The organism is Paenibacillus sp. YPG26, assembly GCF_023704175.1.
Lineage (GTDB): Bacteria > Bacillota > Bacilli > Paenibacillales > Paenibacillaceae > Fontibacillus.
The window spans coordinates 3,410,001-3,467,671 of the sequence record NZ_CP084530.1; the positions used below are offsets into that span (position 1 = coordinate 3,410,001).

General features: G+C 50.7%; 43 protein-coding genes (2 of these 43 cut by a window edge). 4 read left to right on the forward strand and 39 right to left on the reverse strand.

Annotated features, from left to right (window positions below):
- The 3 genes from ligA to pcrB form a co-directional block, all read right to left on the reverse strand.
- Nucleotides 1–231 carry the start of an NAD-dependent DNA ligase LigA gene (gene ligA, locus LDO05_RS16255; protein WP_251376351.1) on the reverse strand. 1,782 nt of this gene lie to the left of the window's left edge, so the window shows 231 of its 2,013 coding nt (coding positions 1–231); its start codon is at nucleotides 229–231; the stop codon falls past the left edge of the window.
- Between the two features lie 136 nt (nucleotides 232–367).
- Nucleotides 368–2,695: a DNA helicase PcrA gene (gene pcrA, locus LDO05_RS16260; protein WP_481856998.1), complete on the reverse strand. Its 2,328-nt coding sequence runs from the start codon at nucleotides 2,693–2,695 to the stop codon at nucleotides 368–370.
- Nucleotides 2,696–3,176: 481 nt separating this feature from the next.
- A complete protein-coding gene (gene pcrB, locus LDO05_RS16265) occupies nucleotides 3,177–3,872 on the reverse strand; it encodes a heptaprenylglyceryl phosphate synthase (RefSeq protein ID WP_481856999.1) in 696 nt (231 codons plus the stop codon).
- A gap of 344 nt (nucleotides 3,873–4,216) precedes the next feature.
- Here pcrB and LDO05_RS16270 point away from each other — a divergent pair, with 344 nt between their 5' ends.
- Entirely contained in the window at nucleotides 4,217–4,435 is a 219-nt protein-coding gene (locus tag LDO05_RS16270) for an XRE family transcriptional regulator (RefSeq protein ID WP_251376353.1), read from the forward strand.
- Between the two features lie 41 nt (nucleotides 4,436–4,476).
- On the opposite strand, the gene LDO05_RS16275 is transcribed toward LDO05_RS16270, so the two are convergent.
- From LDO05_RS16275 to uvrB, 8 genes are all read right to left on the reverse strand, one after another.
- Nucleotides 4,477–5,205: a VCBS repeat-containing protein gene (locus LDO05_RS16275; RefSeq protein ID WP_251376354.1), complete on the reverse strand. Its 729-nt coding sequence runs from the start codon at nucleotides 5,203–5,205 to the stop codon at nucleotides 4,477–4,479.
- A gap of 413 nt (nucleotides 5,206–5,618) precedes the next feature.
- Nucleotides 5,619–8,132: a U32 family peptidase gene (locus tag LDO05_RS16280; protein ID WP_251376355.1), complete on the reverse strand. Its 2,514-nt coding sequence runs from the start codon at nucleotides 8,130–8,132 to the stop codon at nucleotides 5,619–5,621.
- A gap of 304 nt (nucleotides 8,133–8,436) precedes the next feature.
- A complete protein-coding gene (locus LDO05_RS16285) occupies nucleotides 8,437–11,292 on the reverse strand; it encodes an S-layer homology domain-containing protein (protein WP_251376356.1) in 2,856 nt (951 codons plus the stop codon).
- Nucleotides 11,293–11,537: 245 nt separating this feature from the next.
- Complete coding sequence (locus LDO05_RS16290) at nucleotides 11,538–13,436, reverse strand: copper amine oxidase N-terminal domain-containing protein (RefSeq protein ID WP_251376357.1); 1,899 nt, start codon at nucleotides 13,434–13,436, stop codon at nucleotides 11,538–11,540.
- A 94-nt stretch (nucleotides 13,437–13,530) separates the two neighbouring features.
- Nucleotides 13,531–14,679 carry a S1C family serine protease gene (locus LDO05_RS16295; RefSeq protein WP_251376358.1) on the reverse strand — a complete coding sequence of 383 codons (1,149 nt, stop codon included), beginning with the start codon at nucleotides 14,677–14,679 and terminating at the stop codon, nucleotides 13,531–13,533.
- 239 nt (nucleotides 14,680–14,918) lie between these two features.
- Entirely contained in the window at nucleotides 14,919–15,134 is a 216-nt protein-coding gene (locus tag LDO05_RS16300; protein ID WP_251376359.1) for a DUF2759 family protein, read from the reverse strand.
- 266 nt (nucleotides 15,135–15,400) lie between these two features.
- Nucleotides 15,401–18,271, reverse strand: a complete 2,871-nt coding sequence (gene uvrA / locus LDO05_RS16305) for an excinuclease ABC subunit UvrA (protein WP_251376360.1) — start codon at nucleotides 18,269–18,271, stop codon at nucleotides 15,401–15,403.
- 59 nt (nucleotides 18,272–18,330) lie between these two features.
- On the reverse strand, nucleotides 18,331–20,322 hold the full coding sequence (uvrB, locus tag LDO05_RS16310; protein WP_251376361.1) for an excinuclease ABC subunit UvrB: 1,992 nt from the start codon (nucleotides 20,320–20,322) through the stop codon (nucleotides 18,331–18,333).
- Nucleotides 20,323–20,598: 276 nt separating this feature from the next.
- Here uvrB and LDO05_RS16315 point away from each other — a divergent pair, with 276 nt between their 5' ends.
- A complete protein-coding gene (locus LDO05_RS16315) occupies nucleotides 20,599–21,384 on the forward strand; it encodes a flagellar motor protein (RefSeq protein WP_251376362.1) in 786 nt (261 codons plus the stop codon).
- Nucleotides 21,381–22,202 carry a flagellar motor protein MotB gene (locus LDO05_RS16320; protein ID WP_251376363.1) on the forward strand — a complete coding sequence of 274 codons (822 nt, stop codon included), beginning with the start codon at nucleotides 21,381–21,383 and terminating at the stop codon, nucleotides 22,200–22,202. Before LDO05_RS16315 ends, LDO05_RS16320 begins: the two co-directional genes overlap by 4 nt.
- Before the next feature lie 791 nt (nucleotides 22,203–22,993).
- On the opposite strand, the gene LDO05_RS16325 is transcribed toward LDO05_RS16320, so the two are convergent.
- The 5 genes from LDO05_RS16325 to ftsE form a co-directional block, all read right to left on the reverse strand.
- Nucleotides 22,994–24,346: a PDZ domain-containing protein gene (locus tag LDO05_RS16325; protein WP_251376364.1), complete on the reverse strand. Its 1,353-nt coding sequence runs from the start codon at nucleotides 24,344–24,346 to the stop codon at nucleotides 22,994–22,996.
- A 76-nt stretch (nucleotides 24,347–24,422) separates the two neighbouring features.
- A complete protein-coding gene (locus tag LDO05_RS16330; protein WP_251376365.1) occupies nucleotides 24,423–25,895 on the reverse strand; it encodes a S41 family peptidase in 1,473 nt (490 codons plus the stop codon).
- A gap of 197 nt (nucleotides 25,896–26,092) precedes the next feature.
- Entirely contained in the window at nucleotides 26,093–27,397 is a 1,305-nt protein-coding gene (locus LDO05_RS16335; RefSeq protein ID WP_251376366.1) for a murein hydrolase activator EnvC family protein, read from the reverse strand.
- Between the two features lie 64 nt (nucleotides 27,398–27,461).
- Nucleotides 27,462–28,376, reverse strand: a complete 915-nt coding sequence (gene ftsX / locus LDO05_RS16340; protein ID WP_251376367.1) for a permease-like cell division protein FtsX — start codon at nucleotides 28,374–28,376, stop codon at nucleotides 27,462–27,464.
- Nucleotides 28,366–29,052, reverse strand: coding sequence for a cell division ATP-binding protein FtsE (gene ftsE, locus LDO05_RS16345; protein WP_251376368.1), 687 nt, complete (start codon nucleotides 29,050–29,052; stop codon nucleotides 28,366–28,368). The genes ftsX and ftsE overlap by 11 nt, the downstream gene beginning before the upstream one ends.
- A gap of 433 nt (nucleotides 29,053–29,485) precedes the next feature.
- Here ftsE and LDO05_RS16350 point away from each other — a divergent pair, with 433 nt between their 5' ends.
- Nucleotides 29,486–30,940 carry a VanW family protein gene (locus tag LDO05_RS16350; RefSeq protein ID WP_251376369.1) on the forward strand — a complete coding sequence of 485 codons (1,455 nt, stop codon included), beginning with the start codon at nucleotides 29,486–29,488 and terminating at the stop codon, nucleotides 30,938–30,940.
- A gap of 125 nt (nucleotides 30,941–31,065) precedes the next feature.
- On the opposite strand, the gene LDO05_RS16355 is transcribed toward LDO05_RS16350, so the two are convergent.
- The 23 genes from LDO05_RS16355 to fliD form a co-directional block, all read right to left on the reverse strand.
- Nucleotides 31,066–32,607 (reverse strand): MDR family MFS transporter, encoded by a 1,542-nt coding sequence (locus tag LDO05_RS16355; protein WP_251376370.1) that lies wholly within the window; start codon nucleotides 32,605–32,607, stop codon nucleotides 31,066–31,068.
- 23 nt (nucleotides 32,608–32,630) lie between these two features.
- Entirely contained in the window at nucleotides 32,631–33,371 is a 741-nt protein-coding gene (locus LDO05_RS16360; RefSeq protein WP_251376371.1) for a hypothetical protein, read from the reverse strand.
- A 37-nt stretch (nucleotides 33,372–33,408) separates the two neighbouring features.
- Nucleotides 33,409–34,131, reverse strand: coding sequence for a bactofilin family protein (locus tag LDO05_RS16365; RefSeq protein WP_251376372.1), 723 nt, complete (start codon nucleotides 34,129–34,131; stop codon nucleotides 33,409–33,411).
- A gap of 2 nt (nucleotides 34,132–34,133) precedes the next feature.
- The gene (locus LDO05_RS16370) at nucleotides 34,134–34,769 is read right to left on the reverse strand and encodes a YhbD family protein (protein ID WP_251376373.1); all 636 of its coding nucleotides are present in this window, start codon (nucleotides 34,767–34,769) and stop codon (nucleotides 34,134–34,136) included.
- A 249-nt stretch (nucleotides 34,770–35,018) separates the two neighbouring features.
- Nucleotides 35,019–36,464 carry a methyl-accepting chemotaxis protein gene (locus LDO05_RS16375; RefSeq protein ID WP_251376374.1) on the reverse strand — a complete coding sequence of 482 codons (1,446 nt, stop codon included), beginning with the start codon at nucleotides 36,462–36,464 and terminating at the stop codon, nucleotides 35,019–35,021.
- Between the two features lie 140 nt (nucleotides 36,465–36,604).
- A complete protein-coding gene (gene argH, locus LDO05_RS16380; RefSeq protein ID WP_251376375.1) occupies nucleotides 36,605–38,020 on the reverse strand; it encodes an argininosuccinate lyase in 1,416 nt (471 codons plus the stop codon).
- A 92-nt stretch (nucleotides 38,021–38,112) separates the two neighbouring features.
- A complete protein-coding gene (locus LDO05_RS16385; RefSeq protein WP_251376376.1) occupies nucleotides 38,113–39,345 on the reverse strand; it encodes an argininosuccinate synthase in 1,233 nt (410 codons plus the stop codon).
- Between the two features lie 66 nt (nucleotides 39,346–39,411).
- Nucleotides 39,412–40,368: an ornithine carbamoyltransferase gene (argF, locus tag LDO05_RS16390; protein ID WP_251376377.1), complete on the reverse strand. Its 957-nt coding sequence runs from the start codon at nucleotides 40,366–40,368 to the stop codon at nucleotides 39,412–39,414.
- Between the two features lie 6 nt (nucleotides 40,369–40,374).
- The gene (locus LDO05_RS16395) at nucleotides 40,375–41,631 is read right to left on the reverse strand and encodes an acetylornithine transaminase (RefSeq protein WP_251376378.1); all 1,257 of its coding nucleotides are present in this window, start codon (nucleotides 41,629–41,631) and stop codon (nucleotides 40,375–40,377) included.
- 81 nt (nucleotides 41,632–41,712) lie between these two features.
- On the reverse strand, nucleotides 41,713–42,564 hold the full coding sequence (argB, locus tag LDO05_RS16400; RefSeq protein WP_251376379.1) for an acetylglutamate kinase: 852 nt from the start codon (nucleotides 42,562–42,564) through the stop codon (nucleotides 41,713–41,715).
- A 347-nt stretch (nucleotides 42,565–42,911) separates the two neighbouring features.
- Nucleotides 42,912–44,144, reverse strand: a complete 1,233-nt coding sequence (argJ, locus tag LDO05_RS16405) for a bifunctional ornithine acetyltransferase/N-acetylglutamate synthase (RefSeq protein WP_276575596.1) — start codon at nucleotides 44,142–44,144, stop codon at nucleotides 42,912–42,914.
- 13 nt (nucleotides 44,145–44,157) lie between these two features.
- Entirely contained in the window at nucleotides 44,158–45,210 is a 1,053-nt protein-coding gene (argC, locus tag LDO05_RS16410) for an N-acetyl-gamma-glutamyl-phosphate reductase (RefSeq protein WP_251376381.1), read from the reverse strand.
- Nucleotides 45,211–45,388: 178 nt separating this feature from the next.
- On the reverse strand, nucleotides 45,389–46,522 hold the full coding sequence (locus LDO05_RS16415; RefSeq protein WP_251376382.1) for an SHOCT domain-containing protein: 1,134 nt from the start codon (nucleotides 46,520–46,522) through the stop codon (nucleotides 45,389–45,391).
- Nucleotides 46,523–46,714: 192 nt separating this feature from the next.
- Entirely contained in the window at nucleotides 46,715–48,409 is a 1,695-nt protein-coding gene (locus tag LDO05_RS16420; protein WP_481857064.1) for a M3 family oligoendopeptidase, read from the reverse strand.
- Nucleotides 48,410–48,568: 159 nt separating this feature from the next.
- Nucleotides 48,569–49,825 (reverse strand): SHOCT domain-containing protein, encoded by a 1,257-nt coding sequence (locus LDO05_RS16425; protein WP_251376384.1) that lies wholly within the window; start codon nucleotides 49,823–49,825, stop codon nucleotides 48,569–48,571.
- A gap of 180 nt (nucleotides 49,826–50,005) precedes the next feature.
- A complete protein-coding gene (locus LDO05_RS16430) occupies nucleotides 50,006–50,893 on the reverse strand; it encodes a YitT family protein (RefSeq protein WP_251376385.1) in 888 nt (295 codons plus the stop codon).
- Between the two features lie 97 nt (nucleotides 50,894–50,990).
- A protein-coding gene (gene prfB / locus LDO05_RS16435) for a peptide chain release factor 2 (protein WP_251376386.1) occupies nucleotides 50,991–52,110 on the reverse strand; the annotation gives its coding sequence in 2 pieces (ribosomal slippage) (nucleotides 50,991–52,037 and nucleotides 52,039–52,110; 1,119 coding nt in all).
- Nucleotides 52,111–52,267: 157 nt separating this feature from the next.
- Entirely contained in the window at nucleotides 52,268–54,775 is a 2,508-nt protein-coding gene (secA, locus tag LDO05_RS16440; RefSeq protein ID WP_251376387.1) for a preprotein translocase subunit SecA, read from the reverse strand.
- Nucleotides 54,776–54,985: 210 nt separating this feature from the next.
- Nucleotides 54,986–55,552, reverse strand: coding sequence for a ribosome hibernation-promoting factor, HPF/YfiA family (gene hpf, locus LDO05_RS16445; protein ID WP_251376388.1), 567 nt, complete (start codon nucleotides 55,550–55,552; stop codon nucleotides 54,986–54,988).
- A gap of 217 nt (nucleotides 55,553–55,769) precedes the next feature.
- Entirely contained in the window at nucleotides 55,770–55,967 is a 198-nt protein-coding gene (locus LDO05_RS16450; RefSeq protein ID WP_017691992.1) for a cold shock domain-containing protein, read from the reverse strand.
- A gap of 256 nt (nucleotides 55,968–56,223) precedes the next feature.
- On the reverse strand, nucleotides 56,224–56,559 hold the full coding sequence (locus LDO05_RS16455) for a flagellar protein FliT (RefSeq protein ID WP_251376389.1): 336 nt from the start codon (nucleotides 56,557–56,559) through the stop codon (nucleotides 56,224–56,226).
- On the reverse strand, nucleotides 56,552–56,944 hold the full coding sequence (gene fliS, locus LDO05_RS16460; RefSeq protein ID WP_251376390.1) for a flagellar export chaperone FliS: 393 nt from the start codon (nucleotides 56,942–56,944) through the stop codon (nucleotides 56,552–56,554). The genes LDO05_RS16455 and fliS overlap by 8 nt, the downstream gene beginning before the upstream one ends.
- Before the next feature lie 28 nt (nucleotides 56,945–56,972).
- Nucleotides 56,973–57,671: the final stretch of a flagellar filament capping protein FliD gene (fliD, locus tag LDO05_RS16465; RefSeq protein WP_251376391.1), read on the reverse strand. It continues 813 nt past the right edge of the window; only the last 699 of its 1,512 coding nucleotides appear in the window; the start codon falls outside the window, past its right edge; its stop codon occupies nucleotides 56,973–56,975.

The following is a 57,671-nucleotide window of genomic DNA, read 5'->3' on the forward strand; positions in this document are numbered from 1 at the left end:
GAGGGGGGTTAAGTGACGATGCGGTTTGAAGCCTTTCAGCAATTCGCCTCCCACCCGCTGGGTAGGGGAATCGGGCAGTGTCACTCCGGTCTCCGCCTCAAGCGCCACTAGCTTGTCATAGAGGACGTCATATTCCTTGTCGCTGACTAGTGGATTATCCAGCGTGTAGTAGTGATAGTTATACTTATTCAGCTCCTCCACAAGCTGCTCCATTGAATGCATTGGATCCATGCAGGGCACCCTCCCATAACGATTGATAAATATATGTATATACGGCTATTGGACACTGGTGACCAGAATCACCCGCCGCCCAATAGCACGCCTCTCATGTCAAAAACACTGTTACATAGCTGTTACGGTATAGACTCTATTCGGCTTCCACCTTCGTAATCGGCGCAAATCCAGCAAGCAGACGCTTCACGCCTACAGGAGCTGGAAAAGCAATCTGGAGCTCCATATCATTGCCAGAGCCTTTGACAGCCACAATGGTGCCGGTGCCCCACTTGCCATGAGCCACTTTGTCGCCTGCCTTGAAGTCTCCGGAGCCCGCTGCTCCGGTAGGCTTAGCCTGTACCGCGCCAGGCGCACCTGTCGTGACCGTTACCCGGGACGCAGTTGGCGCTGCCTTCGCCGTGCTGCCCTCCGTCCGGCGGCCAAAGTTGCCGCCTCCACCGCTGCCGCCAAATCCACGGCCTCCGTAGGCGCCGCCTACATTAGCCCCGCGGCGATAACGGTCACGTGCAATGTCTGTATCTTCCTTGTACTGGTCGGGAATTTCATTCAGGAAGCGTGATGGCGCATTGGCCGTGGTCCGGCCGAACAAGGTCCGCATCTGAGCACAGCTCAGGAAGAGCTGCTCTTCCGCACGTGTAATTCCTACGTAAGCCAGACGCCGTTCCTCTTCGAGCTCTTCCTCATCCAGGAATGCGCGGCTGTGCGGAAATACGCCTTCTTCCATGCCTATAATGAACACTACCGGGAACTCAAGACCCTTCGCACTGTGCATGGTCATCAGAACAACCGCATCGCTCTGCTCTTCTTCCGAGTCATTCATGCTGTCAATATCGGCGATTAGGGCTAGATCCGTAAGGAAGGAGACGAGAGACTTGTCTTCGTTATTCTTCTCGAACTCCATAGTTACCGACAGGAACTCATCAATATTCTCCAGGCGGGAGCGCGATTCAATCGTATTCTCGTTCTGCAGCTCCAGCCGGTATTGAGTCATCTCCAGCAGCTTCTCGGTAAGCTCCGTAACGGATAAATACTCCACCATCCGGTGAAGACCCGCAATCATGTCGAAGAAATCCACCAGGTTATTACGTGTCCGTCCCGCAAAACCAAGGTCATCCACATATTCCAGCACACGGTAAATGGAAGTTCCGCGCTCTGCCGCAGCTGCAGCCAGCTTCGCCACTGTAGTATCCCCAAGTCCCCGCTTCGGCACATTAATAACCCGGGTCAAGCTGATATCATCGTCCGGATTGGATAGAAGGCGCAGATAGGCCAGAATGTCCTTGATCTCTTTACGATCATAGAACTTGATGCCGCCCACGATTTGATATGGAATGTCCGATTTGATCAGAATTTCCTCGATAACCCGGGACTGGGCATTCGTCCGGTATAGAATCGCATGGTGTCCGTAGCTTTTGTTCATCTTAATGTTCTTATGAATCTCCGAAGCCACGAAATACCCTTCGTCATGCTCGGAATCGCCGCGATATACCTTGATCTTGGCCCCGCCTTCTTTGTCGGTCCACAGCCTCTTCGGCTTCCGGCCAGTGTTCAGGCCAATGACCTCATTGGCCGCGTTCAGGATGTTCGAAGTTGAGCGGTAGTTCTGCTCGAGCAGGATGGTTCTTGCTTCAGGATAGTCCTCTTCAAAGTTGAGGATATTGCTGATATCCGCTCCGCGCCAGCGGTAAATGGACTGGTCGCTATCCCCTACCACGCAGATGCGGTGGTGGCTGTCGGCCAGCATTTTACAGAGCATATACTGGGCCCGGTTCGTATCCTGATACTCATCGACATGAATATATTGAAATTTGCGCTGGTAGAAGTCCAGCACTTCCGGCACCTCTTTGAACAGATCAATCGTCTTCATAATCAGATCATCGAAGTCAAGGGAGTTGTTGTTTCTGAGACGCTTTTGGTACATGGTATACACTTTAGCCACAATACCTTCGAAATAATCTCCAATCTTCTGCTCATACATCTGAGGACTTACCAGCTCATTCTTGGCATTGCTGATCATGGCCTGAACGGCTTTGGGCTCGAACTTCTTCGGATCGACGTTAAGCTCCTTCATACAATTCCGGATGACTGACAGTTGGTCTGTAGAGTCCAGGATCGAGAAATTAGATGTGAATCCAATGCGTTCAATATCCTTGCGCAAAATACGCACACACATGGAGTGGAAGGTGGATACCCAAATGTCACGGCCCTGCGGCCCGACGAGCTTGGAGACCCTTTCCTGCATCTCTCTAGCGGCTTTATTGGTAAAAGTAATAGCCAAAATGCTCCACGGCGCTGCCTTGCGCGTCGCAATCAAGTGCGCAATGCGGTGCGTCAGTACGCGGGTCTTGCCGCTTCCTGCGCCGGCCATAATCAGGAGCGGGCCGTCTGTTGCCAGTGCGGCTTCCTTTTGCTGAGGGTTAAGCTTGTTAATTGCTTGCTCTATGTCAATCATTGTGAACATCCTTTCGGGGGAATCTACCTTCCCAAACCCTCCCTTCCTAAGCATATGCTTCCGGTGTGGTTTTCCCTTGGGAAAACCTTCAGGAGGGCCCCAAGGGCTACGCCCTCTGGACACCCGGAATGGGCGAATGAGAACGGGTACAGGTACTTGGTTAGGCTGGGATTTGGGATCGCTTGCCGTCCCTTGCGAGACCCGCTTGAATTGTGGCGGTATTTTGTTACTGAAAGTCTTTGGGCTGTGAGAACTGCTATATATAAAATGAGATTGTTGTGATTAAGGAACCGCTTGTCGTCCCTGCGGGACACGCTACATTAGGGCGGGACTCGAAGATGATACTTCGGTGGCACTGGGTGTTACTGTGTGCTAGGAGCGCTCTCCCTGCGGAATCCCTTTAGGCTTGTGCAGGGCCCGGGGCGATGCTTGGTTGTTGCTGGGTGTTACTGTGTGCTAGGAGCGCTCTCCCTGCGGGAATCGCTTTAGGCTAGTTATTGTCTTTTATCGCGGATACGGTGGTAAGGGCTTGGGGCAGGTTCGTATAGATGATATTGCCCACGATGATCGTGTCGGCTGCATCTGCGGCCAGGCGCGCTGTCCCAGCATCCGTGATTCCACCGCCGTAGAACAGACGGGACCTCGAAAGGGATCTGCGCACAGTGGAGACCAACTCCATGTCACCAAAGGCTCCGCTATATTCCACATAAACAACCGGAAGGGACATCAGCTTGTCCGCCGTCTGCGCGTATGCCGCGCTTTCGGAGATGGACAGACCGCTAATCGCCCCTGTGATCTTGGCTGCTGTAGACTCCGGATTAAGTATGATATAACCTTCCGGGACAACAAGATCCCAAGGAATTATATACCCATAACGTTCGATGGCCTGCTGATGCCGGCCTATAATCCACTCCGCCCCGCGGGTGTTAAGCACCATAGGTATCATATACAGATCAAACCCTGGGACTACCGCATCCAGCTCCGAGATCTCAAGTACACAAGGAACCTCGTATTGCCGGACACGCGACAGAAGGTCTACGGTATTGTCATAGGTAACCCCGCTGGAGCCGCCGATCATGACGGCATCCGTACCTGACATGCACACCGCCTCCAGATCGTCATCTGAGATGACCTTGTCCGGATCCAGCTTAAATACGTGTCTCCATTCATCTATCATTTGCTTCAAAAAAGATTCCTCCAAAATACATTGATGTACATCATCCACCTCAAAAAACGGAGCATCTGGTTCTGACCGCTCCGCCAACTGAGATTATAAAGAAATAGAGGCAAACTGCTCTACACTGAATCATTTTAAACAGCTTAATTCCAGTCTATGATACCCACGTGTTAGTGTCAATGTTCGTATTTTAGGGGAACAGAAAAAGGATTGAGATCAGTGATATAATTTATTGTAAGTAAATTACCGGAGGACCAATTGAATAGTAACCAGAAAGCTGTGAACCAATAAAGTATATCCACACACTTAGTGGACACCCTTAAATATTATCTTACGCGGGAGGTCATGATTTCTTGAAATTTGAACTTGGACGCTGCTTGCTGAATGAACGATTAATGGAAGCCGGGAAGTCCGCGGAATGGCTGGCCAGAGAACTGCTTTTCAAGCCCGAGCGAGTGTATGACTATATAGAAAACAAAAGAGTAATGCCACTCAAAGTTGCAATATCAGCTGCCGATACTATCGGTTGTGATGTACGCGCCTTGTATGAATTAATTCCGAACCAAGCATGAAGTATGGAGTGGGGGGGATTGATGACCTTCGTCATATCGGATTATCCAAGAAAAGAAAACCACTGCTGCGTGAGCTCCCAGGAGCTCCCATTCCACTTGAGCAAATTAGTGATATAACCGAAACGGTCTGCATGATAAAGTCCGCTAACCCCTTGAAGTGCCATTAGCTCATAAGTTCCGTCACGCTCCAGATCAATCGGGTAAAGGCCGCTGAGCGGGTCTACAAAGCCTTGAACCGGCTTTTTGAGGGTACCATCCGGATTGTAGATCTGGTCCAAATATTCCTTGCCCCGAGATGAGATATCCACGGTATATGTTGTACCGGAATGCGGGCTATTCACTTGAAGCCTGTAGAAGTCCAAATAATCTACGGTATAACTCCACTGCTTATTGTACTGCTCGGAGTCGAACAACAGCCGCGGCTGTCCCCCCGTGAACGTGTAGACATAATCAAAGGTGATCGCACCTGAACCTCCCGAATCTATGCGCACCAGTACATCGGAGGTATTGTCCCCGGTAAAATCCCCCAAAAACAATGTAGGCTGATAACCTGCATTGTTGCGAAGCGGAACCCGGTATGTCTGCTGGTCTCCCCAACTGTGGACAATTAAGGTAATATCCGTAATATAAGGGCTCCCCGCATCCCCCGGCTGCCCGGTAAGAGTTACTGTATCCGGCACCCCATCTCCTGTTACATCTCCAATCTTGCGATCTAGGACCTGCACTGCTCCAACTCGTCGTATATCATACCCTGCAGGATAATTTATCATTGTCAGTTCTCCTTGTAATTCTATTTCAAGCAGTATATGACCCGACATTGGGCGGGGTGAGTGGGCACATCTAGGGCAGGACCCTTAAATCCGGGAAGGGCAGGCAGGAATACGAGAAATAAGAAGGCTTCCGGGCATGGAAAGTGAATGAACTTGAAAAGTGAATGAATGCGGAATGGGAACGAATACAGAATGTGAAAAGTGGACGGTGGAGTGTGGTAAGCAGAGGTATGTTTGAGTGGAGTGTGAAAAAAAGAGTATAGAATGAAGAGTAAGGTAAGCAGAGTAAGGTAAGCGGGTATGGAATCACGGGTTCGAGTTGAAATGCAATATCAAAAGGGCCGCCCCTTGAAAAGGGCGGCCCTGACTTTGTGATTGGAGACAGAAGCACGCTGTCTCTCTAGTCCGTTATTTTATTTCACCAGCTGTCCACGGGTAACCCCGAGCTGGTTCGTCGCTTTAAGCTGCTTCCATACCTGCGTTCCACTGATCTCTCCCCGCAGCGCACGGGTATACAAATCAATGACTTCGAGCACCTGCTCTGGTGTCTCTTCGAGGAACTCTACCCGGTAGCTGGGCACTCCCGATTCGAGGAAGTGGTTCAAATATTCCGCGCCAGACTGCTCGATCGCATTATACACGGTATTCCGGCAGCCTTCGTCTACTCGTACCGGGTGAGACATGCCGATCCGGTCCTGAAGGGAAGCACGGTGATCTTCACATGGCCGTCCGCAGTTCGTAAAGTCCGTACCCTCACTCATGAAGGTACAGTACACGCAGTGCTCCGTATGGAACATCGGCAGATGCTGATGAATCACGATCTCCATTTCCGAAGTACGGCTCTTGCCGAGCAGATCAACCATCTGCTGAATGTTCAGGTCATAGGAAGGAGTTACCGTATCGATTCCCGCTTCCAGGAACAATTCGACCGCTTTATGGTTGGCAATGTTGAGCGAGAAGTCCCCAATCAGCTTAGGCTGCGGCGCCAAAGGATTCTCCAGCCGGTTGCGCAGGTAGAAATACAGCGCACCCGTGTTGCGTACCAACACCGCGTCCGGTTGAAGACGCAGGATGTTGTTATGGTATCCGTTCTCGCCAGGCATATGAATGCGCGGTGTTGCCAGCGCGATCTGCTTGCCTGCTGCACGAGCGGCGTCTACCGCTGCCGGGAACTGCTTGATAAATTCAAAGTCGGCATAGATCATGTCGACGCCGGTCTTCAGCGCAGCCTGCACCTGATCCAGGCTGCGGCACAGCGCGGTCAGCTTCGCCTGACCGCGAGGGATCGGCTGCGCGGACTTCACCGCGTCGCCGTAGATCTCGACCGCCCGCTTCACATACACGGGCGGCTTGGGACGCTCGCCGGCAAGCTGCTCCACCGCACGGCGGCGGATGCTGTTCAGCTCGCGCATAGGCACGATCACGTCGCCATGCAGTTCCGTGTCCAGCTCTTCGAGCTGGAACACCGTGCCGCCAAGGCGGCCGAACTGCTCTTCCAGCAGTTCATGGTCCATCGGACGCTTTTGCGCCACTTCAAGCTCCATCTCGGAATCCACCCGCACTGTAGTCCCCTTCTGGACATCGGTCCAGAAAGTCACAAGCGGCTGACCGGGATGTCCAATTGCCCGAACACGCACCGGGAACACCCGGTATGGCTTCTCCGTCTCATACGTCTGACGCATCCGCTTATCCAGAGCCGGGTCGCTCGTCTTCCAGATCCGGTCGCCCACATGCAGCTTGCGCAGATCTACGTCATTACGGCCAGGAATGATGTCGATAACCCAGCCTTCGCCAGCTTCCCCTTCGATCTTCACGCCTTTACGTCGCAGATCGTAGACGCGTCCGCCCTCTTCCTTCTTGGTCGGGTCTCCGGCATCAAATACAATCCCGTCCCCACGCTTCACCGGAGCATCCAGGCGGCAGACGACGCCATCCCTTAGAATCTGCTCCACCCGGCCGAGATATACGCCGCGGCTCTTGGGAAAAGTCCCCTCTACAAGCTGCTTATTATTCGTACCCTCTAAGAATCCATGAGTGAACCCACGCGAGAAGCTCTGCTGCAGCTCACGGATTTCCTCCTTGGATATACGCTCTTCATTACCATCAAAATATAGATCAATCGCTTTGCGGTATTTGCTGACCACATTGGCCACATACTCCGGACTCTTCATCCGTCCTTCAATCTTGAAGGAAGTTACGCCTGCCTCGATCAGCTCCGGCATGATGTCAACCGCAGCCAGATCTTTGGGAGACAGAAGATAGGCTACATCGCCCATCGGCTTCATCTCGCCATCGACCATCAGGTCGTAAGGCAGGCGGCAGGCCTGAGCACACTCACCACGGTTCGCCGAGCGTCCGCCCCACATTTCCGAGGTCAGGCACTGGCCTGAATAGGACACACAGAGTGCTCCGTGAACAAATACCTCCATCGGCAGCTTGGCCTGTTCGCCAATCTTCTGAATCTGCTTCAGGTTATTCTCGCGGCCGAGCACCACGCGCTCCATATTGAAGGGTTTGGTGAACTCGACGGCTTCCGGAGAAGTGATCGTCATTTGTGTTGAACCGTGAATCGGGAAGTCTGGAGAGATCTCACGGATCATTTTTACCAGGCCCAAATCCTGCACGATCACCGCATCCACACCTGCATCGATACAGGCTTCAATCAGTTCCTTGGCATCGGCTAACTCATTCTCGAACACGAGGATATTGAAGGTTAGGAAGCCTTTGACCCCGTAGCTGTGAAGATAAGCCATAATCTCCGGCAGCTCGGCCATCCGGAAATTATTCGCCCGCGCCCGCGCATTGAACTTCTCCACGCCGAAAAAAATCGCATCTGCCCCATTCGCCACTGCGGCACGCATGCAATCCCAATCCCCAGCGGGTGCCAGCAGCTCCACGTCTTGTCTTGTTAATGCTGTACTGCTCATCTATGTCCTCCTGGATCGGCTAACCGATCAGATATATTTGAAGTATAACCTTGTAATCTCGTCGTAATTCCGTCAACGTCAGTGTAACTAATATAGTTTATCAGAAATCGGGGGAATGCTCTAGTGGAAAGAAAAAGAGCTGGCGATATGAGCATAGAAACCCTTCAAAAGTGATGATGTTCATGCTACCCGTTATTTTTATCTTCCCCACAAAAAACTCCCCCTACAGCCACAGGTTCACCTAACATTCACCTGTCCACCGTAAGGGGAGCATATCACATCTAGCAGTTCTATTTAATTGGGTTTAGTTTTGTGAGAGACCTAGGTAAACTTTCATAGTTTCAACTGTAGGCACCTTAACTGCTTCAAACGTTACATCGATCGATTTCCCCGTGTTATCTACTACTTTAAGAACAACTTTACTAATCGATGTACTTTGCTGTGCTACAACAGCAGATACTAGAGTATTTTTCTGTTCATCTCTCCAGTTACTGCCTGCAAGGTAGCCGCCGCCATCCTTTTGTTGCCAAGTATACTCTTTATTTTCAAAAATTATCTTTGTCACAGGGCTATTAGGAGTATCGTGCCCAAATGCTCCAACATATCTTGCGAAGGTGTTCATGACGTAGGAGTCGATCGCGTAGGCTACTGCATCCTTTTTCTGGCCGTCAGCCCCTGTAACTTGACCATTCTCTACTACCAGTTTATCAAAGATACCTTTGATTCCAGCAGCAACACTCGCTGTCACACCATCTTTACCGAAGTCTGCCGTTACGGTAGTTCCTGCTGCAGTTAACTCTTTGATATCCAACCAGTTTGTTGCCGTACCACTGTAACTGTACTGTGTCGCTGTTGCTAAATACTCTGTAAGAGCTGGATGTAAAATAACATCCATAGCTGATTTTGCAGGAACAGCAGCTGCCTTAAATGTTACGTTGATGGAATTCTCATCTTTATCGACAACTTTAAGAGCTACTTCACGAATTGAGCTGTTCTGGTTAGCTACTACTGCGGACACTAGAGTTTTCCCATCTGCATCTTTCCAGTTACTACCCGCTAGGTAGCCGCTGCCTACTCCATTCTTTTCTTGCCAAGTATACTCTTTACCATTAAATACTACCTTCTCGATCGGGCTAGCCGTATCATGTCCGAACGCCCCTACGTATCTAGCGAACGTATTCATTACGTAGGAATCAATCGCGTAGACTACTGCATCCTTTTTCTGGCCGTCTGCTCCTGTAATTTGACCATTCTCGTCTGTTACCAGTTTATCAAAAATACCTTTGATTCCAGCTGTAACACCATCTTTACTGAAATCAGCTGTTACGGTAGCCCCTGCCACGGACAACTCTTTGATATCCAACCAGTTCGTTGCAGTACCATAATCGTGCTGAGATGCTGTTTCTAGATACTTTGTTAGAGCTGCCACTGCATCATCAATTACTTTTTGAACCGCACTAACCCGGCCTTCAAGCCCTGTCTTTGCTGTTCCCGCTGGCAAGGCATCTACCAGTTTCTTTGCTGCGTCTACATCCGCTTGAGCTTTGCTTTCCTCAGCCTGTACTACCGCTGCAGTTGCATCTTGTACTGCCTTTTCTGCTGCCGCTGCTGCATCAATTGCTTTTTGAACCGCACTAACCCGGCCTTCCAGCCCTGTCTTTGCTGTTCCCGCTGGCAATGCATCTACCAATTTCTTGGCTGCGTCTACATCCGCTTGAGCTTTGCTTTCCTCAGCCTTTTCTACAGCTTTAGTCGCGATTGCTATTGGTGTAGAAGTCTCGCTGCTTCCTCCACCTGTAGATGGCGTTGAAGGGGTAGATACAACAGGAGGTGTGGTTACAGTAACGCTGCCGCCTTGTGTTCCCTCAACATTTGCTGGCTTTTTGTCAAAAGAGGCACCTTTCGCTCCGTCGTTCACCACTGCAGTCTGAACTTGTCCACCGCCAACGACTTTGACTACAGCGTCCAGAACCAGCTTAACGACTTTGGCTTCACTGCTTAGTTCAATGGATGAGCTGCCGGCATTCTTGTCCACGTTAAGATTAGCGATAGAACCTCTTGCCACTTGTACAGACAGAGATGCTGCAAATACTTCGACATCCTCAAACGTACCGTTCAACACTACTTTCGCATTAGCGGGCAGCACTTTGGACAGCTGGACATCGCTGAAGCCTTTACCCGTTGCGCCGCTCTCCTCCAGTTTCACTGAAGTCTGAACAACTACATTCTCAACTTGTGTAGAACCTTCTGCTACGATCCGGACCGTGCCGTCCTTCTTGTCTACCACCACTTTAACGAGAACAGAGTCAACGAAATGAATGGAGTTCTCGCCTCCACCTTGAACGTTGGTAGTTCCGTGGACTGTTACATTTTTGAGAGTTACATCTCCACTGCCGATGCCTTGTCCTAGTGTAAGATTGCCTTTGATCTCGACATTCTGCAAAATAACGCCTGGTGCGGAAATAAGTACGCTGCCCTCAATGACCAGCTTCTGATCTGGTGTTCCATATGTACCTGCTTTATCGTAAGTGGTTGTAACCACTTGTCTATTGCTTAGTGCTGAGTCTATCAGCGTGATTGCCTCAGCTCGTGTAAGTGAACGGGCAGGTCCGATAGTTCCATCCGGGTAACCCTTTAGAATTTTCTTCTCAACAGCGGCAGCCACACTGCCTTTGCTCCATGCTGCTATTTGGCTTACATCGGAGAACTGCTTCAATGCCCCAGCATCACCTTCTTGGAGTCCGAGTACTTTGAATACTACAGCCGCTGCTTCTTCACGGGTAATTGGAGCATTCGGATGAATCGTATTATCTGCGTATCCTGTAATGTAACCCGCCTTCACCGCTTTTGCTACTTCTGTATATGCCCAACTGGATGCGGCCACGTCTGTGAATTTCACATCTGCTGTATCCGTGAATGCAAAAGTACGATTAATAAAAGCAATAAATTCAGCTCTTGTGATAGTCTGGTTCGGCTTAACTGAACCGTCCTTGAATCCATGCAGGCTTCCGTTATCGAGCCATGATTGAATCTGCTTCTCCGCCCAATGTCCAGCGTAATCTTTCTTTGCAGCTGTCTCCGCTGAAGCAGCTCCCAAGGAACTTAGTATCAAGCTCAGACCTAACACACTAGCGACTGCACTACGAGTCTTCTTTCCCATTCTTCATCCTCCTGATTTTGAATTCCTCTGCTAGATAGTTCTTAAGAACCTGATGCATTGTTCCCATTGTATTCCATTGCTTGTAAGGTTTACAGGAATTAATTTACATAACAAAAATAAAACTGGTTGCAAAACCTCTATAGAGATACAAAAGGACCATGAATATCCAAGGATATTATGGCCCTTATGGTAGTATTCGGTTACCTTGTAATAAGTCGTTTGCTTATCGATATTAGCCAAAAGACCTACTTCATCCAGGCAAAAGACTTCACTGCCGTCTCAAGCGCCGCCTTCTGCTCAGGGGTACTGTTCGTATCATTTAAAGTAGTTGTAATCTGGTACACCTGATCGTCACTATCACTAAATAGTATCACTTGCTTGGACTGCGGCACACCCTTGACAGTCTGATGGATGCGGAACACCGTAGCTGGCACACCGGCCAATGTGACATTCTCTATGCCCTGCAGCGAAAAGTCCCGGGTAATCTTCGCAGCTTCGTTAAAATAGTTTTTCAGCTGCCAGACTGCCAGATCCAGATCGCGGGTGCTGCTCGCTTCGAGCTCAAAGCTTCCGCCCGGGAACTGGTATTCAGCCTGGGACTGATCGTAGCGCTCATTTACCGCTGTCCAGTACAGCGGAATGTTCACCGTGTAATGATAGCGATTCGAAGATTTTTTTACAGTTCGGGTAGTATCCAGCAGAAAACGGCGATCCTCCAGCTTGCCAAAAAATTCGGAATTGCCTTCAAAGTCAATATCCAGCGAATCCACAATGTTCTGGAAACGATCTGTCCCTGACCCAAGCTCCTTAGGAGCGGTATAATCAATAAGATACCGGTATCCTCCGTTAATCAGCATCAGCTGCTTCTCTTGATACCAGCCATTCCCGTAAGTATACTCGGCCTGCTGGAGCAGTGCCTTGTCGCCCGAAGCCTCGACCTGAACGGCAGTTCCCCATTTATACGCATCTGGAAGGAAGGTCCGCTTATGCTGGTCCCGCAGCTGACCGGCCCAGCTGTCCAGGGTTAGACCCGCAGGGGCTGAAGCCACATGAATACTCAGGGATTCCCCATTCCTGCCTCTGAACACCCTATCCGAATTGTCCGCGTCCCACTCAACAGGAATTTGCAGAGATAATCCAAAGTCCTCATTATAGGTCTCGACCATTCCGTCCGTAACTGTAGATAGATCTTTGACTGATTTGTCCGAAGAATCGAACCTTGGTTCAAAGGTATCTAACAGAGCATCATACTGCTGCATATCCTTATAGGACTTTGCAGTTCGGGAAGCCAGGTACAAGGTGTATATCCGGCCTCCCCCATAATAAGCCCGCTCCTGCCAGATGGAGTCGTCGTCATCCATAGTTATAATTCTTGCATAAGGATTCCTTGCTTGTTCGAAAGTCTGCTGATCCAGCACGGTCTCCCCGCTGTTACTGGCACTTGTGAGCAGCGTATCGAGCAGGGTATCCATGTCCGCAGTCTCACTCATCTTTGGCCTCGCATAAATCTCCAGATAGTAGGTACCTTCGCTATCGGAAAAGGTAGCCACGCTCTCATCGCTACTGTTCCCAGGGATCAGCCCACTTGGATACTGCATCGACCATCCATAATAACTGTTGCCAATCCGGGTCTTGCCGGTATCTGTATCTATACCTTCATTATCGGCGGGCTCTGCGCCTTCCTCAGTCTTCAGCCGGACCACAATCTGTCCGCCTTCTCCTGTACTCACCGAAGCCCCTATGCTGCTTGCGATAATCCGAAGAGGGGCCATAAATGTATTATTAAGCATGGCTGGAGCAGCTTCGGATCTGATCTTGCGCCCATCTACCCAGATTACAGGACTGCCGAGCGTGAGAGAGATACTGTGCTTGCCCTTTAGAATTTTAACCGTGTTACCGTCCCCAAGCTTGATATCGGCCCCGAACGCTTTCTTGAATATACTGAGCGGGACCATGGTGACACCATGCGTCTGATATGGCTGAATAATGGTCTGCGCGGAACCGTTGATCTCCGCGTTCTTGCTGCCTACTTTAATGCGAAGCTCCTGTACCTCAGCAGCATATGCCACATTATGTATACCAGAGGTTACTAAAGTTAGGGCCAAGCTAAGAAGGAGGATACTTGTTTTTTGAAATCGTCTCATATAAAAATTCAACCTCTTCCCCTCGGAATCTAGATAAGCTCAGCAATATGATTACTCTAAGACTTGATCGATCCTGTCATCTAAACCCGCTAAGTTAGGCCTCATCGCCCTCACTTCCGGTATCTGTAGACAAGCCTGTATCCTTGGAAAGGACCAGCTTGCGGGTCACAATATCGCCACCCGACTCCAGCCAAAGGGTCACGGTCTGCCCCGGAATAAATGACTTGAGCAGCTCATTCAGATCCACGATGGATGAAATTTTCTTCCCGTTCACTCGATAAAGCACATCACCCGCCTGAAGGCCTGCTTTCTGAGCCTCCGGGGAATTCACCTTGGTGATGGTCAAGGGGTCATCTCCTGGCAGCCCCACTAGGGAGGGCCAGCTTTCCTCCAGGCTCACACCAAGTGAAGGCCGATTGACCTCTCCATACTTGAACAGCTGTCTTACCACATACTGTACGGTCTCAGTCGGTATAGAGAACCCCATATTCTCAACGCCCACCGCTTCAAACTTCATGGAATTGATCCCTATGACCTCGCCCTTCATATTTAGAAGCGGTCCGCCGCTGTTGCCCGGATTAATGGCTGTATCTGTCTGGATCAGCCGATATGCCGCATTCACAGCCCGATTGAGTCCGCTGACAATCCCCTGCGTTGCTGAATTACGAAGCGAGAAGGAGATCGGCGTTCCTAGAGCAATCACCTTCTCGCCGACCAGCACATTTTGCGAAGATACAGCGAATTTGGCGGGCTGAAGGTTTTTAGCATTTATTTTGATCAGCGCAATATCACTGACCTCATCTTCGTAAGACTCTGCGATACTGTAAGATTTCCCATCCGAAGTGACAACAAGAGCATTCGTCAGCCCCTGTACCACATGGGTATTTGTCACGATCCACCCATCGGACCTGTAGATGACTCCTGTGCCGTGGGCAAGATTGTATCTGTTGTCCCCTTGATTCTTGCTGCCCGCATTCGCGGCTCTCCCAATAATGCCTACGACGGATGGGGACACCTTCTTAATGATCTGAGGAATGATATCATTTGGCGTGCTTGTTTCTCCTGTGGCCTTAGACTTGGATGCCTCAGTCTTCGCCGTAGACTTGATCTTCACCGCGACTGTAGATGCGCTCTCCTTCAGAGAGCCCTTGGTGTTACTCTCTGCCGATACACTCAGACTACCGCTCAATCCGATTGCGGTGCTCAATAGAAGTCCCACAGCCGCCTTGCTCTTAACTCTCATCCTCTCACCGGCCCTCTCTACTAGATAATTCTCTACATTCCATTTCTACTAAATGGGATGTATTGGTAGATTTAATGTATCATAGTTTGATTTCTAATATCACCCATAAAATTAAAAGACACCTTAATCTGCTTGTGACAGACAAGGTGTCTTGAAATTCATAGATATGATGCCAATAAGCCGCTCACGCTCTAAAAATCCGGCTTCGTTAGCCCGCAATGCCCACTAACCGCTAATTCCTAACCGCTGAACCAAGCCTTGATCATGGCAAAGTCGGATGCCAAGAAGACAAGCAAGCTTACAATTCCGAAACCGATTGCAAAAAGATTCTTCTCACGGGCCTTAATCAGGCGGTACACCCCGATCAAGATGAGAACCGTGAACAGCAGCATAAAAATATCAAACATATTAAAGGTTGTTGTTGTTTCTCCTGGCTCGATTGCAAGCAACCACATGCTGGGAACCTCCTCTGAATTCACAAAGTTTACACATCTTCTTATATGTTATATTCACAACAAGACAGATGCAAGAGAAATCACGAAAAAGTTTGTGTTTCCAGCCCTAAATGAAGAGAAGAGGCCCCCATCTTGAGCGAGGCTCTCCATGAACCTGATGAATCCTTTATCAAAGTTCGATTTAGAGAGAGAACGCCTCGCACGCCATAGCAGCCGTCTTCTTATCCATAAGAGGCATGGGTAACTAGTTCTGCTAAAAAGGGAAGCTAGACCGTTGATGCAGCCTGCTCCCGCAGTTCCTCGCTCCGCTTCGTATCTCTCTCAAGTACAGGCTTCAGATATTTACCCGTATAGGATTCCTTGACCTTAATGACTTCTTCGGGAGTACCGGTAGCAATAATGGTACCGCCTCCGCTTCCGCCCTCAGGACCCAGGTCAATCAGATAGTCTGCTGTCTTGATCACATCCAGATTGTGTTCGATAACCAATACGGTCTCTCCTGAATCTACCAGACGGTGGAGCACCTTGAGAAGACGATCTATATCATCCACATGCAATCCTGTTGTCGGCTCATCCAGGATATACATGGTCTTGCCTGTACTGCGGCGATACAGCTCAGAGGCCAGCTTCACCCGCTGGGCCTCACCACCGGAGAGCGTCGTAGCCGGTTGACCCATGGTTACATATCCAAGCCCTACATCCAGGATCGTCTGCAGCTTGCGATGAATCTTGGGAATGTTCTGGAAGAACTCAGTCGCATCCTCCACAGTCATCTCCAGAACGTCCGCGATACTCTTGTCCTTATATTTCACTTCCAGAGTCTCCCGGTTATAGCGCTTGCCCTTGCAAATCTCACATGGAACATAGACATCAGGAAGGAAGTGCATCTCAATCTTGATAATTCCGTCCCCGCGGCAGGCCTCGCAGCGGCCGCCCTTAATATTGAAGCTAAAGCGCCCCTTCTTGTATCCGCGGATCTTCGCCTCATTGGTCTGGGAGAACAGGTCACGAATATCGTCGAAGACGCCTGTATACGTCGCCGGATTGGAACGGGGCGTGCGTCCGATAGGAGACTGGTCAATATCAACCACCTTCTCCACATGCTCAAGGCCTTTCATTTCCCGGTATTGCCCCGGGCGGACCTTCGCCCGATTCAGATCACGCGCCAGTGTCTTGTAGAGAATCTCGTTAACCAATGTGGACTTGCCTGAACCGGACACTCCGGTGACCGCAGAGAATACCCCGATCGGAATCTTCACGTTCAGATTCTTCAGATTGTTCTCCTTGGCTCCGCGAATCTCGATCCATCTTCCATCCGGCTTGCGGCGCTCAGCACTCACAGGAATGAATCTTCGTCCGCTCAAATACTGTCCTGTAAGGGAGTTGGGATCTTCCATAACTTCCTTCGGCGTACCTTGGGAGACGACACTTCCTCCGTGGATTCCCGCCCCTGGGCCGATATCAATAATATAATCGGAGGCCAGCATCGTATCTTCATCGTGCTCAACCACGATCAGCGTATTACCAAGATCACGCATATGCTTCAAGGTCTCAATCAGACGGTCATTGTCCCGCTGATGCAGTCCGATACTAGGCTCATCCAGAATATAGAGCACGCCCATGAGACTCGAACCAATCTGCGTTGCCAGACGGATACGCTGTGCTTCCCCGCCGGATAACGTGCCTGCCGCACGGCTCATCGTCAAGTAATCCAGACCCACGTTGACCAGGAAGCCAAGACGGCTGTTAATTTCCTTCAGGATCATATTCGCAATCGTCTGTTCTTTCTCGCTCAGCTTCAGCTCTTTGAAGAAGTTCATGGCTTCGCCAATCGACAACGACGTGACATAGGCCATGTTCTGCCCGGCGATCGTCACGGCAAGGCTCTCTTTCTTCAGACGCTGCCCCTTGCAGGTACCGCACGGCTTAGCACCCATGAATCCTTCAATGAATTCGCGAATGCCATCGGAGGCCGTCTCCCGGTATCGGCGTTCGAGATTAGGCACAATGCCTTCGAAAGTAACATAGGCTTCCTTGCTCTGGCCAAAGTCATTCTGGTAGCGGAATTTGATCCGCTGTGAACCCGTACCGTAGAGCAGCTTGTCCATCTGGTCCTTGGTGAGCTCCGACACCGGCACGTCCTGCGGGATCCGGTAGTGCTCCGCAACAGACTTCAGATACTGGGGATAGTAATTGGACGTGCTGCCGGCCCAGGCTTCAAATGCCCCGCCCTCAATGCTCTTACGGGTATCCGGAACCAGCAGCTCCGGATCAATAACCATCTTGGCTCCCAGACCATCACATTCCGGGCAGGCGCCGAATGGACTGTTGAACGAGAACATCCGAGGAGCCAGCTCCTCGATGCTGAAGCCGCAGATCGGGCAGGCAAAATTCGAGCTGAATCTCAGCTCCTCCTGACCGATAATATCAACCAGAAGCTGTCCGCCGGACATCTTGAGCGCAGTCTCAATCGAATCCGCGAGCCGGGATTTCACATCCTCCTTCACCACGATCCGGTCCACAACCACCTCAATTGTGTGCTTCTTGTTCTTCTCAAGCTCAATACTTTCAGAGAGATCGCGCAATTCTCCATTGACCCGCACACGTACGAAGCCCTGCTTGCAGATCTCCGCGAACAAGCTTTTGTGCTCCCCTTTACGACCTGAGATTACCGGGGCCAGAATCTGCAGACGGGTCTTCTCCGGGTACTGCATGATCCGGTCCACCATTTGCTCTATGGTCTGGGAGGTAATCTCCACGCCATGCTCCGGGCAGTGCGGATGCCCGATCCGGGCGAACAAAAGCCGGAGATAGTCGTAAATCTCCGTAACCGTACCAACCGTAGAACGCGGGTTACGGCTTGTCGTCTTCTGGTCAATTGAGATCGCCGGTGACAGACCCTCAATTGAGTCGACATCTGGCTTCTCCATTTGGCCCAGGAATTGTCTTGCGTAAGCAGACAAGGATTCCACATAACGACGCTGGCCTTCCGCGTAGATCGTATCGAAGGCAAGTGAGGACTTCCCCGACCCGCTCAGCCCGGTGAGCACAACGAAACGGTCACGCGGTATTGTAATATCTATATTCTTCAAATTGTGCGCTCTTGCACCCTTAATGACAATGTTCTCTATAGCCATCGTATCATCTCCTTGGAGTTCTTCCCCTTCGGACAGAACTTGGTCCGCTTAAGTCTGTATTACTCTGCCTTCAATTCCAGTATCGCATCGCGAAGCTCTGCGGCTCTCTCGAACTGCAGGTTCTTGGCGGCTTCTTTCATCTCGACTTCCAGGCGGCCGATATAGGCCTGACGGTCTTTCTTCGACATCTTCTGCGCTCCATCGGCCAGATAATCGGCTTTGCCTTCTGCCACCTTGGTTGCCTCTATAATTTCACGAATCTTCTTCTTAATGGTCTGCGGTGTAATACCATGCTTCTCATTGTACGCGATCTGGATGGCACGGCGCCGCTCCGTCTCCTTGATGGCTTTATCCATGGAATCGGTAATCTTGTCCCCATACATCAATACCCGTCCCTCAGAGTTACGCGCAGCACGCCCAATAGTCTGGATCAAGGAACGCTCTGAACGAAGGAACCCTTCCTTATCCGCATCGAGTATAGCGACGAGAGAAACCTCCGGCAGGTCAAGACCTTCCCTGAGCAAGTTGATTCCAACCAGTACGTGGAAGGTGCCCAGACGCAGATCCCTGAGAATCTGCATCCGTTCCAGTGTCTTAATATCCGAATGCAAATATCTAACCTTAATGCCGATCTCCTTGAAGTAGTCAGTCAAGTCTTCGGACATCTTCTTGGTCAGCGTTGTCACAAGAACCCGTTCGTCCTTGGCGATCCGGTCACGGATCTCTCCGATCAGATCATCGATCTGACCTTTCGTCGGACGCACCTCGATGACTGGGTCCAGAAGGCCTGTCGGCCGGATAATCTGCTGTACCATGGTGTCGGTATGCTCAATCTCGTAAGGACCTGGCGTCGCGGATACGTAGATAATCTCCTTGATCTTCTCTTCGAACTCGTCGAATTTGAGCGGACGGTTATCCAGAGCGGACGGAAGACGGAACCCATGGTCCACCAGTACGTTCTTACGCGCCTGGTCTCCGTTGTACATAGCCCGGATCTGCGGCAGCGTCACGTGGGACTCGTCAATTACAACCAGCATATCATCCGGAAAATAATCCAGAAGCGTATACGGCGTTGCCCCGCGCTCACGGAAGGTCAGCGGTCCGGAGTAGTTCTCAATTCCCGAACAGAAGCCAACTTCCTTCATCATTTCAATATCATAGCGTGTCCGCTGTTCCAACCGCTGTGCTTCCAGCAGCTTGCCTTCTGCGCGGAACTTGGCAAGCTGCTCTTCCAGCTCACGTTCAATATTAACCAGCGCAACCCGCATCGTCTCTTCCTGGGTTACAAAGTGAGATGCCGGAAAAATAGCAACATGGTCGCGTTCCCCGATCAATTCACCTGTCAGGACGTCAATTTCGGTAATGCGTTCGATTTCGTCACCGAAGAACTCTACTCTGACAGCCTGTTCCCCTTTGGAAGCAGGGAAAATCTCAATGACATCCCCGCGCACCCGGAAGGTACCCCGGACAAAGTTGATATCATTCCGCTGATACTGGATGTCGACCAGTCTTGCCAGAATCTGATTTCTCGGTTTCTCCATCCCTACACGCAGAGAGAGCAGCAAATTTCTATACTCTATCGGTGAGCCGAGACCGTAAATACACGATACACTGGCCACAATGATCACATCACGCCGCTCGAACAGGGAACTGGTAGCCGAGTGGCGGAGTTTATCAATCTCCTCGTTGATGCTCGAATCTTTCTCAATGTAGGTGTCGGAAGAAGGGATATAGGCTTCAGGCTGGTAATAGTCGTAGTAGCTTACGAAATAATCAACGGAGTTGTTCGGGAAAAAGTCTTTGAACTCACTTGCCAGCTGGGCAGCGAGCGTCTTGTTGTGGGCAATGACAAGCGTTGGACGGCCAAGCTTCGCAATAGTATGCGCGATGGTGAAGGTCTTCCCGGTTCCCGTAGCCCCCAGCAGTGTCTGGTGCTTCTTGCCGTTTCTGATGCCCTCTACCAGCTCTCCAATCGCGGCAGGCTGATCTCCTTGAGGAGTATAGTCGGAGATAAGCTCGAATTTCTGATTACTGACAACAATATCACTCATTGTCCAACATCACCCTTATCGTCTAAAATAGTATTCTGTACCCATTTATACTTGCGACCTTTATGCTAAGTTCATATATAGCTTACGAAATATGTCGATTTCTATAGAAAAGAGGCGTAAACGCCTCATTATTTATATTACCCTTATCTACGATGTCTAATATAATCAGGGCAATCCTTTGTATTCCATGAATAAGAATGCCTGTTCCCCTCATATTATACCTTTTTCATGAAATGCTTGCAATGGAGAGTCCGAACTAGGAGTGAAATGAACCTCATGGATATTACTACAGTTGTTGGGATTATACTCGGATTAATCGCCATCGTCGGCGGCTTTATCTGGGAAGGCGGACAATTCACGGGTCTGATGCAAATCACCGCAGCTTTAATTGTCTTCGGAGGAACCTTGGCAGCCGTGCTGATCAGCTTCCCCGCTTCCAAGCTAAAGACGATTCCTTATGGCCTGGCTCTTGCATTCAAGTCTCGAACCCACGATCATGAACAAATTATCGAGGATATCGTATCCATGGCTGTCACGGCGCGCCGCTCCGGCGTTCTCGCCCTGGAGAGACAGGCTGCCCAGCACGAGGATCCTTTCCTGCAGGAAGGGATGCAACTCGTTGTAGACGGAACCGATCAGCACCTGATCAAGCAAATTATGGAGTTCGAGATTGATGCCGCGGAGAACCGTTACAACAGCTATGCAAAAATCTTTGAAACGGCTGGCGGCTATGCCCCGACCATGGGAATCATCGGTACCGTGATGGGCCTTATCCACGTGCTGGGGAGTCTGACGGAGCCAACGATGCTTGGTCCGTCTATCGCGCTGGCTTTTACCGCAACGCTCTATGGGGTTGCAAGTGCCAACCTTATTTTTCTGCCCATTGCCACCAAAATCAAAACCCGCGGCGAGGATGAAATTGCTCGCATGGAGATGCTGCTGCATGGAATTCTGGCGGTGCAGAACGGGGACCATCACCTTCTAGTCCGCAAGAAGCTGGAATCCTTCACATTCAAGGGACCTAAGCGCGCGGTCATGCAGCCCGAGGAGGGCGCAGAATGAGGCAGCGTCTGAACAGGCGGACACGGCAAGAAGCCAGTGACTCCAAGGACCGGTGGATGATTACCTATGCGGATCTGATCACCCTGCTGCTCATTTTCTTCATCATCATGTATGCCATGAGCCGGCTTGATGTTGAGAAATATGCGATCGTTAACGAATCGCTGCAGCTCACGTTCAAGAGTGGGGACTCTCTGCTTGAGAAAGGTTCTGGAATTACGGGTTCGGCTGACAAGTACCCCTCCAAGAACCCTGCACCCACCGCACCGGGAACGGATAATAGCAACGCTAACCAGGACGGGAACTCCGGAAGCACCAAGCCGCTTACCGACCGGGAGCAGGCCTTCCGGGAGCAGGAGGAGCAGCTGCAAAGTCTTATGAAGGTGATCCAGGAATATATCAAGAGCAATAACCTGGAGGATCAGATATTTGTGGCCGATCTGGCCAAAGGCATCACGATCACGCTCAGCGACCGCTTTCTCTTCGACGTCGGCAAAGCCGAGCTGAAAGCAGGCTCTTCCGAAGCGCTGGACAAGCTGGCCAGCCTGTTCCGCAAGCTGGATACGGTGATCGGTATCGAAGGTCATACAGATAATCAGCCGGTCGGCCGGGGTTCACGCTATAAGGATAACTGGGAGTTATCGGGTGCGCGGGCTCTGTCGGTGCTGCGATATTTCGTCGGTACCGCCAAGCTGAATGCTGCGGAGTTCCAGTATGCCGGATATGCGGATACCCGCCCGGCCGGGGACAACTCAACCCAGCAGGGCAGACAGAAGAACCGGCGCGTGGAGATTACGGTGCTGAGACAGCTGCAAAAGTAATGGGAAAGGCCGCAGAGCATACTTGCTTCTGCGGCCTTTTCGTGATGCATAGGGGAGCGGGTTCAGAGCCGGCTTCGCAGCGGCTCTGGTGTTGAGGCAGATGGATGTCATTACGTGGAACTGCCCGGCTTACGATCGCTGTTATCCCCGGATTTCCTCATTGTATCTAACCCTGTTCAGGGGTGAAATCCGTGGATCAAGGCGAACGCTTACGCTTCTTCAGCCCGGGCATCTCCCCTCCATGACCAAATCTGCCTCTCCTGAGTAGAAACTTCGCTCGGAGGCGACTTTTTCGCCTCCCACTAGACACCCCAAGGCCGCAGAAAGACCATGCTCTGCGGCTATAGGGCGGGGCTGGCGAGCTCAGAGCCGGCCGTGCTGCGGATCTGGTAGAAAAAAAGAACATGCAGCTTGGCATGTTCTTTCACATGAGATTTAATTGGCATCAAGGGGGAGCTCGATTCCCTTTGATGCTTAACTTTTGACAATAAAGAGATTATAAATTCTTCCTTTGTGGCTTAACCTCTGGAATCAAAGGGAATATAGCTTCTTCTTCCTTAAGTCGTAACTGATAACAACAAGAGGGCATCATCAATAACTCTCTCATTAGAGTCTAGAACTACTTATAACAGGAGGGGCTTGAGTCCTCCTCTTAACACCAACTATAGACTTTAAGAGAACCATAGATCTTTACTTAAATTAGTTACAGACTTCTGAAAAGGCAGCTGAATCGCTGCTTTTGAATCCAGAACTGCCCCGGCAGGCGGTCAGTATGTATACGCACATACAACTTACCTGTCCAATGTGCTGCCTTCGGCTGACTTTTGGCTCCCTATCGTTGCTTCCTTGGTTGCTCCCTTAGGTGTTCCCTTAGGAGCTCCATTGCGCCCTCCTATCCCCCGGCGCGGTGACAGCAGCTCAAGCAGCGACAGCGGCTTGAGCCTCAGAGCCACGGAAGCATTATCGTCCGGCGCGAGGATGACCCCCAGCTGGTGATGGTCCCCGGCGTAGATTGCCCTCTGGAGGAACTTGCTCTCCCCTTGCTCATTCAATACTTCAAGCTTGCAGAAGGCGGGGTTCATTCGCAGCCCCGAATGCAGGGCTTCCTTCGTATTCACTGGTGACCCGTTCACTTTGTAAATAACTTCCCCCACCTTGATCCCAAGCTCCTCGGCTGGACTGCCTGGCAGCACGGCAAGCACCTTGAGTCCCCGCTGCGGATGAACGAAGAATGGACTTCGATTCTGCTCCTCGAACCGGCTGTACCATACGAGCAGCTCATGAAGCCCAAATGCAGCCAGCGCGGCCACTATGGTCAGGGGACTCCACCATCCCGAGAGCATCGCCAGTCCTAGCAGCGCTATGGCATAGACCAGCAAGCGGCTCGAAGTTAGCCGGGCTTTATTCTTGGGCAAGGTGCTGACCGTCATCTCACTAAAGCCGATGACAACCGGCAGAGCCATCAGACTGAAGCCGCCCTGCCATGCATCCCCGCCGAAGAATGGCGTCCATGGCAGCAGACTGCCTGTCGTCTGTGCCGGAATAAGCAGGAACAGCGGCACGGGCCAGAAGCTCTTCATCTGGTAACCACCGACTACTTTTCCCCGCTTGCCTTCGTAGAACAGTGGTCCGGCAAATGCCGCCCCCTGCCATCTGACCAGCAGCGCCTCTGCGAGATGCAGCAGGGCCACAAGAGCAAGAAGCGAAGGAATATTCAGCTCCCGAATGGCAATAAGGACCTCTTGTCCGAATCCGGCCAGTTCGAAATCCGGGAACCAGCTCAGGATGAACTGAATCACACCAAGCAGGCCAACCGAATAGGCGAAACACAAGTAACGCACACGAAAGAATAGCAGTATAATCGAAATCGCCCATATAAGAATCACACCATTAAAAGTAAGCGTGGTCCCCAGGAATGCCGATACCAGCGACACCATAATCCCGGCCAGCAGCCCGCCGAGTACGGTACTCCACGTCTGACGCCCCCAACTGTGAAGCCGGATATGGAATAGCTTACGTTCAAGATGCACCTGTCTTCGGTATTGAAGCATAATTAGAATAATCGAAATATAATAAAACGGCTGCGCAAGGAACTGCACCAGGGCATCCGACAGCCTCCATACCCATTCAAGCACGATCTCCAAGTCATCTTCACTCTCCTCTGCTTCATACTGGATGTAGATATAAGTTCAGAAAAAAAGAAGGCTGGAATCAGCCTCCTTATTTATTCGACGAAGGAGAGGCAATCTCCTTCCGGATTTCGGTGTAAGCCCGGTCCAGCTGCACATCATTCTTCGGATCGCGGATATGCGCAATCAGGCTCTTCTCCAAAGCATCCGCTGTCTTGGCATCAATCTCACCGGTTGCCGCAAGCTTGCTGCTCTCCTGGAAGCTCTTGACCGCATTCACGGTCTGGGCATCGAAGTATCCGTCTTTGCGCCCCGGAGCGTACCCGAGCCCGTCCAGCATAACCTGGGCACTCTTGACGTCTTCGTTATTCATATCAAATTTGAGTGTCTTCTCCTTGTTAATCGGAGCTACAGAGAAGTAGGCCGGCTGGGACACGGCGATGTCCGGCTTAATGCCCTTCTTATGAATCCATTCTCCGTTTGGCGTAAGCCATTTGGCGATGGTGATCTTCAACAGGCTGCCATCTCCAAGCTCTTTGTCGAAGCTGGTCTGTACCGTCCCTTTTCCGTAAGTGGCATCTCCGACCAGCTTGGCATTGGCCGACTCCTTCAGCGCGCCTGCCAAAATCTCGGATGCGCTGGCGCTTCCCTTGTTCGTAAGCACAACGATCGGGTATGGCTTGGCCGTGCCCTTGGACAGTGTCTGGTCTCTCTGCTTCTCTTTGTTCTCCACCTGAACAATCACCTTGTCTTTGCCGATCAGGTGCTCCGCCATATCGATAACGACAGACAATACGCCGCCCGGGTTATTACGAACATCGATAACAAGCCCTTTCATCCCTTTGCTCTCCAAAGACTTCAGTTCCTTCTCGAAGCGCTTGCCTGTATTCATGGAGAACTCTCTGATCTCAATATACCCGATATCACCTTTCTCCATATGGGCATGAACGGTCTCCACCGCAATGTCATCGCGCTTGATGACGAACTCCAGCGGGGCCGCAGACCCTGCACGCTTGACCTTGACTTTAGCCTCCGACCCTTTGGGCCCGCGGATTTTGCTGACCGCTTCATTCAGACTAAGTCCTTCAAAAGACGTGCCATTCACCGACAGCAGAATGTCCTTGGCATGGATACCTGCTTTCTCGGCCGGCGATCCTTTGATGGGAGATACCACAACAACGTTCCCGTTCTCCATGGATACCTCCGCTCCAATTCCCGAGAAGGAACCCTGGATCTGAGAAGTGAACTCTTGTGCGGTTGCTTTGCCCATATAAGAAGAGAACGGATCATCAAGCGCACTCATAATTCCGTTGATGGCTCCATCAACCAGCTTGCTCTGATCCACATCCTGCACATAATTCTTCTTGACCAGATTTAATGCGGTCTCAATCTTGCTCATATCTTCCTGGCTTGCAGCCTGGCCTCCAACTGAGGCAAATATTCCGCTAACCGGTGAACCGCTTCTGCTTACAAAGCCCCAATTCCCTGTTAACGTCATTGTAAGCGCGCTGCTTACGAGCACAGCTACTACAACGAACAGAGCTACTGTACGTCCTTTATACACGGTTCATTCACCGCCCTTTCCTTATCTGGCTGACTAGATGGACTGAACTAAAGACTGCGTGATCGATTTCTTAAGGCCTCTACTATCCATCATAGTATATGTTTAGCTTGTACGGAATATTTATCTAGAAAAAAGCAGAAACGGACCTGCATTCCCGAGGAAATTAGGTACCGTTTCTTGAGTTAATACATGATCAATTACAGATATGGCATCGGGTCGACCGGAGTACCGTTCTCACGAACTTCAAAATGAAGGTGTGGACCCGTAGAAGCGCCCGTGTTGCCGGATTCCGCGATCATCTCGCCACGCTGCACATTGTCGCCCTTACTCACGTTAATCTGCTTAAGATGGCCGTATAATGTCCAAATATTATTCCCGTGGTCAATGATGACACAGTTACCATAACCGCTCCACCATTCTGCCACAATTACATTCCCGCTGTCTGCAGCATATACACTCGTTCCTTCGCCTACAGCAAAGTCCGTTCCGTTATGAAGCTTCTTGACCCCCGATATCGGGTGAATCCGGTAACCGTAGTTGGAGGATATCCGGGCACCCCTTACAGGCAGGGTCATGGACCCTCCGTTCCCCTTGAATCCTTCACTGCTTCCCGCTGAACTGGAGCTGCCAGAATTACTGGAGCTGCTGGAGCTGCTGGAACTGGAACTTGTGCTTCGGCTTGTGACCTTAACGGTTCTGCTCTTCTTCTTCTGATTATATGCATAGATTTGAGCAGCTCTGATCTTGTTCTTCTCCTGAGCGAGCTTGGCTCTCTTGGAAGCGATCTGTACCAGCATCTGATCCTGATGGGCACTGATATCATCCGACTCTTCAATGTCTGATTGATAGTTCGCGATCAGCTTTTGCTTTTCTTTCTCTTTGGCTGCCAGAATCACCTTGCGTGACTCTGCATCGTTATACAGCTGCTTGGCCTTGGCATACGAACTCTTCAAGTTCGCCTGCTCCTTCAGAATCAGTTCCTTATCCCTCTTATGATCCGTCAGGATGGTCTGATCCTGCTGGGCAATGGCTTGGAGTGAATCTGCCCGGTCCAGGAAATCCGTGAAGCTTGTTGAAGAGAGCAGCACATCCAGATAAGATACAGCTCCATCCGTATACATGAGCCGAACCCTGGAATCCAGCAGCTTCTCCCGTTCATCAATCCGCTTCTGGGTCTGATCGATCTTCTCTGCGGTTACACGCAGCTGATCCTCGGTCTTATCGATCTCACTGGTGATGCCGGCGAGCTCGTTACTTACGGTATCGATCTGCTCCATCACCTGCTGAAGGAAATTAGTAGCTTTATTCTTGTAATGCATGGCTTCCTGCTTATCTTCCTCAGCTTCCTGCTGTTGATTCTTGGCGGCCTTGGCCTGCTGCTGCAGCAATCTTAGCTCGTGATCGATCTGATCGATTGTTCTTTTCTTGGCATATCCTTCAACAGGCTGGAAGACAACCGCAGCCAGAGCGATAACGACGACGACAGATAACCATTTTTTCAATTCTATTTTCCCCGTCCTTCTTTGGAAATCTATAGTTATGAAGTGTTAGTGTTGGTCCATATCGCTACACTTTCAAGAATTTGCGGATGGATACGGTGCTTCCCCAAATGCCGATAGCCAGTCCAAGCCCGATAATTAATCCGGCGAGCGGAAGTCCAACCGACTGAAGAGACACCAGGCGAATCGGAATCGTAAGATCCTGGCTCACCGATTGGATTAGCTGATAATATCCGGCATACAGAACAGTAACGGTAATGACAGATCCAATAAGTCCTATAAGTGCGCCTTCAATAAAGAAAGGCCATCTAATGAAATAATTCGTTGCGCCTACGAGCTTCATGATGCCAATCTCCCTGCGGCGGGCCAGAATGGTGACCCGGATCGTATTGGATATCAGGAACATGGCCATAACGCCGAGTCCAATAACAAACACAAATCCAATGTTGCGAATAGCCCGCGTCACTTTGAAGAGCTTCTCAATCGTCCCTTTGCCATAATTGACTTTATAAATCGGGGCAGCCTTGTACTTCTCGTTAAGTGCGCTGATCTTGCTGGCCACAAAAGGAACTGTAGACGGCTCAACCACTTCTACTTTGAGCGTATCCGGAATAGGGTTGGTTGCCTCCGTATACCCTTCCAGAAGGTCCTTGCCGTTCTCCCCCAGCTTCTGTTTGAAGTCCTTCAGTCCTTGGGATCTGGATACAAATGTGACCCGGCTTACCTCGGGCATATTGCCGATCTGGGTCTGAACATCCTGGATCGTCTTCTGATCCACCTTGGAATTCAGAAACGCGCTAATCTGAACCTGGCTATCTGCCTCATCAGCGAATTGATTGACATTCAGCACAAGCAGAATAAATACACCCAGTATAAAGAGAGACACAATAATTGATGTAATTGATGCGACAGACATCCAACCGTTACGGAATACGTTCTTCGTACCTTCCCGTAAATGCCGCAAGAAGGTTCTAAAAGTCATACCCGTACTCTCCTCTCAGCTGGTCACGGACAATGTTGCCATGCTCGATGGCGATAACCCGCTTACGCATCGTGTTCACTATGTCCTTGTTGTGCGTTGCCATAACGATCGTTGTGCCCCGGAAATTAATCTCGTCCAGCAGCTGCATGATTCCCCACGACGTCTCGGGGTCAAGGTTGCCGGTGGGCTCGTCCGCAATAATGACGGACGGATTATTCACAATCGCTCTTGCAATCGCCACACGCTGCTGCTCACCGCCCGACAGCTGGGACGGCTCACGATTCGCCTTGCTCTTCAGCCCGACAAGGTCGAGCACCTCGAGCGTCCGCTTCTTGATGATCTTCTTCGGCGCTTCGATTACCTCAAGCGCAAAAGCCACATTCTCGTATGCCGTCAGCTTCGGCAGCAGTCTGAAATCTTGAAATATAACGCCGATATTCCGGCGGACGTAAGGAATCTTACGCGGCTTCAGCTTGCCAATGTTGAATCCATTTACCGAAATCTGGCCCTTGGTAGGCACTTCTTCTCTATAAATAAGCTTCATAAACGTAGACTTCCCCGCACCTGAGGGACCAACGAGATACACAAACTCATTGCGGTCAATCTTCACCGATACGCCTTGAAGGGCGTGTGTTCCGTTCGCATAAGTCTTCCAGACATCCTGCATTTCTATCACAGCATCACTTCCTAAAAATTTATGTCTCTACAGAATGAACCTACTATATATCAGGCTATCTATATGAATGAGTTAAGGTATGTTCCAAGCTAATAAAACTTCGACATGTTCCAGCCAAATCCTTTAAAAGATGAGCAATTTCATCAGTCCGTTAATCATTGTAACAAATTTGTTACCATTTGAGTACCCCGCAAGTTTCCATTCTTTTTACATATACATAGCTTAAGTCCCTTTGTTCACACGAATGTAACGGTGCCCAGCAAGCAGCCTTTTCCAATCTAACCTTGATAAGACGCCATTCAAAAAAATGATATTGCGGAGAGACAGAAGCGGATTTGCATCAGCATCTTGTTCAGCCTCACCTTATATATCGGTCGTCAGGCTGCCTTGGCTTAAGCACCCTGCCCCACAATAACTATTAAGGGTGATACGAATGAAAAAGCTTCATGTCCTTCTGATAGTCCTTGCTTCCCTCCTGCTGCTTGCGGCCGTCTCCTTCGGACTGCTGCAATTGTACGCTTCCAGAACTACCGTGCCTTCAGGAGTACAGGTAGGCGGAATTGAAATCGGGGGATTACCTCTACACACAGCCCGGATCAGAATGGAGAAGGAGCTATCCCGGATGGAGAACGCACCGGTTGTCTTCTCCATTCCCGCCAGCGGAACAAGCCCTCCGCTTATAGTTCAGGCTAATTGGAGACAGGCGGGAGTTCATTATACAGCCAAGGAATGGCTGAATGCGGCGCAGCAGCTTACCCAAGGCTCCATCTGGAGCCGCGCGTCAGCGAGGTGGCGTCTGGCCAAGCGGTGGAGCTTGTCGGTTCATTGGGACAAGACCCGTCTCCGGAGGACCTTCAGTCCCTCTTGGGAGGTCCGGCAGTTCGGAGAATCACTCAACGCCAAACGGATAATCGGTTCGGATGACAGCATCAGCTACGAGCCAGGACAGCCTGTGACACGTATTGACTGGGCAGAATTCGAGAATACATTCAGACAGTCTATTCCTGCTTCTATTCATAGAGATATGATGGATTTACCAACAAGGATTCCGGTGGCTCTGAGGCCCGCCAACCCTGCTGTTACACTGGACACACTTAGAAGCCAGGGCATTCAGCGCAAAATATCCGAATTCTCCACCTCCCTTCTATCCAGCAAAGCAGGCAGACTGCATAACATAGAGGCTGCTGCCAAGGTGATCGACGACATGCTGCTCGCTCCCGGGGAGATATTCGACTATGCCAAAGTGATTGACAAGGCTGAACATGAGTACGGCTTCAAGCCTGCGCCGGTGATTGTGCAGGGCAAGCTTGTTCCGGGAATTGGCGGAGGAATCTGTCAGGTCTCCAGCACACTGTATAATGCGGCAATTCGGGCCGGACTAGGCATTGTAGAGCGGCGTAACCACTCTCTGCCGGTCAGCTATCTGCCTAAGGGGCAGGATGCTACTTTTGCCAAGGGATTCATTAATTTCCGCTTCAAGAATACGACTACCCACTATATTCTGATTAAAGCCGCCCTGAATATGGACAATCTGAGCATCAAGCTATTCGGGGATATTCCGGACAATGTCAGCTATAGACTCGACTCCCGGACCGTGAAGCTTCTGCCCATTCCCCAGAAGTTCGTCAAGAATAATACACTGGCCCTCGGGGAGCAGCAGGTTATTCAGCAGGGGAAGATGGGTTATATTGTCGAGACTTACCGGATTAAGTATGTAGACGGAGAGATCGCTGAGACCCGGAAAATATCCCGGGATACTTATCATCCCCAACCCGCGGTTATCGCCATTAATATGCCTGATCAGAGCAGGGCTCCTTCTGAACCTGAAGGTTCACAAGCCCCTCTGATCGAAGATGGCGTACAAGGGCCGATATTCTCCGGCCCGTGACAGAAAAGGACTCTACACCAAGACCAATGGTCTTGGTGTAGAGTCCTTTGAGCATTTTCGCAGTCATATGCGCGGAGTCTTCTCAGCCCTTCATAGGCCGTGCGCGGAGTTCTCTCAGCATAGGGTTAATGTCCCGCCTGATACTCTCCTTCAAGCTCAGCATGCGGATCCATCTTGTCACGTCCCATGAAGAACGCCGCTACCAAGGCCAACGCAGCCGGAATGATCGCCCATACGAACGTCTGCACGATGGAAGACGACATAGCAGCAGAGATATTCTCCAGAATCTGCGGAGGAATTGCTTGGCGCAGCTCTGGAGACAGCAGCGCATGCGGATCCTTGAGATCCAGCTCTTTCGGCAGCGGTGCCGCGGAGCCGTCCGCCCCGCTCATCGATTCGGTAAGCTTCTTCGTGAACATATGGCTCTGGATGATACCAAATACCGTAATTCCGAGCGTCATCCCCAGCGAACGGAGGAAGTTAAGCGTGGAGCTCGCGGAGCCGCGTTCGTGCGGCCTCACGGAGTGAATGGCTGCGTTGCTCAGTACGGAGAACGAAGCCCCGATGCCAAGACCCACCAGAATCATGAAGAAGCGCAGGGTCCACAGCGTGGTGGACTCATCCAGGGTGGTGAGCAGCCCAAGGCCAACAATAAGCAAGGCCAGAGTAGGAATCATGATGGTGCGGTATTTGAGCTTCGTCATCAGGAATCCGCCCATCGTGGCGGTGATTACGGATCCCAGCATCATAGGCAGGAGCACCAGTCCAGAATTCGTCGGCTTTCCGCCGAGTACGCCTTGTATAAAGATCGGGATGTATACCGATGCGGTAATAAAGGCAGCACCGCTGAGAATACCGATGACGTTGCTTGACCAGTAGATCCGGCTTTTGAACATTTTGAATGAAATGATCGGTTCTTTCGCCTTGCTCTCTGCAACAAGGAACAAGATAGCAAGCACCGCGAAGCCTGCGAACAAGCCAAGAATCTGCCACGAATCCCAGGCATACTTCTTGCCGCCAAGCTCAAGCGCGAACATTAGACAGATGACCGCACCAACCAGCGTCATTGCCCCGGCCCAGTCAATCTGCTGCTTGGCATGCTGACGGGACTCATGATAGAAGAAAGCAATAAATACTAAGGCAATCAAGCCCAGCGGCAGATTAATATAGAAGATCCATTCCCAATGCGCGTATTCTGTCAAATAAGCACCGAGCAGCGGCCCGAAGATGCTGGACAGGCCGAATACGGCACCGAAGAGGCCGCCCAGCTTACCTCTGGACTCTACCGGTACAGCATCGAACATAATGGTGAAGGCGATCGGAACAAGCGCTCCGGCCCCAATCCCCTGAATCGCGCGGTAAATACTCAGTTCAACGATGGACGTTGCCGTTCCGCACAGCGCGGACCCGATCATGAACACGATGATACCGAATATGAAGAATCTCTTCCTGCCGTACATATCTGACAGCTTGCCAAATATCGGCATCCCCGCCATCTCCGCAACCATGTAGGCCGAGGTCACCCAGACGAATTTGTCCAGGCCGCCGAGCTTGCCGACGATATCCCCCATGGCCGTAGCCACAATGGTATTATCCATTGACGCCATCAGAATACCGAGCAGCAGACCTGCTAGAACCAGGCCCATATTATTCTTTTTCACTTCCATTGAGTAATAATTTCTCCTTTTCCCTATCCTATTTGGTTGCACTGTTCTATTCTGGAGCTGTCATCCTGATGAAATGATTCTATATATTCAACCAGGCCTATCTTACAGCCCGGACCGATTGTTACCCGGCTTCCCCGCACCAATCCGGCTTCCGTATTCTCCAGTTCTATTACATCGCCTTCAATACAATCCACACTCAGCTGTCTCGGACCACCTGTATTGAACATACCGAGCATGGCCCAGACCCCGCCTGAAGGCTTGATCCGAATCTGCCCCCCGCCGATCTCCTTGATCCGGCTGTCTCCGAACAGCTTAATCTCTACCTTCTCCGCATTCAGCATCCCATCCATATGCACGGAGCCATGGAGCCTGAATTCTTCCGCCTGACAGCCGCTGCTATCGGTATTATAACCGGATAGTTCCATTTGTTCACCGTTTTTTTGTCCTTCGGTAACGGTCTTCCCCCTCATCTTGACACTCTGGGACTCCGATTCACCGCCTACGTGAAGCTTACCAGTCATATTTAATTTCTCTCCCTCAAGAGAGCCTTTGATACTCAGTTCCCCGGTAAGTTTTAGCGAGCCTGTCTTCACCTTCCCGTAGACCACAGCATTACCTGTGCACTTGAAGCTTAGCGCATCAACATCCCCGTTCAGCTCTGCCTCTCCCACAATACTAAGCTTCCCGACTCTTCCTCCGGCCGACCCGCCACTGCCTACAATCTTCACATCCGGCCGTTCCTGCAGCATATTATTTTCCTCCATGAATTACCCGCTCCTTTATGCCAAAATGTCTCACTCTTTATATATGCTTGGCTTTGGATACATCTGACTTTGGATCCGCCTCATAGGTTTCTTTATATTCAACATACTCAATCTCACAGCCGGGGCCTATGCGCACCCGACTCCCGCGCACCACACGCGCTTTGGTGTTCTCAAGCTCAATATCGTCACCCTCAATCACATCCGCTGTAAATCTCGAAGCCAGCCTGCCCGAGAACATCTCCAGCACCCTGCGGGTCCTGCTGTGCTTACGGATCGTAATATGCTCCCCGCCGATTTCCCGTGCACGGCAATTGCCAATCATCTCGATCTTCACCGTACCTGCGTTCAACAGTCCCTCTATTTGAATATTCCCCTGCAGCTCAAGCGTCTCACACTGCAAATCACCCTTGAGACTGAGAGATCCGTAGATCTCTGCATGTTCGCCGCTTGCTCCCGCTCCGCCTTTAAAGATGCCATTCATCACGAGCTTATCGAAGCGAACCTCCTGCTCCACCTTCAGCATTCCATCCGTATGCAAATCCCCGCTCTGCACAGGCCCGGTAATCTTCCCGGTTCCATTAATATGGATGCGTCCTGCCGTCAGAGGAGCATTCAGCTTCATTTGGCCGCTGCAATGCAGCTCCTCACACTGAACCTCTCCGTTAATCGTTCCGACGCCATCAATCAGGACGCGGTTATAGCGGCCTCCCGCGGCTTTTCCTACACCATTCAGCTTCATATCCCGAATCACATGCTCCACAGTTATTCCCCTCCCTCTCCAATTCTCAGCTTAAGCTCTTCCGTAGCCTGGGCTAGGGATAGCCGGACAACTTCCTTCACCCCGGAGTCGAAATAAACCTCGCTATCTCTGGACATCAGAATGAACGCCGCTACACCCATTTTGCGAATAAGCACCAGCTGGCAGTCCTTCCCCGCGAAGGCCGGATAATGCACCGACAAAGTCTGAATTAACAGCTTCCCTTCATCCAGTGATATCTCCCCGCTTCTCAGCAGCTGCTCAAGCACGAATACAGAGAGAATCTTCTCGAATCTGAATGGGCCATCATGACCCAAGGTGTTCAAATACACATCAAGCGCAATATTGGTAACAATGTTACGTTCCAGCAATTGATCTGCGGTTAGAGAGATCTCCTTCAAGCTGGGCGAGAACACATCAGCCAGCTCATCGAGTGAGAGTCCGTCTTTCATGTTGAGTATTTTATCAATCCGGGAGAGAATCTTCTCTTTGGGAAAAAAGGTCTCCTGTCCCGTAAAGGAAGACTTTCGGATGAACCAGTCCTCTGGAATCAGGCTTTTCCGCTTCCAGCGGTACAGCTGACCATAGGAGATTCCGGTCAGGTCCAAAAGCTCCTTTTTGGATATCAATTCATTATTCATTACGTTCCCTCCTTCTTGCAGTCTTAGTGTAACATAACATTGTTACGTTATGCAATTCATTTATTCACTATACAGCTTCTGATTACAAGACAACAAAAAGAGCGGCAGCCCAGAACCTAAGATTCTGAACTGCCGCTCTATGATGTGACTGATTAAAGGCTCAGCCCTGCTGTAAGATCGATGCAAGCCTGCTCTCTCTTCGTACGATACGAACAGGTTACGGCTTAATTACTTAATTACCGCTCCATACTACTTAATTACTGCTTCAAGCTTGTTCATCATGCCGCTTAGCTGATTGACCCAGTTGACCATATCTACGATATGCTGCTGCTGGGCATGCGAGCTGGCCAATACCTGCTCTACCGAAGCCGCAGATTCTTCAGTAAATGCAGCTACCGTAGTCACCTCTTGAAGCACCGTCTCGGAAGACTGCTGCAGTCTGGCATTCATATCCCGAATCTGTTCAGCCTGCCGGAGCACCTCCGCCGTGTTGGCATGAATCCCGTCGAACAGCTGTTCCACGCTAAGCGCTGACTCCTTACCCTCGGTAACAACCGTAAGACCATCCCTGACCAGGCTTGATGCTTGGGTGATCCGGCTCTGGATGGCAGCCAGAATAGCGGCAATCTCGGTTGAAGCCTCCTGCGCATGCTGAGCCAGCTTGCGGATCTCGGTGGCAACTACCGAGAATCCTTGGCCATGTTCGCCTGCCCGCGCCGCTTCAATAGAAGCATTCAGAGAGAGCAGATTGGTCTGGTTCGCAATCTCGCCAATCATCTCCACAATACTTCCAATCTTCTGATTCTCCCGATTAACCTCTTCCATAACACCTGATGTATCCGAGACAATATGATTAATCTGATTGATTTTGCTGGCCAGATCCTTCATTTGACCTTGACCCTGGGTTGTGAATTCAGCGGTGACCCTCGATTTATCACTTAAGTCCGTCGAAGCTTCTGTGGCGGCATTAACATTCTGATTCACCTGCTCCATCGCTTCTGAAATATCCGTGACACTGACGGACTGCGTTGCAATTCCGCTTGCAATCTCGTTGAAGGCAAGAACAACCTGACCCGAGATCTCCCCGGTATCTTCCGCATTCTTCTGAAGGTTCGTGATGGACGTTCCGAGCACATGGACGGACTCCTTCACCTCTACCAGCACCTCTTCCGTCCTATCCTTGGCGGCTGCCGATTCGACTGCGCTGGCTTCCTGCTGACGGTGCATTTTCGCACCGATAAGACTTTGGGCTACTAACGCCCCCAGGATGACGAAGATATACGCATTCATATAAAACACACTTTCACCCGCGAAAGTCTCTTTTGTCAGCACAAAGTACGTTGTCATGCCCATGGCCACCAAGCCATTCAGGAGCAGCGGACGATAATTGTGGTAGATCGTGATAATCGCAAGTGACAGGAAGATCAGAAAATAGCCGCTGAATGCCTCGCTAGCCTCGATAAAGAAAAACGTGATCAAGTTAAGCCCGATGGCTACCAGGTACATGACATAGCGGACAGCGATCCTTCTCCATAGCAGAAGCACACAGAGAATGCAGATTGGCAATCCGCTTATAGCCAATGTCACCCGGAAGTGGTTGGAAGCGGAGAGTCCGATACCCAGTAATAACAATACACATAAGAGCCATACCATCAGTTTGTTACGTTGATGAAGTGCCAGTAATTTGTCAGACATTGTGGTTCACATACTCCCTACATTTTTTTAATTAATATATCGGCATTTTCCTATGAAAATATTTGCAGGGTATCTATGAAAATATAAAAAGGACCCCTGCTAGACCAGAAGGTCCGGCAGGAATCCTGTATATCCACGTTCTATTTGCTCTTCTCCAGATACTCGGTCACCCATTGCCCGGTAGAAGTCAGCTTCTCTTCCGCTCTAGAGATCGCTTCGGCAACCTGAGCAGTGGCAGTACCCCCGTATACATTACGCGCGTTCACTACCGTCTCCGGCTGAAGCACTTCATAGATGCTGTCATCGAACAGAGGAGAGAAGGTCTTGAACTCATCCAGTGTCAGATCAAGCAGATACTTGTTGTTCTGAATGCAGTAAAGTACCGTCTTCCCAATCACCTCGTGAGCCTGACGGAAAGGCAGGCCTTGGCCCACCAGGAAGTCCGCGATATCGGTCGCATTTGAGAAGTCCTGATTCACAGCCTCGCGCATCCGCTGTTTGTTCACCTTCATCGTAGCAATCATGCCTGCGAACAGCTGGAGTGCACCCTCAAGGGTAGCTACGGTGTCGAACATGCCTTCCTTGTCTTCCTGCATGTCCTTGTTATAAGCCAGCGGAAGGGACTTCAGCACAGTGAGCAGTCCAACCAAGTTGCCGTACACACGGCCGGTCTTCCCGCGAACCAGTTCCGCTACGTCCGGGTTCTTCTTCTGCGGCATAATGCTGCTGCCCGTGCAGTAAGCATCATCAAGCTCCACAAAGCGGAATTCCGTGCTGCTCCAGAGGACGAGCTCCTCACACAAGCGGGACAGATGCATCATCAGAATAGAAGAATTCGACAGGAATTCCAGAATGAAGTCCCGGTCGCTGACCGCATCCAGGCTGTTCTCATATACCGCGTCAAAATTCAGCTGTTCAGCCACAAAGTGACGGTCAATCGGGAAAGTTGTTCCTGCCAAGGCACCTGCCCCCAGAGGAAGCACATTTACCCGCTTGTAGCTGTCCTGGAAGCGTTCAACATCACGCTGGAACATCGAGACATAAGCCATCAGATGATGCGCGAACAGAATTGGCTGTGCCCGCTGCAGATGCGTATATCCAGGCACAATCGTGTCCAGGTTGGCTTTGGCCTGCCCGATCAAGGCTTCCTGCACTGCATGAAGAAGCCCTGTCACCTCAACCACACGCTTACGCAGATAAAGGTGCATATCTGTAGCCACCTGATCGTTACGGCTGCGGCCCGTATGCAGCTTCCCGCCAACCGGACCAATCTCCTCGATCAGATTCTTCTCAATGTTCATATGAATGTCTTCATCTCCAACGGAGAATTCAATCTCACCGCGGCGAATCTTGCTGAGTACGAGGTCAAGGCCTTCCTTGATCCGGTCTACATCCTCAGACGGCAGGATGCCGCACTTCCCCAGCATACTCACATGCGCCAGACTTCCTTGAATATCTTCCTCAGCCAATGCCTGATCAAAACCAATCGAAGCTGTATATTCTTCTACCAGACGATTGGTCTGCTTCGTGAAACGGCCTCCCCACAGCTTACTCACTTAATCCACTCCTTCTTCTCAATGCAGACCGCGGGCCGCTCCCAGGTAATGAGAACGGCCTCATGGTTATGCTGTATTTATAATCGCGATAATTACTTATTCTGTTCCACGCCGGAGCTTACCTTAAGCCGCAGGGCATTAAGGCGGATGAATCCGGTAGCGTCCCCTTGGTCATAAGCTTGAGTCGGATCAGCTTCCATGGTTGCAATATCCGGGTTATACAAGCTGACCGGGCTCTTCACACCCGCACCGATAACATTGCCTTTGTACAGCTTCAAGCGTACAGTTCCCGATACGTTCTTCTGGCTCTCGTCAACCAGCGCCTGCAGAGCAAGACGCTCAGGAGCGAACCAGAAGCCATTGTACACAAGCGTACTATAACGTGTAATCAGGCTGTCACGAAGATTCATGACTTCACGGTCCATCGTGAGGGACTCCATTTTGCGGTGCGCTGTGAACAGGATCGTTCCACCCGGAGTCTCATACACGCCGCGGCTCTTCATACCGACAAAACGGTTCTCTACCATGTCTACACGCCCGATGCCATGCTTGCCCCCAAGTTCATTAAGCGTCTCCATCACACCCAGCGGGCTAAGCTTCTCACCATTCACGGCAACCACGTTGCCCTTCGCGAATTCAAGCTCCACATATTCCGCTTCATCCGGCGCATCCTCCGGGGATACACTCAGCAGGTACATGTCCTTGCTGTCCTCTGCGCTTGGATCGAACCAAGGATCCTCCAGCACTCCGCTCTCATAGCTGATGTGCAGCAGATTGCGGTCAGTCGAATAAGGCTTGGCAGCCGAAGCCGTAACCGGAATGCCGTGCTCCTCGGCATACGCGATCATCTCTGCGCGGCCTGGGAAGCGGTCACGGAACTCGTTAAGACGCCAAGGCGCGATCACATTAATCTCTGGAGCCAGGGCCGCTGCCGCAAGCTCAAAGCGCACTTGGTCGTTCCCTTTGCCAGTTGCCCCGTGGGCAATCGCCGTTGCGCCTTCCGCACGGGCGATATCGACCATACGCTTCGCAATCAGCGGGCGGGCGATGCTTGTACCGAGCAGATATTGACCTTCATACTGGGCACCCGCCTGGAACATCGGGTAGATGAAGTCCTGGGCGAACTCATCGCGCAGGTCGTCGATATACACTTTGGAAGCGCCGGTAGCGAGCGCTTTGGCTTCCAATCCGTCAAGCTCATCCTTTTGACCAATATCTGCCGTGAATGCGATAATCTCGGCATCATAGGTCTCCTTCAACCACTTCAGAATGACCGACGTATCCAGTCCGCCCGAGTACGCCAGTACGATTTTTTCTTTTGCCATGATATTCAGTGTCCTCCCTTAATAACCCAACTACATACTATCTAGACCTTAGTCTATCACAAAAGCCTATCCGATGAGAGCCGCCAGCAGCGCTTTTTGCGCGTGAAGCCGATTCTCTGCCTGATCAAAAATAATAGAGTTCGCGCCGTCAATGACATCCTCGCTGACTTCCTCCCCGCGGTGAGCAGGCAGACAGTGCAGGAACAAGTAGTCCGGCTTCGCATGCTTGGCAAGTTCAGCATTAACCTGATAGTTCTGGAATGCTGCCTCACGGGCTTTCTGCTCCTCTTCAAATCCCATGCTGGCCCATACGTCCGTGTATATCACATCCGCGTCCTTCACCGCTTCTTCCGGACTGCGCAGTACCTCGATCTTAGCCCCGGTAGACTCAGCGATTTCTTTGGCTTGAGCGACTACCTGCTGATCCGGCTCGTAACCTTCGGGGCTGGCAATGGAGACATGCACTCCCAGCTTCGCGCCGCCGATCATCAAGGAATGAGCCATATTATTGCCGTCGCCGACATAAGCCAGCTTCAGCCCCTTAAGAGTGCCCTTGTGCTCAAGCACAGTCTGGAAATCCGCAAGCACCTGACACGGATGAGCCAGATCACTCAGCCCGTTAATGACAGGCACCGTAGCGTGCCGGGCCAGATCGACCACATTGTTGTGACCAAATGTGCGGATCATGATGCCGTCCAGATAACGGGACATGACCTTCGCCGTATCGCTGATCGTCTCGCCGCGTCCGAGCTGGATGTCGTTCTTGCTCAGGAAGAGGGCGTGACCGCCCAGCTGATATGTACCTACCTCGAAGGAGACACGGGTTCTTGTAGACGATTTCTCAAAAATAAGTCCGATTGTCTTCCCTTTCAGCGGCTGATACTCTTCCCCATTCTTATGCTTCTTCTTGATCTCGATAGCGAGATCAAGAAGGTACTGAATCTCCTCAGTTGTGAAGTCTGTCAGCTCCACGCAGTCCCGGCCCTTCAGGTTCAATGAGGCATTCGCTTCGGTAAGACTCATCTTGATCTACTCCTTCTTCGCCTGATGGCGCTGAATAATTCCTGCGATAATATCCACAGCCTGGTCGATCTCTTCACTTGTTACGAGTAAGCTTGGCAGCAGGCGGATCACATTCGGTCCGGCCGTGATGAACAACAGGCCATTCTTCTGCCCTTCACTTACAAGCTCAGCAACAGGTCCATCGCATTCAATTCCGACAATAAGGCCTTTGCCCCGTACATCCAGTACGAAAGAATTACCGGCAAGCTTCTCTTTGAGCTTGCTCTGCAAATATTCACCCATCTGCCCAGCTCTCTGCGGCACCTGGTCTTCCTTCATAACTTCTACCGTTGCGGCAATAGCGGCTGTGGCAATGGGATTCCCTCCGAATGTGGAACCATGACTGCCGGCGGAGAACGCCTCGCGCAGATAGCCCTTGGCCAGCATAGCGCCAGCTGCGATTCCGCTTGCTACCCCTTTAGCCAAAGTGAAAATATCCGGCTCCACCCCGTAATGCTGGTGAGCGAACCATGTGCCTGTGCGGCCCATACCGGTCTGTACCTCATCAATAATGAGCAAAATCCCGTGTTCCTTGCACAAGGCGGCTACTTCGTTCAAGAACTCGGGCTGCACGAGATGAATGCCGCCTTCGGCCTGAATCATTTCCAGCATAATGCCTGCGGTATTGGGTCCAATCGCCGCTTTTAGCGCCTCAAGGTCGTGAAGCTCCACGGTCTTAAAGCCTTGAGGAAGTGGAAGGAAGCCTTCCTTCACCTTATCCTGTCCGGTCGCGGTAAGTGTGGCGAGCGTACGTCCATGGAACGATTGCTTGAACGTAATAATCTCATAACGCTGTTCGCCTTTGATCTTCTGGTGATAACGGCGGGCCAGCTTGATTGCCGCCTCATTCGCCTCAGCGCCGCTGTTGCAGAAGAAGGCAAGATCTGCTGAGCTCAGCTCGGTCAGCAGATGCGCCGCTGTCTCCTGCTGCGGAATTTGAAAGAGGTTGGATACATGCCACAGCTGATCCAGCTGATCCTTAATCTTATTCTTGACCTTCTCAGGCGCATGGCCGAGATTGGTAACAGCGATACCGCTGTAAAAATCCAAATAGCGGTTGCCCTGATCATCCCAGAGCCAGCTTCCCTGTCCTTTTACCAAAGAGATTGGGAACCGTACCCCGTAATTCGGGAACAGCGCGCTTGCCGCCTCGCCGCGGTTGTCCTTGGCCTCTTGTTCCTTACCTTCTGCCTGACTCAGTTCCTGCAACTTGGATTCTGCCATCGTCTTCGTTACCTCCTTAAATTAAAAAATGGTCTAAGCAAGTACCCGCTTCAAATTCCGTGAATTCCCGGCCGCCCCATGCTATGAGCGACTGGTCTTCATTCGGACAATGCGGGTCCCGATGGCTTCCCCGGACAGCACGCGGCTAAGCACATTCGGCTCACTGCCGTTCACGATAACGACTTCTTTTACCTGACCATGAATACAGGCCACAGCTGCGCGAACTTTAGGAATCATCCCGCCATAAATTTCACCCGTTAAAATCATATCTTCAATCTGCTGCACGGTTACGGTTGGAAGCACCCGCTTCTCTCCATTTACCGTGCTCAGAATTCCTGGCACATCCGTTACCACGATCATCTGCTGCACTCCGAGCTTGGAAGCTACGGCTCCAGCGGCGGTGTCGGCATTAATATTATACCGCTGCCCATTCTCGCCGACACCCACAGGAGCAATGATCGGCATATATCCGAGATTTGTCACGCCTTCAATAATCGAAGCCTTCACATCGGTCACATCTCCGACCAAGCCGACTTCCGCACTGGCAGCTACCGGTTTGGCCTGGATCAGGAAGCCATCCACTCCGGACAGTCCGAGCGCCTGCCCCCCGAGCGACTGAATCCGGCGGACAATCTGCTTGTTGATGCTTCCAGACAGCACCATTTCAACGACATCAAGCACCTCTTCAGACGTATAACGCAGCCCGCCGACAAACTTCGTCTCTATCCCGAGCTTCGCTAGATTCTCCGAGATCGCAGGACCGCCGCCGTGAACAATCACCGGCTGAATTCCCTTGCGCTGGAGTTCGATCAAGTCCTCAAAAAAGGAATCCGGCAGCTCGTTCAACGTACTGCCTCCGCATTTCATGACGAATGTCTTGTAGGCCTGCTCTCCGGCCAATTCCTTCTGCTCACCTTGTAGTGCTGAATTCATGGTGCTGCTCCCTTCTGCTATGCGAATATGTGAAAGCTATATTATTGTCTATCCTTATTGTAGACTGTGATATCGGGAAAGAGTTGTGCATGAAATCCACTCTGGCTGTTTGGAAATGCTAGTGTGGACGTCGTTGAGCCGCTACGATGACGGATCATTCTTCCGATCGCTGTTGTCTCCCGATTTCCTGATTGGACCGCTAAGCGGGTGAAATCCGGGGACAAAGGCGAACGCTTCGCTTCTTCAGTACGATTCCGCCCTCTCCGCTGAGTTCGGCGCTTAACTTCCCTGTAATTACAAACATCCAAAATGTTAAAATTTTAGAAGCACCTTATATTTTGATGACATTAAGTCCGATAAGCGGCGTTAATCCGCACGTAATCATAAGTCAGGTCGCAGCCCCATGCGGTGGCTGTTCCTTCGCCGTTCTTCAAATCCACCATAATGCGGACTGTGTCGCCTTTGAGGTAGGCCAGCGCCGCATCTTCATCGAAGGCGACCGGCTTCGATCCGGTCAGTACCGCAATCTCTCCCAGGTGGATGTCAACCGTCTCCGGGTTCACCGGCTCGCCTGCGCGCCCAAGCGCGGCAATGATACGGCCCCAGTTCGCATCGGCCCCGAATACAGCCGACTTCACCAGACTAGACCCGACAATCGTCTTCGCAATGGCACGGGCGGACAGATCGCTTACCGCGCCGGTAATCTCTACCTCGACCAGACGAGTCGCGCCCTCGCCATCACGGGCAATCGCCTGGGCCAGCACCTGGCATACATGCCTGAACGCCGCGGCGAATCCGTCCCAGTCCGGATGCTTCTCCGTCAGTTCCTGATTGCCGGCCAGCCCGCTGGCCATAGCCAGCAGCATGTCATTGGTACTCGTGTCTCCATCCACGGTTATCATATTGAAGGTAACATCCGTCGTTGATCTGATCAAGGACTGAAGGGCATCCGGGTGGATAGCCGCATCCGTAGTGACGAATCCCAGCATGGTTGCCATGTTCGGATGAATCATCCCTGATCCCTTTGCCGCTCCGGCGATCTTCACTTCACGATCATTAATGATCAGAGAGACACAGACTTCCTTCTTGACCAAATCCGTAGTCAGGATCGCTTGGCTGAACTGCTCGGCTCCATTCGCATCCGCAGACATCACTGCAGGAAGCTCCGCTATACCTGTTACAACCCGGTCCATCTTCATCAGTTCCCCGATCACGCCAGTTGATGCCACGGCCACCTCCGAGGGGGCAATGCCCAGTACCTTAGCCGTCTCTTCGCGCATCGTGTAGGCATCTTCTTCGCCCTGCTTGCCTGTGCAGGCATTCGCATTGCCGCTGTTCACCACAACCGCACGCAGGCTACGGCTTGCAGCAAGGCTTTCTTGAGTTACTTTAATTGGCGCCGCCTGAAAAACATTGGTGGTATAGACGGCAGCTGCAACAGCCGGCACTTCACATAGAATCGCAGCCAGATCATTACGCGTTGTTTTCTTCAGACCGCAGTGCAGTCCCCCAGCCGTGAACCCTTTCGGGGATGTTACTGAACCGCCCTCAACTACTTTATACAAACTTGCTACTCCCATCATGTCCTCCGTTCTATGGATATACCGGGGCATTCTTCAGCCCGAGGGTTTCGTCCCAGCCCATCATCAAGTTCAAATTCTGGATCGCCTGACCGGCGGCCCCTTTTACCACATTATCGATCACAGAGACAATCGTGACTCTATTCGTACGCGCATCCACCGCAAAACCAATATCACAGTAGTTCGAACCAAAGACTTCTTTTGTCGCCGGCCATTGCCCCGCTGGGCGAATACGTACGAACCTGCGGCCTTCATAAAATTGCTGGTACAGCTCTATCAAATCCTCATTCGTACGAGGACCCGTTAATGTGGCGTACATGGTGCTCATAATCCCCCGTGTCATCGGTGCCAGATGAGTGGTGAAGGTTACCGTAACCGGCGAGCCGGATACGTCTGTCAATACTTGTTCAATCTCGGGAATGTGCTGATGCTTGTTGATCTTGTAGGCTTTGAAATTCTCATTAATCTCCGCATAATGGGCCGTCAGGCTTGTGCCTCTGCCCGCTCCGGATACTCCCGATTTCGCATCGATAATGAGCGTAGCCGGATCAATCCAGCCCGCCTTGAGCGCAGGAATCAGACCGAGCAGCGTCGCAGTCGGGTAACAGCCCGGGTTCGAGATGAGCTGTTCACCCTTGACTTTCTCCCCATAAATTTCACTAAGACCGTACACCGCCTGCTCCAGCAGTGCGTCGTCAGGTGCATCATGCTTATACCACTCTTCATATACAGAACCGTCCTTGATTCTGAAATCTCCCGATAAATCAATGACCTTCAAGCCGGCTTCAACCAGCTGAGGCACCAGCTTGCCGCTGACTCCCGATGGGGTTGCCGTGAAGACAACGTCCGCCTTGGCTGCAATCTCCTGCACATCCACTCCGTCGAGGTTCTGCACAACCAGGTTCGTCAAATGTGGGAATCCGTCTGTAATCGGCGCTCCGCTGCTCGATGCCGAGATGACCGATATGATATTTACCTTTGGATGCTCCAATAAAAAACGAATCAGTTCCACCCCTCCATACCCGGTGGAACCGACTATAGCTGCTTTTATAATATCTCCGCTCACATGTATCCCCGCTTTCTCTGTATCCCCATTTATATTTATGCATATCCGAGTTGATTTTATGTATTATTATACGTACCGATTCATATAAATACAACCGTTATCTAGCCCATAGACTATTTTTATATGCAAAAAGACGCCGGTTGGCGTCTTACAATTGCAGCATTCATTTAGTATTTATTTATTTGGCCGCAGAAGCGGTTGAACTTGAGGTTGAAGTTGGACTCTTCTTATCCTTATTCCAGCCGCGTCCCCCCTTGAAATCCCCACTCTTAGGCAGAGTGCTGTTCACTTGCTTGGTCACAGATTCGGTTAGGCCCGCTTTGAGCTTATCGTATTCAGTCTGAGTGATTGTACCAGCCGCGAGTTCCTCAGCCAGCTTGGCGGTACGATCCTTAACCAGAAGATCAATGACCTGCTGTGCGGTGACATTATGCTCTGCTGCTACGGCTGCCAAGGTTGTGCCAGCTTGCAGCTCAGTACGAAGCGCATCCTCCGTGATCCCAAGCAGCTTGGCTACCTCATCAAATTTACCGAAATGCCCGCCGCCATGCCCTCTTCCCTCACCTGGAGCAGGGAATTGGCCATTCACGATTTGGGTCGCCATGTCTGTCAGCTTGGCCTTCTGAGTATTATAGTCAGCTTGGGTAATCTCACCGGCATCTAATCTGCTCTCAAGGTCAGCGCTCAGGCTTGATACCTCCAGATCAATCACCGCCTGGACGGTTACGTTATGTTCACCCGCAATTGCCGCCAGCGTCTTGCCTGATCTCAATTGAGTGTTCAGTTCATCGGCTGTGATGCCGAACAGCTTCGCAAGCTCCTCATTGTTCTTCACGAATCCGAGCGGCCCGTGCTCTTTGCCTCCGAACCCGTTACCCGGCTTGGAATCTAGCAGCTTGTCCGCAAAGGCCGAGGCATCCAAGGCCTTTCCATCTTTGTCCACCTTAGCAGATGTGGATGTCGAGTCAGCTTTCTGCTCCACTTCAAGTAAGCTTACCAGCTTCGCCTTCAGGTCTGCGCGTGCAATCCCTTGGGCGCTTGCGATCTCAGCAAGTGTCTGGGTCTTCTGCTTCTCTCTGAACGTTGTCTCATCCAGCTTCAAGTAAGCAAGCAGCTGTTCTTCTATTTTGCCAAAGCCCATGTGTCTGTCTCCCCGGTCATGTCCCGCTCTCTGGGCTTGCGTTGTTGAGGATGAAGTCTTGGCTGAAGCTGCGCTGGTGTGCTGAACTGCCAGGACTCCTCCACCAAGAGTTAAAGAGAGGGCCAATACACCGGCTGCTAAAGTTTTTGTTGAAATTGTTGTCTTTTTCATTAAAATACCGCCTTTCGTCCATCTGGATTGTATGTTCCTTGCGTCCTACAATATGCATCTTATTCCACCTAACTGAATTCACGCTGAATGCGCGCTTAACGTTAGCTAAATGTCTCCCAATACAACAAAAAGCCCGTCTTATCCGGATACATTCCCAGACAAGACAGGCTATCGTAATTCGTATGTTAATCCTTACAGCTTCTTATCATCTACCTGACCCAGCCAATGCTCAATCTCGTTAATGACAGAAGCCACACTTCCCTGCTCAAATGGAGAAATCAGCCCCGCAGCCTGTACGAGCTCTGTGAACGACTTGCTTCCTCCCTGACGGCAGAGCTCGAGATAAGCAGTCCAGGCCGCCTCGCGGTCTTCCTGCGACTTCTTCCAGAACTGGAATGCGCACAACTGCGCCAAGGTGTAGTCAATGTAATAGAACGGTGAGCTGAAGATATGTCCTTGCTTGTGCCAGAATCCGCCTTGCTCCAGATAGGCATTGCCCGCATAGTCACGATGAGGCAGATACTTCTTCTCAATCTCGCGCCAAGCCAGCTTGCGTTCCTGCGGCGTAGCTTCTGGATTCCCATAGACATAGTGCTGGAACTCATCGACAGCAACACCATACGGAATGAAGAGGAGCGCCGAGGACAGGTGATTGAACTTATACTTCTCGGTATCTTCCTTGAAGAACAGCTCCATCCATGGCCAGGTCAGGAACTCCATGCTCATGGAATGAATTTCGGCTGCTTCGAGTGTCGGGAAGCTGTACTCAGGCACTTTGTATTGACGGCTCTGGAACACCTGGAACGCGTGACCCACCTCATGGGTCAGCACATCAATATCGTCGGACGTGCCATTGAAGTTCGAGAAAATGAACGGCGCTTCGTATTCGCTAAGATATGTACAGTAGCCACCGCCCTGCTTGCCTTTCTTGGCGACAAGGTCCATCAGCCCATGATCCTGCATGAATGTGAAGAACTCATCTGTCTCCGGAGACAGCTCCGCATACATTTTGGCTCCGTTCTGAACGATCCAGTCGGGATCACCCTTAGGCTCGGCATTGCCGGAAGCGAAGCTGAACTCTTCATCGTAATAGGTCAGCTGATCCACACCGATTCTGGCCCGTTGACGCTCCTTCAGCCTCTGGGCTGCAGGCACAATGAACTCCTTCACCTGATCCCGGAAGTTAGCCACCATCTGGGCATTGTAATCCGTGCGGTTAAGCCGGTCATAAGCCAGCTGGATGAAATTCTCATAGCCAAGCGCCCCCGCGATCCGGGTCCGTACCTTGACTAGTTCATCGTAGATCCGGTCAAGCTCTTCCTCATGCTCGCTCATAAAAGCATACCGCGCTTCAGCCGCACGCTGTCTTAACCCGCGGTCTGTGGACATTTCGAACGGACGCAGCTGAGAAAGGGTTCTCTCTTCTCCTTCAAAAGGAATCTTCGCGGACGCGATCAGCTGACTATACTGGGTGGTAAGCTTGTTCTCCTGCTGAAGATCCTCAATAATCTCGGGCTTGAAGGTCTTGAGGGACACATCCATCAGACTGAACAGCTGGCGGCCCCATTTCTGCTCAAGCTCAGCCCGGAATATAGACTGCACAACGGCTGTATAATAATTGGTCACATACTCCTGATAGAGGGGCCCCACTTCATCCATATAATCCTGCTCGGCCTTGTAAAATTCATCGGTTGTATCTATCGAGTGACGCACACTTACAATGGTACCCAGGGTTTCAAATTCACTGCGCAGCTTGTTGATTCGCTCAAAAGCTTGATCCTGCTCCTCAAAGCTAGCCGCCTCGTTGAACTGCTCTAGCAAATCCCTGAACTGACGCTCGACATCCTTGATGTCGGGTCTGGAATACGGGTATTCATTGAATTTCATCATTAATCACCCTTTGGTCAATTATTTATAGAACCTATTATACAGGGTAAATTTGGGATAACAATCATGAATATAAGTTAAGCTATTCCAGATTGGTATAGGCTATTACTGCCATATGCAAAAGAGACGCAATTAGCGTCTCTCAATACGAATCTTTATTTACTTGTTCTTGCCTTGACTCATTGACGATTGAGAATTATTGAAATTCCAGCCGTGGCCCTTGCTGCCGTCCTCCGGCTTCGATCCCTTGGCAGAAGGGACTCTCTTCACTTGCGCAGTCACATACTCGGTCAGACTCTTCTTGAACTTGTCGTACTCTTCCTTCGTAATCTCCCGGGCTGCCAGCTTCTTGTCCAGCTTCGCAAGTCGGTCTTTGATCAGAAGATCAACCACTTGCTGAGCCGTAACCTTATGAGACTCCGCAATATCCGCAAGACTCTTGCCAGACTTCATGGCTGCCTTAAGCTCTGATTCTGTCATTCCCAGCAGCTTGGCCAAGGCGCCGAACTTTCCTGAGCCTTCAACATCCTCAATTCCCTCAATGACACCTGGGAACTTAGTATTCACCAGCTGTGCAGCCGCCTCAGTCTTGGCCGCTTTCTGGGCATCGTATTCTTCCTGAGTGATCTCACCAGCTGCCAGCTTGGCATCCAGTTCCTTGACATCGGCTGCGATGAACAGATCAATGACAGCCTGAGCTTCAACCTTGTACTCACCAGCTAGTTCGGCAAGCGTCTTGCCGGCCTTCAACCCTGCACAGAGCTGATCGGTAGTTATATTCAATAGCTTAGCGATTTCATCGGCATGCTGGAGTTCTGTAATCGGAGCGTCTTGGACACTACTGTCCACTTTGCTCTCTGTAGTGAACGCCATGAGCTTGTCTGCTGTTGTGGCAGCTTCAAGCTTAAGGGCTTGTTCCTTCTTTTGGATCTGCTTCTTTTGCTGCTCCTGCTCCTGCTTGAACTGCTGCTCCAGCTTTTGTTTTGCTTTCGGACTTAACTTCTTGTTCTTCAGCTGCTTCGCAAGCTCCTGCTGTTTTTTCTTCTCTGCCTGCTTCTGCTTTTCCTTTTCTTTGGCCAATTGAGCCTTCTGCTCAGCGGCAATCCAGCTTACGATCTTGGCTTTGAGAGCCTCTTTGGTTATGCCCTGCTCCGCAGCAATCTCAGCCAGAGTCTGGGTCTGCAGCTTCTCCTTAAGCGCTGCCGCATCCAGCTTCAGGAGCGTAAGAAGCTGCTTCTCGAATCTGCCCAAGCCCTCAAGCTTGTTGTCCTGCTGTAATGTGGCCTTCTGTACTTGCACCTTGCTTGTCCCTGCAGCTGCGCTTGCAGGTCCGGTCGCCAGAATACCTCCGCCTAGCGCCAGAGAGAATGCCATAACTCCGGCTGCTACTGTTTTTACTGATTTTCCCCTATTCATAATGAAGACCACCTCTCATGATGTGCTTGGCTGGTTACTATTACCACAGTTTAAGTATAACTGAGATCAGCCGAGATGGAACTACCTTTTTCGATAAAAATCGACAAAATTTTCAATGTCTTGAATCAGGTAATCCCTTACCTTATTCAGCTTGAAATACCGGTGCTGGACTTTATTTAACTAGGCTTGTCTCTTAAAGCCTTCTCCAAGCACTTCATGCGCATTCGTGATAATCACAAAGGCGGTTGGTTCAAGCTGCTGAACCAGCGTCTTCAGGCGGGTAACCTCACTTTGGCCCACGACAACCATCAATACAGGTCTGTCATCGCCCGTATATCCGCCCCTGGCGCTAAGCTTCGTTAGTCCCCGATCCAGGTGGACCAGCACGGCCTCCGATATTTCCTCTGTCTTCTCAGCGATAATATAAGCCACCTTGGTATAATTCAGTCCGAGCTCCACCGCGTCTATAATTTTGCCTGTGATATAGAGGCCGATAAGAGCATAAAGTGCCTTTTCGGGAGATAGTACAATACCGGCCAGCACGATGACAAGTCCATCCATCATCACGACGCATGTAGACAGGCTAAAGCCGCTGTATTTCTGAATAATCTGAGCCAGGGTAGACAGGCCGCCCGTTGAACCGCGTCCGCGGAACACGATTCCCAGTCCCAGACCAACCCCAATACCTCCGTAAAGAGAGGAGAGCAGCGGATCTGTGGTAGGCACGATCCAATCCTTGGTCAAATAGACGAACAGCGGCAGCACGATCGTTCCAAGCAGGGAACGAATCGCATAATTCCGGCCTAGCAGCAGAAAGCCTGCAGCGAACAAGGGAATGTTCAGCGCCCACTGCACATAGGCAGGCTCAATCCCGAACAGGGAGTTCGCTACAATTGAGAGTCCTGATACTCCTCCTGATGCGATATGACTCGGCAGCAAGAACATATTGAAAGCAAGAGCCGTGATAAAAGATCCAATTACAATCATCAGACTATCCAGTACAAGCCTGGCTGGACCACCTACGGGAAATATTTCATTCATTCTGCGTTTACGGCCTTTTGGGGGCATGATACAGTTCTCCTTCACTACGTCAAAGTGTTAATGGTCAAAAAAATTCCCGCACAAGTTATCTTGTGCAGGAATTGTATATTTATTGAACTCAGGCTCAGGCTTGCTCCGCCTCTGTCTTGATCTGGCTTCGCAGATATCCATCGATAAAGGCATCCAGCTCCCCATCCATCACCGCACCTGTATTTCCCGTCTCCACGGAGGTACGGTGATCCTTAACCATACTGTAAGGATGGAAGACATAGGAACGAATCTGACTGCCCCAGGCAATATCGGACTGTTCCCCACGGATTTCATCCAGCTCCTTCTGCTGCTCTTCCAGCTTACGCTCATAGAGCTTGGATCGAAGCATCGTCATAGCCCGCTCCCGGTTCTTGATCTGAGAGCGCTCATTCTGACAGGTTACTACCACGCCGGTTGGAATATGGGTAATCCGGACAGCCGAGTCCGTGGTGTTAATGTGCTGCCCCCCGGCACCGCTGGCCCGGTAGGTGTCAACCTTCAGATCCTCCGTACGGATCTCCACGTCCACATCTTCCGTAATCTCAGGCACGACATCGCAGGACACGAAGGAAGTATGACGGCGGCCGGAAGAGTCGAACGGGGAGATCCGGACTAACCGGTGAACCCCTTTCTCTGTCTTCAAGTAGCCGTAGGCGTTATATCCCTTGATCAGCAGCGTCACACTCTTGATCCCCGCTTCATCCCCGGGAAGATAATCGAGTACTTCCACCTTGAAGCCGCGTTTCTCCGCCCATCTTGTATACATCCGGAGCAGCATTTGACCCCAGTCCTGAGACTCCGTTCCACCAGCACCCGGATGCAGCTCAAGAATCGCATTGAGCTTGTCATAAGGCTGATTGAGGAGCAGCTGAAGCTCGAACTCCTCGAGACGCTTCAGCAGCGACTCCACAGACCCGGCAACCTCTGAGAGCAGCTCCGCGTCTCCTTCTTCTTCTGCCAGCTCGATCATGACGACAATGTCGTCATTCTCGGACTGCAGCTTCTGATACTGATCGACGGAAGATTTGACGGCATTCATGTCTGCAATTACTTTTTGGGCGGACTCGTTGTCATCCCAGAAATCGGGCGCAGCCATCTTTTCCTCAAAGTTCGCAATCATCTCCTGCTTCAGATCTAAGTCAAAGAGACCCCCTAAGGTTGGATAATTTCTTGGCTATTTCACGCAGATCCTGCTTGATACTTGGATCGATCATGCTGTATCGTCACCCCTTCTAATTGTTATAGGCTTGTTGACTATGCAAGGGATAAAGAGGGCACGCAGGCAAATGTCCAGGGTCGTTCTATCCCCGGAAAGGGTACTCCCTTGCCTGCGTGCCTGCTGCTTAGTCCATCCTATAGGAACCGCTATCCTTACGCGTTCTGTCCGTGGCAGTGCTTGTATTTCTTGCCGCTGCCGCATGGACAATCATCGTTGCGCCCGATCTGCTCGCCGCGCTGAACAGGGCGCTTCTCCGCAGGCTCGCCGTTAGTGGAGATCTGGTTCTCATCCACTACGGTCTGACGCTCCTGATTCGTCTCGATTTGTGCTTTCATAATATATGTTGCGACTTCCTCTTGGATACTCGCCGTCATCTCATTGAACATCTCGAAGCCTTCGAATTGGTACTCACGCAGCGGATCTGTACCGCCGTAAGCACGGAGGTGAATCCCCTGACGCAGCTGATCCATGGCATCAATGTGATCCATCCACTTGCTGTCAACAGCTCGAAGCACGATTACCTTCTCGAACTCACGGATCATCTCAACGCCGATATGCTCTTCACGGGCATTGTACTTCTCAACTACCTTGCCCAAGATATACTCAATGATCTCTTCGGCTTCCTTGCCCCACAGCTCATCCTTGGTCAATTGGCCTTCATCAAGCAGCTTGCTGTTGATATACTCCGCTACTTCCTCGAGCTCCCAGTTCTCAGGAATATCATCACTGCAGTGCGCCATGACGATCCGTTCAATTACCGGCTTAATCATCTCAAGTACAACATCCTTGATGTTCTCCGATTCGAGAATCTCGCGGCGCTGCTTGTAGATAATCTCCCGCTGCTGATTCATGACGTCATCATATTGAAGCACGACTTTACGCACGTCAAAGTTATTGCCCTCTACCCGTTTCTGGGCGGACTCAATGGCACGTGTGATCATCTTGCTCTCGATCGGTGAATCCTCGTCAAAGCCAAGGCGGTCCATCATCGCCAGCACGTTGTCTGCCCCGAACCGTTTCATCAGATCATCGCCAAGGGACAGATAGAACTGGGTAGAACCCGGGTCGCCCTGACGTCCGGCACGTCCGCGCAGCTGATTATCAATCCGGCGGGACTCGTGACGCTCTGTACCAATGATGTGCAGACCGCCGATTTCAGATACGCCATTACCCAAGATGATGTCGGTACCCCGCCCAGCCATGTTGGTCGCAATCGTGACGGAGCCCGGCTCACCCGCACGGGAGATAATCTCGGCTTCCTCCGCGTGGTATTTCGCATTCAGCACCTTGTGCGGAACGCCTTTGCGCTTCAGCATTTCATGAAGAAGCTCGGAGTTCTCAATGGACACCGTACCGACAAGGACCGGCTGATTGGTGGCATGGCGGCTCACAATCTCCTCCACTACAGCCTTGAACTTGCCAGCTTCACTCTTGTACACGATATCGGGGTTATCCACGCGGCGGTTCGGACGGTTCGTAGGAACCTGAAGAACCTCAAGACCATAGATCTTCTTGAATTCCTCTTCCTCGGTCTTCGCTGTACCGGTCATACCGCCGAGCTTGCGATACATACGGAAATAGTTCTGGAACGTAATCGTCGCCAGCGTCATACTCTCGTTCTGAACCTCGATGCCTTCCTTGGCTTCAATCGCCTGGTGGAGGCCATCGCTGTAACGGCGTCCCGCCATCAGACGACCTGTGAATTCATCTACGATCACGACTTCATCTTCAGTCACCACATAATCCACATCACGACGCATAATGGCATTGGCTTTGAGCGCTTGTACAATATGATGGTTAAGCGTTACGTGAGCGTGGTCATACAGATTCTCGATACCGAAGGCTTTCTCGGCTTTGGCTACACCCTTCTCGGTAAGAGATACGGCCTTCACCTTAATGTCCACATTGTAGTCCTCTTCCGCTTCCAGACGCTTCACGAAGCGGTCAGCCGCATAGTACAATTCAGTCGATTTCTGGGCTTGTCCGGAAATAATCAGCGGTGTACGGGCCTCGTCGACAAGAATGGAGTCTACCTCGTCAATAATGCAGAAATAGAGCGGACGCTGAACCATCTGCTCTTTGTAGAGGACCATATTGTCACGCAAATAGTCGAACCCGAATTCATTGTTCGTTCCGTACGTAATATCGCAGGCATAAGCCGCCTGCTTCTCTTCATGTTCCATCCCGTTCAGGTTGACCCCTACGGTCATACCCAGGAAATTATAGATTTGACCCATCTCCGCGCTGTCACGCTGTGCCAAATAATCATTCACCGTAACTACGTGAACGCCTTTGCCCAAAAGTGCATTTAAATAAACCGGCAGGGTTCCGACCAGTGTTTTCCCTTCCCCGGTTTTCATCTCCGCAATACGCCCTTCGTGCAGCGCGATACCGCCAACAAGCTGGACGTCATAATGACGCTTGCCCAGCACACGCTTGGAGGCCTCACGTACCGTGGCGAAGGCTTCAGGAAGAAGATCGTCGATATCCTCGCCCTTCTCGAGTCTCTCTCTAAATTCTACCGTCTTATGTTGAAGCTGCTCGTCCGAGAGCTTCTCAAATTCAGGTTCCAATGTATTAATAATGTCGACTGTCTTCATAAGACGTTTGACATCACGTTCATTCGTATCGCCAAATATCTTTTTCACTAGTCCTAGCATGGTTTTCCCCTTTCACGCATAAACAGATGATTTGCCTAAATTGTAACAGTTTGTCAAGGTTGCCGCAACTTAAGCTGGAGCCGTGTGCCGCGGCAAATTCACCCATATATAAAATAAAGAGCCTTACCCGCGAGGCGGATGAGGCTCGGTCTCTTACGTAATAGTTGAGTAAAATAAATTCAAGTACGGTTGAGTCACGGGATCATTGGATCAAGCGTGTTCAATTAGCCCGTATTTCCCATCGGTACGCTTGTAGACGACATTAATCTCTCGGGTATCCACGTTGGAGAATACAAAGAAATCATGCCCGACCAAATTCATCTGAAGTATGGCCTCTTCCACGTCCATAGGCTTAAAAGTAAAGCGCTTGGTACGAACAACCTCGAGTTCATCATCGGTTAGCGCATCTTCATCATCGCTTGCAAGCATAGGTCCATCAACAGGCTCTTCAACGAATAACGTCTTCAAGCTGCCTTCCTGACGGAATTTGCGGTTCACCTTGGTCTTGTGCTTACGAATCTGGCGTTCGAGCTTGTCCACTACCTCGTCAATGGATGCGTACATATCATCGCTCTTATCCTCTGCCCGGAGCACTACACCGGTTAATGGAATGGTAACTTCCACTGTGTGCAATCCTCGGATGACATTCAGCGTTACATGTCCTTCTGAGGTGGGAGGTGTATCAAAGTACTTCTCTAGCCGGCTGAGTTTCTTGTCTACGTAATCATACAAGGCGTCAGTCACTTCAATCTGTTGTCCTCGAATACTGTAATTCATAGGGCAATCCTCCTTTGCCTCTATATTATACCATATGTAAAGCCCAAGTTAAAATGTTAACTCCGCAAAATGAGCCAAATATCGAACCTAATTGTGACAAGCTGTGCAACATCTATACTGATCAAAAAAAGACCCTGGAAAGTCCAGAGTCTGTTGCTAGCGAATTCAATTGTTAACCATCGTTACCAAATATATAGGTCGGCTTGAGCCGGGATGATTATAGCTTGATTACGTTAGCGGCTTGAGGTCCGCGAGCACCTTCGACGATATCGAATTCTACGGATTGTCCTTCTTCAAGAGTCTTGAAGCCTTCGGTTTGAATCGCGGAGAAGTGAACGAATACGTCGCCTCCATCTTCAGTCTCGATGAAACCGTAACCCTTCTCAGCGTTGAACCATTTAACTTTACCTTGCATGCACTAACATTCCCTTCTTAGTCAAATGAAAGTGTGAAGATTTCTTCACATTTGGAATATAACATCCTGACTTTCCCATTGTCAATTGGAAATGAAAAGGTTTTTTCGGTAAATAAAATGTGGTATTTTGTTTGATTTTAGCGAATTTTCGCAGGTCTAAATTCGACAAAAAAAGAGTCCACGCGAAGGGTGCGGGGACTCTTGGTAATATGGTGGTTGGGCACTAAGACTAGGCCCTTCAACTAATCATGCTTATTCATTTTCTGCGATCCATTAGTATGCTGTCTGGGGTGTAGGCCGTCTCGTATGCATTCCGCTGCACCTTAGCCTGTCCGCGCTGCTGCAGCCAGTCTGAAGCTTCATTCTTCAATACTTCCATCCGCATTAATATAACGGAGTCAGCCCTCAGAATTTCTTCGAGCTGCTCACGCTCAAATGAATTAAACGGGGTTGAATCTTTCAACCTGTTCAGCTCGTCAATGATTCGCTGACGTTCTGCAACGAAGTCTTCTAATTCCTCATAGGATGTGAACTGAAGACGTGCCACAATCGATTCTGTCAACGACTTGAGTTCCTCAATCAATTTATCCATGCTGGAGCTCTTGACTGCCTGCAGTCATTTTAACTGCTTGAGCAAAAGTCTCTCTAAGCCCAGTTAAATATTCCAGCGCTTCCTCCGCAGGCGCAGCACTTTTCTTCACATTCGCCTGAATTAGAAGGTAGTTCGTATATTCGTAAAGAGAAGCTAGCCCTTGAGATACTTCATAGGAATGATCCAGTGTTACGATTAACTCGCTTATAATTGTTTGTGCTTTGCCCAGGTTAAGGTTGGCTTTCGAGATATCCTGATTGTTCAACCCATCCATACCGGACCTAATGAACCGGATAGCTCCATCAAATAACATTAAGAGCAGCTGACCTGGTGTAGATGTTTGGACGGATGACTGACGGTATTTTTCATAAGGAGATGTAATCATTGTCTTCACCCTTTACTTGTTAAAAATTTTAAGCTTGAGTTCCAAAGAGACTTGAGGACTGGGATTGGAGCTTGCTCATGGCGCTCTCCATGGCACTGAACTGTCTGTAGTAACGATTCTCGATGTCTACCAATCGATCTTGAAGATTGGAGATACGGCTATTATAATTCTTGAGCTGATCGCCCATAATGCTTTCGGTTTTGTATACCGCATTAACATCGGTGCTGAATTTGGATGTACCTGCTTTTTTCACTAATAAGTCGAGTGTGCCATCATATTTCTTACTGAGTTCGGCATAAATTCCTGAGTCCACCGATCCGCTCGGCCCTTGGAAAATACTTAACACTTTATCGGGATTATTCTGCAACGCTTCTTTTAGCTTATCCTCATTAATAGTTAGCTTACCATTCTCATAATACTGCCCTGTTGTAATTCCAACTGAGCTTAAATCACCAATGTGTGTTGTGATAACTTCGCGCATGGAAGCAATTGTGGACTTAAGTATCGTATCATTCTTTAGAAGACCACTCTTAGCCTTTTTCTCCCATTCTGTGATTTCATTTTCCTTCATGTTACTGCGCTGATCATCGGTAAGAGGCAGGAAATCCCTATATTTCTGTTCTTCGACCTTGGTATTAAAGGTACTAATCAGATCATTATAGTTCTCTACGAAGGATTTAATGGTATTAAGCGCGGTTGTGGGATCTGCCTGAGTAGTTATGGTTGC

What these genes read in the sequence shown, in the direction of transcription:
- pcrA (WP_481856998.1), bottom strand. Translation starts at nt 2,695, where the DNA reads ATGTTCACAATGATTGACATAGAGCAAGCAATTAACAAGCTTAACCCT.
- LDO05_RS16275 (WP_251376354.1), bottom strand. Translation starts at nt 5,205, where the DNA reads ATGATAAATTATCCTGCAGGGTATGATATACGACGAGTTGGAGCAGTG.
- LDO05_RS16280 (WP_251376355.1), bottom strand. Translation starts at nt 8,132, where the DNA reads ATGAGCAGTACAGCATTAACAAGACAAGACGTGGAGCTGCTGGCACCC.
- LDO05_RS16285 (WP_251376356.1), bottom strand. Translation starts at nt 11,292, where the DNA reads ATGGGAAAGAAGACTCGTAGTGCAGTCGCTAGTGTGTTAGGTCTGAGC.
- LDO05_RS16290 (WP_251376357.1), bottom strand. Translation starts at nt 13,436, where the DNA reads ATGAGACGATTTCAAAAAACAAGTATCCTCCTTCTTAGCTTGGCCCTA.
- LDO05_RS16295 (WP_251376358.1), bottom strand. Translation starts at nt 14,679, where the DNA reads ATGAGAGTTAAGAGCAAGGCGGCTGTGGGACTTCTATTGAGCACCGCA.
- LDO05_RS16300 (WP_251376359.1), bottom strand. Translation starts at nt 15,134, where the DNA reads ATGTGGTTGCTTGCAATCGAGCCAGGAGAAACAACAACAACCTTTAAT.
- uvrA (WP_251376360.1), bottom strand. Translation starts at nt 18,271, where the DNA reads ATGGCTATAGAGAACATTGTCATTAAGGGTGCAAGAGCGCACAATTTG.
- uvrB (WP_251376361.1), bottom strand. Translation starts at nt 20,322, where the DNA reads ATGAGTGATATTGTTGTCAGTAATCAGAAATTCGAGCTTATCTCCGAC.
- LDO05_RS16315 (WP_251376362.1), top strand. Translation starts at nt 20,599, where the DNA reads ATGGATATTACTACAGTTGTTGGGATTATACTCGGATTAATCGCCATC.
- LDO05_RS16320 (WP_251376363.1), top strand. Translation starts at nt 21,381, where the DNA reads ATGAGGCAGCGTCTGAACAGGCGGACACGGCAAGAAGCCAGTGACTCC.
- ftsX (WP_251376367.1), bottom strand. Translation starts at nt 28,376, where the DNA reads ATGACTTTTAGAACCTTCTTGCGGCATTTACGGGAAGGTACGAAGAAC.
- LDO05_RS16350 (WP_251376369.1), top strand. Translation starts at nt 29,486, where the DNA reads ATGAAAAAGCTTCATGTCCTTCTGATAGTCCTTGCTTCCCTCCTGCTG.
- LDO05_RS16355 (WP_251376370.1), bottom strand. Translation starts at nt 32,607, where the DNA reads ATGGAAGTGAAAAAGAATAATATGGGCCTGGTTCTAGCAGGTCTGCTG.
- LDO05_RS16360 (WP_251376371.1), bottom strand. Translation starts at nt 33,371, where the DNA reads ATGGAGGAAAATAATATGCTGCAGGAACGGCCGGATGTGAAGATTGTA.
- LDO05_RS16370 (WP_251376373.1), bottom strand. Translation starts at nt 34,769, where the DNA reads ATGAATAATGAATTGATATCCAAAAAGGAGCTTTTGGACCTGACCGGA.
- LDO05_RS16375 (WP_251376374.1), bottom strand. Translation starts at nt 36,464, where the DNA reads ATGTCTGACAAATTACTGGCACTTCATCAACGTAACAAACTGATGGTA.
- LDO05_RS16385 (WP_251376376.1), bottom strand. Translation starts at nt 39,345, where the DNA reads ATGGCAAAAGAAAAAATCGTACTGGCGTACTCGGGCGGACTGGATACG.
- argF (WP_251376377.1), bottom strand. Translation starts at nt 40,368, where the DNA reads ATGAGTCTTACCGAAGCGAATGCCTCATTGAACCTGAAGGGCCGGGAC.
- LDO05_RS16395 (WP_251376378.1), bottom strand. Translation starts at nt 41,631, where the DNA reads ATGGCAGAATCCAAGTTGCAGGAACTGAGTCAGGCAGAAGGTAAGGAA.
- argB (WP_251376379.1), bottom strand. Translation starts at nt 42,564, where the DNA reads ATGAATTCAGCACTACAAGGTGAGCAGAAGGAATTGGCCGGAGAGCAG.
- argJ (WP_276575596.1), bottom strand. Translation starts at nt 44,144, where the DNA reads ATGGGAGTAGCAAGTTTGTATAAAGTAGTTGAGGGCGGTTCAGTAACA.
- LDO05_RS16415 (WP_251376382.1), bottom strand. Translation starts at nt 46,522, where the DNA reads ATGAAAAAGACAACAATTTCAACAAAAACTTTAGCAGCCGGTGTATTG.
- LDO05_RS16420 (WP_481857064.1), bottom strand. Translation starts at nt 48,409, where the DNA reads ATGAAATTCAATGAATACCCGTATTCCAGACCCGACATCAAGGATGTC.
- LDO05_RS16425 (WP_251376384.1), bottom strand. Translation starts at nt 49,825, where the DNA reads ATGAATAGGGGAAAATCAGTAAAAACAGTAGCAGCCGGAGTTATGGCA.
- LDO05_RS16430 (WP_251376385.1), bottom strand. Translation starts at nt 50,893, where the DNA reads ATGCCCCCAAAAGGCCGTAAACGCAGAATGAATGAAATATTTCCCGTA.
- secA (WP_251376387.1), bottom strand. Translation starts at nt 54,775, where the DNA reads ATGCTAGGACTAGTGAAAAAGATATTTGGCGATACGAATGAACGTGAT.
- hpf (WP_251376388.1), bottom strand. Translation starts at nt 55,552, where the DNA reads ATGAATTACAGTATTCGAGGACAACAGATTGAAGTGACTGACGCCTTG.
- LDO05_RS16450 (WP_017691992.1), bottom strand. Translation starts at nt 55,967, where the DNA reads ATGCAAGGTAAAGTTAAATGGTTCAACGCTGAGAAGGGTTACGGTTTC.
- LDO05_RS16455 (WP_251376389.1), bottom strand. Translation starts at nt 56,559, where the DNA reads ATGGATAAATTGATTGAGGAACTCAAGTCGTTGACAGAATCGATTGTG.
- fliS (WP_251376390.1), bottom strand. Translation starts at nt 56,944, where the DNA reads ATGATTACATCTCCTTATGAAAAATACCGTCAGTCATCCGTCCAAACA.